The sequence below is a fragment of the Streptomyces sp. NPDC048389 genome, from assembly GCF_040706335.1.
In the GTDB taxonomy this organism is placed as follows: Bacteria; Actinomycetota; Actinomycetes; order Streptomycetales; family Streptomycetaceae; genus Streptomyces.
This window is the reverse complement of sequence record NZ_JBEZKP010000007.1, coordinates 1-57,671: the sequence shown is the minus strand read 5'-3', so window position 1 is coordinate 57,671 and position 57,671 is coordinate 1. Positions and strand designations below refer to the sequence as shown.

The following is a 57,671-nucleotide window of genomic DNA, read 5'->3' as shown; positions in this document are numbered from 1 at the left end:
CCTCGCAGCCTCGCCCGAGCCTGTCGGTTCCGTGAGAAGGACACAGCGGGCCGCGAAAGGATCGATGATCAGATAGGCGTCCACCTGACCGGCCGCGTACATCGACGGCTTGAGCCGGAACACGCAGGTTCTCGTAGAGGTCGGCAATCGACGCAACAGGCCGGTCATCCACAGCGGTCATCTCCGTGGCCCTCCTCGTCCGCCGCATCCCGTTCGAGCAGCAGGGTAGGGACAGCGCAGGCAGTCGAGCCTCTCTTCTGCACGAGTTCGCTCGGGTGAGTGATCAGTCCACCAGGTCCCGCACCACCCCGTCCGCCAGGAGCCGTCCCCGCAGCGTCAGGACCGCGCGGCCCTGCTCGTACGGGCCGGGCTCCAGAAGGCCGTCGGCGAGGGCCTTGCGGGCCGCCGCGAGGCCCGCCGCGCGCAGCAGCTCCAGCGGGACGCCCTCGCGCAGCCGCAGCTCCAGCAGGATGCGCTCGACGCGGCGGTCGTCGTCCGCGAGGACCTCGCGGCCCGCGCCCGGCGAGCGGCCCTCCGCGAGCGCGGCGGCGTACGCGCCCGGGTGCTTGACGTTCCACCAGCGCACGCCGCCCACATGGCTGTGCGCCCCCGGGCCGGCGCCCCACCAGTCGGCGCCGCGCCAGTACAGCTCGTTGTGCAGGCAGCGACCGGCCTCTGTGGTGGCCCAGTTGGAGACCTCGTACCAGTCGAAGCCGGCCGAACCGAGGATCTCGTCGGCGATCAGATAGCGGTCGGCGTGGACGTCGTCGTCGGTCATGGGGACCTCACCGCGGCGGATACGCCGCGCGAGCTGCGTGCCCTCCTCGACGATCAGCGCGTACGCGGAGACATGGTCCGGTCCCGCGCCGACCGCGGCGTCCAGCGTGCCCCGCCAGTCGTCGTCGCTCTCGCCGGGGGTGCCGTAGATCAGGTCGAGGTTCACATGGTCGAAGCCCGCCGCCCGAGCCTCGCCGACGCACGCCTCCGGCCGGCCGGGCGTGTGGGTGCGGTCGAGCACCTTCAGCACGTGCTGCCGGGCGCTCTGCATGCCGAACGAGATCCGGTTGAAGCCGCCCTCCCGGAGCGCCGCCAGATAGGCCGGGTCGACGGATTCCGGGTTGGCCTCCGTGGTCACCTCCGCGTCGTTGGCGAGGCCGAACTCCTGCCGGACCGCGTCCAGCATCCGCACGAGGTCGCCGGCAGCCAGCAGCGTCGGCGTACCGCCGCCGACGAACACCGTCCGTACCTGCCGCGGGTCGTCACCGAGGACCTTGCGGGCGAGGCGGACCTCGTCCGCGAGGGTCTCGGCGTAGTTGTCACGGGAGGCGAGCACTCCGCCGGAGCCGCGCAGCTCGGTGGCCGTGTAGGTGTTGAAGTCGCAGTAACCGCAGCGGGTCGCGCAGTACGGCACGTGCAGGTAGAAGGCCAGCGGCCGGGCTTCGGCCCCGAGCAGGGCGGCCGCGGGCAGCGCGCCGTCCTCGGGCATGGGCTCGCCGTCAGGCAGTACGGAAGGCATGCCTCCCATTGTCCGTCACCCGCGGGACCACCCCGCCTGGAGCACCAGCAGAGCCAGGTCGTCCCCCGGCGGGGTCGGGGCGAACTCGTGCACCGCCGCTCTGATCCGCTCTGCGACGCCCTGCGCGGCGAGACCGGCGCACTCGGACAGGGCCTGCGCCAGGCCGTCCTCGTCGTCGAACATCCGGGGCCCGGAGCGCCGCTCGGTCACCCCGTCGGTGACGCACAGCAGTGTGTCGCCGGGCTCGAGGTCGAAGGTGTGGCTGTGGTACGCGACGTCCTCGACGACGCCGAGCAGCACCTGCGGCTCCGCGTGGACGCGGACGGTGCCGTCGGGGCGGAGCACCAGGGGCAGCGGATGTCCGGCGCTGGCCAGGGTGCAGCGGGCGCCGCCTGCGCCGGACTCCGAGGGGACCACCTCGCCGTAGAGCAGCGACAGGAAACGGGAGTGCCGGCCTTCCGGCAGGCCCGGTCCGTGGCCGCCGGTGGCGAGCAGTGCCGTCGCCTCCGCCGCCTCCATGGCATCGTCGAGCAGCAGGCCGTTGAGCCGGTCGAGGACCTGGCCGACCTCGTATCCCTCACGGGCGAGCAGCCGCAGCCACGGCCTGGCGAGCCCCGTGACGACGGCGGCCTCGGGCCCGCTGCCCTGGACGTCGCCGAGCATGAAGCACCAGCGGCCGCCGGCCCCGGCGGGGAAGACGTCGTAGAAGTCTCCGCCGGCGACTCCGTCGTCGCTGGGCTCGTACACCAGATACGTGTCGACGCCGGGGATCCGCCCCACCCGGCTGGGGAGCAGGCCGCGCTGCAGGACGCGGCTGATGGTGGCCTGCCGTGCGTACCGGCGCGCGGCGCCGACGGCCAGGGCGACCCTGCGGGCGAAGTCCTCGATGAGCGCGGCGACTTCGGCGGGCAGGTACTCGTCCCCGCTCTGCGCCACCACCAGCACCCCGAGCCTGCGGCCCCCGGCACTCAGTGGGTACGCCAGGGCGGTGGCGGCATCCGCGCCGGGGTCTGCCGGCGTCGCATCGGGCGGACCTCCTGCGCCCGGACGCCAGTCGGCTGCGCGGCCCGGCAGGCAACCCGGGCCGGCTTCCCCGACACCTGCGGGCTCCACGCCGGGCAGGGCGCTTCCGCCCCGCTCACCGTCGGCGCCCGCGGTGGACGACCGGCTCGGCAGACCGGGCGCGGGCCGCACCGGGCTCCCGGCGGCGCCCGCGGTGGACGGCCGGGCAGCCGGTCCGGGCGCGAGCGGCACCGGACTCCCGGCGGCGTCCGACGTGCTGTCGTCCGAGATCCGCAGACCGCGCCCGGCCGGCCCGGGGTGATCGCCCGGGTCGGCCGGGCGGGGCCCGGCAGCGTCCGCGGGCACGAGCAGGGCGGCCGTCGTGCCGGCGAGGCCGGACACACCGGCCGGCGCCGGGACGGCGATCACGTCCGTCGGCGGACGGTCCGGCCACGGCATCCGCACCGGTCCGACGTCCGGCGCGTCCGGCAGCAGGGGCGGCTCCTTGCCCAGCGCATCGCGCAGCGGCTCCACACGCGACTCGTCGCTGTGCCATACGCCCACGAGCCGCGACGCCGCCCCGCCCCCGCCGGGCCCCTTGCCCTCGCCGTCCAGCCAGATGGCGCACCGGTCGGCGAGTCGCGGCACCAGCAGCTGCCCCGCGAGCGCCGCGACCATCTCCTCGTCGAGCTGACCGGCGAGCAGCTCGGACGCCTCGGCGAGAAAGGCGGGCGCGCCGCGGCTGACCCACTCCGGGTCGTCCCGCCCGGTACGCCGGCGTGTGGACCGCTCCACGCCGCCCGTGCCCCGGCGTACGGACGGGGCCGGTGACGCGGCGGCCGGCGGACGGATCTCCCGGCCGTCGAGCGGCAGACGGGCCCACACCGTCTTGAGGGCGGCGTGGAAGGTCACGCCCCAGCGGTCCGCGAGGGAGGCGACGAGGTGGAGGCCGCGACCGTAGTCGGGGGTGCCCGGCTGATCGGCGCTGTGCGTAGCGGCGGTCACGCCGCTGGCGGGATGGTGGTCGGAGACCTCGACCACCAGAGCGGCCGGTTCCTCGTGCGTCGGTTCCACGAAACGGCAGAGCAGTTCCGCCGCGGTGCCGGCGTGCACGACGGCGTTCGTGACGAGTTCGCTGACGACGACGGCCGCGTCCTCGGCGAGCCGGTCCGCGCGGCGGCCGGCCGTCAGGAACCCCAGACCGGTCCACTCGGCGACGGCGTCGTGCACGAAGCGGCGCCCCGCGGCCGGGGCGAGCAGGTTGCCGGGCAGGCTGGTGTGCGCGACCAGCCCCGCGTCGGGCCGTGCCGGCCACACGGAAGTCGATCGGCTGCCGGTTTCGCGCTGCATCGGAATGGCCCCCACCTGCGGCTCCTGGTCGGTGCTGGCGTGCGCCGCTCATGACACCGACAGAGTGACAGACCGAGGGCACCCATAAGCGTGGAGTCACCGAAGTGGGGTGGAACAGAACAGGAACAAAGCGACCTGGAAGGCGTAAACCGGTGCGGCGGGAGCGGTGGAAGCCCGACGGACCGGAAGAGGTCCGGTTCGTCGAAGGCTGCTTCCGCGCTCCCGCCCGGCTGATCGTCGGCGTCCGGCGGCGTCCGGCGGCGTCCGGTGCCACCGGACACCGGAGGGCTACGCCTCGCGGGACCCGGCGTACATGTCGTCGATCAGGTGCTTGTACTCGCGCTCCACGACCGGGCGCTTCAGCTTGAGACTGGGCGTCAGCTCGCCGTGCTCGATGTCCAGGTCGCGGGGGAGCAGCCGGAACTTCTTGATGGTCTGCCAGCGCTGAAGGCCCTCGTTGAGGCGCTGCACATAGCCCTCGATGAGCTGCTCGACCTGGGGGGAGGCGACGACCTCGGCGTAGCTCTTGCCGCCCAGGCCGTTCTCCTCGGCCCAGCCGAGGATCGTCGGCTCGTCGAGCGCGATGAGCGCGGTGCAGAAGTTACGGTCCGCGCCGTGCACCAGGATGTTGGAGACGAACGGACACACCGCCTTGAACTGGCCCTCGACCTCGGCCGGCGCGATGTACTTGCCGCCGGAGGTCTTGATCAGGTCCTTCTTGCGGTCCGTGATCCGCAGATAGCCGTCGGCGGACAGCTCGCCGATGTCGCCGGTGTGGAACCAGCCGTCGGACTCGAGGACCTCGGCCGTCTTCTCCGGCAGGTTGTGGTAGCCCTCCATGATGCCGGGGCCGCGCAGCAGGATCTCGCCGTCGTCGGCGATGCGGACCTCGCAGCCGGGCAGCGGCTTGCCGACCGTGCCGGTGCGGTACGCCTCGCCCGGGTTGACGAAGGAGGCGGCGCTCGACTCGGTGAGACCGTAGCCCTCCAGGATGTGGATGCCGGCGCCGGCGAAGAAGTAGCCGATGTCGGGCGCGAGCGCGGCGGAACCGGAGATGGCGGCGCGCAGCCGGCCGCCGAAGGCGTCGCGGAGCTTGGAGTAGACGAGGGTGTCGGCGACCTTGTGCTTGGCGCTCAGGCCGAAGGGCGCGGTGGCGTTGCCGGTGCGGCGGAAGTTGTCCTGGGTGGCCTTGGCGTACTCACGGGCGACGCCGGCGGCCCACTGGAAGATCTTGTACTTGGCGCCGCCGCCCGCCCGGGCCTTGGCCGCGACTCCGTTGTAGACCTTCTCGAAGATGCGGGGCACGGCCGCCATGTAGGTCGGCCGGACGACCGGCAGATTCTCGATGATCTTGTCGACTCGGCCGTCGACGGCGGTGACGTGGCCGACCTCGATCTGTCCGGAGGTCAGCACCTTGCCGAAGACATGGGCGAGCGGCAGCCAGAGGTACTGCACGTCGTCCTGGGTGATGAGGCCGGTCGCGGCGATGGCCTTGGCCATGTAGGACCAGTTGTCGTGCCGCAGCCGTACGCCCTTGGGACGGCCGGTGGTTCCGGAGGTGTAGATGAGCGTCGCCAGCTGGTCGGAGGTGATCGCCGCGACCCGCTCCTTGACGGCTTCCGGGTGCTTGGCGAGGTACTTCGCGCCGCGCGCCTCCAGGTCGGCCAGGGTGATGACCCAGCCCTCCGGGTCGCCGGCGTCCGGCTCCACGCCGGCCGGGTCGATGACGACCACGTGCTTCAGGTCGGGCAGTTCGTCGCGCTTCTCACGCGCCTTGTCCAGCTGGGAGGCGTCCTCCGCGATCAGCACCCGGCTCTCGGAGTCGGAGAGGATGTACGCCGACTCCTCGGCGTTGGTGGACGGGTAGACCGTGGTGGTGGCGCCTCCGGCGCACATCACTCCGAGGTCGGCGAGGATCCACTCGACCCGGGTGGAGGAGGCCAGCGCGACCCGTTCTTCTGGGCTCACGCCGAGCTCGATCAGTCCGGCCGCGATGGCGAAGACCCGCTCGGCGGCCTGGCCCCAGGTCAGGGACTTCCAGTCGTCGGGCCCTGAGCCGGAGGCGGGCGGCACCGGATAGCGGTACGCCTCGCCGTCCGGCGTGGCTGCCACGCGCTCGGAGAAGAGGGTGGCCACCGAGGGCGGCCGGTTCTCGATCAGGGTCTGGGTTTCGCTCACGACGTCCTCCGGGCCGGCGGCAGCACTGCACGACGGGCTGGTTGTTTAACTGGCGAGTAACCATCGAGTCGTGCTCAGGGTAAAGCCCGTGCGACCGGCGCGTAAGAGCCTGCGGGCTGCCGCTTCATAACGAACGGAACGCGGATCCACCGGTTGGAGCAGTGGAACGATGCAGCAAGCACGCATCTGTCCGGGAGGTTCCGGAAGGCCGAAAGGCGCCCGCCCAGGCGAGGGACGGACGCCTTTGTCGCAGCAAGGGGACGTGACGGCTACTTCTTGCTCTTGCCGCCCTCATCACTGGACAGCACCGCGATGAACGCCTCCTGCGGCACCTCCACGGAGCCGACCATCTTCATCCGCTTCTTGCCTTCCTTCTGCTTCTCCAGCAGCTTCCGCTTACGGGAGATGTCACCGCCGTAGCACTTGGCGAGGACGTCCTTGCGGATCGCGCGGATGGTCTCGCGGGCGATGACCCGGGAGCCGATGGCTGCCTGGATGGGGATCTCGAATGCCTGGCGCGGGATCAGCTCGCGCAGCTTGGCGACGAGCCGTACGCCGTACGCGTACGCGGCGTCCTTGTGGGTGACGGCGGAGAAGGCGTCGACGCGGTCGCCGTGGAGCAGGATGTCGACCTTGACCAGCTGGGCGTCCTGCTCGCCGGTGGGCTCGTAGTCCAGGGATGCGTAGCCGCGGGTCTTGGACTTCAGGTTGTCGAAGAAGTCGAAGACGATCTCGGCGAGGGGGAGCGTGTAGCGGATCTCGACGCGGTCCTCGGAGAGGTAGTCCATGCCGAGGAGGGTGCCGCGGCGGTTCTGGCAGAGCTCCATGATCGAGCCGATGAACTCGCTGGGAGCGAGGATCGTGGCCCGGACGACCGGCTCGAAGACCTTGTCAATCTTGCCTTCGGGGAATTCGCTCGGATTGGTGACCGTGTGCTCCTTCCCGTCCTCCATGATCACGCGGTAGACCACGTTGGGCGCGGTGGCGATGAGTTCGAGGTTGAACTCGCGCTCCAGGCGCTCACGGATGACGTCGAGGTGCAACAGACCGAGGAAGCCGACGCGGAAGCCGAAGCCGAGGGCCGCGGAGGTCTCCGGCTCGTAGACCAGGGCTGCGTCGTTGAGCTGGAGCTTGTCCAGTGCCTCGCGGAGGTCGGGGTAGTCCGAGCCGTCCAGCGGGTAAAGGCCGGAGAAGACCATCGGCTTGGGGTCCTTGTACCCGCCGAGGGCCTCGGTGGCGCCCTTGTCCTTGCTGGTGATCGTGTCACCGACCTTGGACTGACGGACATCCTTCACGCCGGTGATGATGTAGCCCACCTCGCCGACACCGATGCCGTCGGCCGGCGTCATCTCGGGGGACGAGACGCCGATCTCGAGGAGCTCGTGGGTGGCGCCGGTCGACATCATCTTGATGCGCTCGCGCTTGTTGAGCTGGCCGTCGATGACGCGGACGTAGGTGACCACGCCCCGGTAGGAGTCGTAGACCGAGTCGAAGATCATCGCGCGGGCGGGGGCGTCCTTGACGCCGACCGGGGGCGGGACGTCGCGGACGACCCGGTCCAGGAGCGCGTCCACGCCGATGCCGGTCTTGGCGGAGACCTTCAGCACGTCCTCGGGCTGGCAGCCGATGAGGTTGGCCAGCTCCTCGGAGAACTTCTCCGGCTGGGCGGCCGGCAGGTCGATCTTGTTCAGTACGGGGATGATCTTGAGGTCGTTCTCCATCGCCAGGTAGAGGTTGGCGAGGGTCTGCGCCTCGATGCCCTGGGCCGCGTCCACCAGCAGGACCGTGCCCTCGCAGGCGGCGAGGGACCGCGACACCTCATAGGTGAAGTCAACGTGGCCCGGGGTGTCGATCATGTTGAGGATGTGGGTCCTGCCCTGGTCCTCTCCCTCATTGGGGGCCCAGGGCAGACGGACCGCCTGGGACTTGATCGTGATGCCACGCTCGCGCTCGATGTCCATCCGGTCGAGGTACTGAGCGCGCATCTGCCGCTGTTCGACCACACCCGTCAGCTGGAGCATCCGGTCGGCAAGCGTCGACTTGCCGTGGTCGATGTGCGCGATGATGCAGAAGTTGCGGATCAGAGCCGGGTCGGTACGGCTCGGCTCGGGCACGTTGGTAGGAGTCGCGGGCACGCAGGGTCCTGATTCTTTGGCAGACGCCGGGTCGGTGAGCTCGACTCGGGCGCGGCTCGGGTCGCTGTCGGATCGATACGTAGGCTCCATGGTCCCACGCGCACGGGACTGTGCCCGGTTTGGGCCGCCCGAGGGGCGACTGGTAGCCTGAGCAGCTGTGTCTCGTGCCCTCCCTCTCTGGGCACACCTCTCGGATCCCGACGGGCCGCGCGGAAGGGACACGAACTCGAAGATCATCGATCCTGAAAAGGCTCTTTCGTGGCGAACATCAAGTCCCAGATCAAGCGGAACAAGACGAACGAGAAGGCGCGCCTGCGCAACAAGGCCGTCAAGTCCTCGCTCAAGACCGCGATCCGCAAGGCCCGTGAGGCTGTCGCCACCGGCGACGTCCAGCAGGCGACCGTGGCGGCCCGTGCCGCCTCCCGCCAGCTGGACAAGGCCGTCTCCAAGGGCGTCATCCACAAGAACGCCGCCGCCAACAAGAAGTCGGCGCTGGCTTCCAAGGTTGCCTCCCTCCAGGGCTGAGCACTGATGTGATCGCCGGAAGGGATCCAGCGGGCCCTCTCATCCGCTCCTGACCGGCACCCCCAGCGCCGCACGCGGCCTGCGTTCGCCACGCGGGTGCGGCGCACCGAGCTCCACGCGAAGGCCCCGAGCCATCGCCCTTCCCCAGGGCGACCGGCCCGGGGCCTTCGTCGTGCGCGTCGGTACTGCGGTGACGGGGGCGGGTGGGGGCTGCCCGGGGCATACCGGAGCTCGACGGGCGACGACGGAGGTGCGGACGGGGGCGGTGCGGGCTCGGAGCCGGACCGAGGCGCCTGCGCCCGGCGCCTACCTTGGCAGTGCGCGGCGGCGGTGCGCCGGGCCGGGGCCTCGGCGCGGGCAGTCAGGACCCCGATCCCCCCGGGCCGGCCGGAAGCGCGTTCAGCGGCGGGAGCGGGCCGCCGTCGCGATGGTCACGACCGCCTTCTCGAGCGCGTACTCCGCGTCGTCGCCGCCGCCTTTGACGCCCGCGTCGGCCTCCGCCACGGCACGCAGGGCCACCGCCACACCGTCAGGGGTCCAGCCGCGCATCTGCTGGCGCACGCGGTCGATCTTCCACGGCGGCATACCCAGCTCCCGCGCCAGGTCGGCCGGCCGGCCGCCGCGCGCCGAGGACAGCTTGCCGATCGCCCGCACGCCCTGCGCAAGCGCGCTGGTGATCAACACGGGCGCGACACCGGTCGACAGGGACCAGCGCAGCGCCTCCAACGCCTCGGCCGCCCGGCCCTCGACCGCCCGGTCTGCGACGTTGAAGCTGGACGCCTCCGCCCTGCCCGTGTAATAACGACCGACGATCGCCTCGTCGATGGTGCCCTCGACGTCCGCGGTCAGCTGCGACACCGCCGAGGCCAGCTCCCGCAGGTCACTGCCGATGGCGTCGACGAGTGCCTGGCACGCCTCAGGCGTGGCGGACCTGCCCGCCGCGCGGAACTCGGAGCGTACGAAGGTCAGCCGCTCCCCCGGCTTGGTCGTCTTGGGACAGGCGACCTCGCGAGCCCCCGCCTTGCGGGCCGCGTCCAGGAGACCCTTGCCCTTGGCGCCGCCGGGGTGCAGCAGGACGAGGGTGATCTCCTCGACAGGAGCGAGAAGATACGCCTTCACGTCCTTGATCGTGTCGGCGGACAGGTCCTGCGCGTTGCGCACGACCACCACCTTGCGCTCGGCGAAGAGCGACGGGCTGGTCAACTCGGCGAGCGTACCGGGCTGCAGCTGGTCGGCGGTCAGGTCCCGAACGTCCGTGTCCGCGTCGGCGGCGCGCGCCGCCGCCACTACCTGCCGGACGGCGCGGTCGAGAAGCAGATCCTCCTGGCCCACGGCGAGCGTGACGGGAGCGAGCGGATCGTCGGTCGAATTCTTGGTGGCCATCGCGCTCCAGCATCCCACGTGCCACCGACAGTCCTGCCGGTACCGGCGGGACTGCCGAACCCGAGGCCCATGAGCAGTGGACGGTCCATACGCCTCCCTCCGGGGACCCGGACGGGGCGCCTCACGCGCGCCCGGTCAGTTCGCCTCATCCGCACCCGGTCAGTGCGCCTCGCGCCATCCGTCCCAGGCGGCGACGAAGTCGTCGAGCTCGGCGGCGTCCAGCCTGCCGTCCGGGTCCTCGACGACCACCAGCCACTGCGCGTCCTCGGCGTCGTCCTCGCCGGCCAGTGCGTCCCGAACCAGCTGGGGCTCCTCAGGAACCGTGAACCGGTCACGGATCGTCTCCGCCACCTCCTCGGCGGCGTCGCGGTCGGGCAGCACCAGCACGTGTCTCACATCGCTCACCGCCATATTGTGCCGGGGGCCCGTGGTGATCGTGCCGGGGCCCGTGGGCCGCCGTGGCCCCGCAGCGCCGTGTCGGGCCGTGCCGGTGGCCCCGCAGCGCCGTGTCGGGCTGTGTCGGGCCGTGCCAGGCCCCGCCGGACGGTATCCGGCCGCATCTCGGCGCGCGACGCAGTGGCCCGCTCACCCCGCGACGTCCGTCACTCGCCGCCCGCCGCCGACCGGGCCTCCGGCACCCGGTCGAGTTCGAGGCCGAAGTGCTTCCGGTAGGCGGCGAGCACCTCGTCGTCGGTCTCCAGCAACCGCTCCTGGCGCTCACCGCCCACGGTGGTGACGAGCTTGCGGCCGGTCAGAGTGATCCTCCCGTCCACCGTGAGCAGGGAGCACACCAGCGACTTGGTGAAGTGGGAGGAGGGCGAGGTCCGGTGCCACCAGGCGCCCGCTTCGAAGTCGGTGAGCTGACGCGGTCTGGTGTCGAGGCGGAACTGCCGCTTGCCGTCCCTGAGCACGTCGAGGTCCCCGCCGCCCGCCCCGGCCAGACGGAAGGTTCCCGCCGGATCGGCCTGGTCGCCCCGCTCGTCGAGAAGCAAGGGGTGGTGGCTGTGGTCACCGAACCCGACGTCGGCCAGCCAGGGCCCCGTGCCGTCCTTGGTCTCCACGCGCAGCGCCAGGTGGTCGTACGGGATGCCCAGCCGCCCGCCGTCACCGAACACCCTGGCCTGGAGCAGCGTGACGCCGAAGCCGAGGCCGCGCAGCAACGCGGCGAACGCCCCGTTGAGTTCATAGCAGAACCCGCCTCGCCCGGCGCCGACGATCTTCTGGAGCAACGGGCCGTCCGCCAGTACCAGAGGCTCGCCGAGGTGGACCGACAGATTCTCGAAGGGCACGGACAGCAAGTGCCGCAGCTGGAGCTCCCTGAGCGCCTCGGCGTCGGCACGCTCCGGCCGCGCACCGCCGATGCGCGCGAGGTACGCGTCGACGGCCTGCGGCGAAGGGACCTGCGGCGCCTGCACGAAGGGGTCCGACACGGACGGGGTCGACGGAACTGTACTCATACGTGCAGTCTGCCCACTTGCTCCGCCGGCCCGCCAGACGTCGCTGGTCCTGGTCCTGAAGGCGGAGCCCTCTCCGCCCTCCGCCCGACGCGCCACCGCCCGGCGCCCCCATAGCGTGCGGCCATGATCGCTCAGGAACAGGCCCGCAGCCGGCAGGTGCGCCGCCGGGACGCTCTGGACCGGCTCGCCAATGACGACGACGCCTGGGTCGCCACAGCGTCCGCAGACGGACAGCCGTGTCTCATGCCTCTCTCCTTCCTCTGGGACGGCACCGCTCTGCTGATGTGCACCCGGCGTACCAACCCGACCGCGCGCAATGTGACGCCCCGGGGCGGGGTCGTGGTGACCCTCGGCCACACCCGTGACGTCATGCATGTCGAAGGCCGGGCCGAGGTCGTCGAAGGGTCCGCGCTGGCGGCGGAGTCAGCGGACGCCTTCGCCGCGAAGCTGGGGTGGGACCCCAGGGACCGGCAGCCCTGGGTATATCTGCGGATCACCCCCCGAGTCATCAGGACATGGCGTGAGGAGAACGAGCTGAAGGACCGGCTGATCATGGCCGAGGGCCGCTGGCTGGACTGACCCGCCTGCACGGCACACCGGCCCCGGGCAGCCCGATGCTCCCGCTCAGCCGGCACCGCGGGCCACCGCCCGAAGGCCGGGTCCAGCGCCCGTCACCGCGACCGCGCCGTCCCGGTCGGTGCGCAGTACGAGCGCCCCCTGGGCACGCAGTGCGCCGACCGTGCGGGGTGCCGGATGTCCGTACGGGTTGTCCCGGCCGCATGAGATGAGCGCCAGCCGGGGCCTGGCTCCGGCCAGGAGGCCGGGATCCTGATAGGCCGATCCGTGGTGGGCCACCTTGAGCACGTCGACGGCGGGCAGTGCGGGGTGGCCCCGTATCAGCCGTCGCTGGGACGGTGGTTCGAGGTCTCCCAGGAGCAGCATCGACAGGCCGCCCGCGGCCCGGACGAGCAGTGCGACGCTGGCGTCGTTGGGGCCTTCCGGACCGGCACCTCGTGTCAGGTCGGGCCACAGGACCTGCCAGGTGAGCGGCCCCACCCTGCGCCGCTCCCCCGGTATCGCGTGGATCACCGGCACTCCGGCCGCCGCTGCCGTACGCCGCACGAACGCGGCCTGCCGGCGGGGCTCTTCGAACGTGGTCGTCTGAATGGCGCCGACCGCCCGGCCGCGCAGCACCCCGGTGAGGCCGGCGACATGGTCGGCGTGGAAATGCGTGACCAGCAGCAACGGCACCTCTGTGACGCCCAGTTCGCTCAGGCACCGGTCGGTGAGGTGCGGGTCGGGTCCCGCGTCGACGACCACGGCCGCGCCGTCACCGGCCGCAAGCACCATGGCATCGCCCTGCCCCACATCGCACATCACCAGTGCCCAGCCGGAGGGCGGCCAGCCGGTGAGCCTCGCCGTGAGCGGGGCCGGGCGCACCACGGCGAGCACGAGCAGGAGCGCGCCGAGTGCCGCCGCCCAGGGATGCCGCGTCAGCCGGCGGACGACCACGAGCACCACCGCCGTGAGCGCCGCGAGCAGCAGCCCACCACGCCAGCCGCCCGGCCAGTCGATCTGGGCGCCCGGCAGAGCTGCACCGGCACGTGCCACGGAAGCGATCCAGCCGGCGGGCCAGCCGGCGCAGCGGGCCAACAGCTCGGCGACCGGCATGGCCACGGGTGCAGCGGCCAGGGTCGCGAAGCCGAGGACCGTCGCCGGGGCCACGGCCAGTTCGGCGGCCAGGTTGCAGGGGATCGCGACCAGACTGACCCTCGCGGCGAACACCGCCACCACCGGGGCGCAGACCGCCTGGGCGGCGGCGGCCGCGGCCAGCGCCTCGGCGAGCCTGGGAGGCACCCTGCGCCTCTGGAGGGCCTCGCTCCAGCGGGGGCCGATGGTGAGCAGGGCTCCGGTGGCCAGGACGGAGAGCAGAAAGCCGTAACTCCGGGCCAGCCACGGGTCGTACAGCAGGAGCAGCAGAGCGGCGGCGGCCAGCGCGGGGACGAGTGATCTGCGCCGGCCGGTGCCGATGGCCAGCAGGGTGATGAGTCCGCAGGCCGCCGCCCGCAGCACGCTCGGCTCCGGCCGGCAGACGAGCACGAAGGCGAGCGTGAGCACTCCGCCGAACAGCGCCGTTCCACGCAGGGTGATGCCCAGGCGGGGCGCCAGTCCGCGCCGTTCGGCCAGCAGTGCCCGGCCGGGCGGTCCGATCAGCAGGATGAGGACGATGGTGAGGTTGCTGCCTGAGACGGCGAGGAGGTGGGTCAGGTCCGTCGCCTCGAACGCGTGCTGCAGGTCGGCGGGGATGCGCGAGGTGTCCCCGACGACGAGGCCCGGCAGCAGCGCGCGGGCGTCGGGGGCCAGACCGTCCGTCGCCTCGCGGAGTCCGGCGCGCAGGCCGCCGGCAGCGCGCTGCAGGACGGTCGGGGGGCCGGTGATCCGTGGGGGGCCGCCGTCGGCTCGCAGAACGGCCGCGAAGGGGTCGTCCGCGCGCAATGGCGGTGCGAGGCGCCCGCCGACCGTCAGCCGGGTGGAGGGCAGGAGCCGCTGCCAGGCCCTCCTGTCCTCTTCGCCGGGGGACACGAGGAGCAGGACGGGCGTACGGGTCGCGGTGACGGCGCCTGCGGACACAGTGACCCGCGTCGCCTCCGCGTTCAGCACGAGGGCTGCGGGAGCCGTACGGTCGCCCCCGGCCCTGGGGCTGGTGGGCCGCGGGTCGGAGATTACCGTCAGCTCGACCGTGGCACGCGCATGCCGCTCGGCGAGGCCGGGCAGCGGCCCGCGGCGCAGATCCGCCCCGTGCAGCCCGGCGGACACGGCACCGGCAGCGGCGCACACCAACACAGCGGCGAGGGCCGTGGTGCCCGGACGCCAATGCCGAGGACGGCTTCCCGGAGCGCGCGCCGCGGCCGTCGGTGAGGCGGCTGCCCCCGCGGAGCGCCGACGGACCCGGCCGCCCCGGAGGAACCCGCTGCCGCCCGGGGCGAGCCCGCCGCCGAAGCTGCCGCCTCGGTCGTCCCGGCGCCGCACGGCGACCGCCCACTGCGGCAGCAGTGCGGCCGCGGCGAGACAGGCCACCGCCCCTACTGCCGTCCACCGGCCCGGCGCCCCCAATGCGAGAGCCGACGCCACCCAGACGGCCAGCGCGGGCGGGACGAGCCGCAAATCGGTGGGGCCTTCCTGGCGCGGGTCCGCCGCGCCCAGCCGGTGGCCTGCCCGGGCGTGGACCGCCACCCGGGTCATGGCCGCACCAGGTCCCGCAGCAGCTCGAACCGACGGTCACCGATTCCGTTGACATCGCGCAGTTCGTCGACCGAACGGAAGCCGCCGTTCTGCATGCGGTGGTCGACGATGTGCTGCGCGAGCACCGGCCCCACTCCGGGCAGCGTCTCCAACTGGTCCGCGGTGGCCGAGTTGAGGCTGATCGGCCCGGCAGGCGCGCCGGCCGCCGGCCCCGTGCCGGAACCGCCGGGAGCCGGCGGGGCCGGGCCGCCGACGACGACCTGTTCGCCGTCCATCAGCACCCGCGCCCGGTTGAGCCCCGTGAGGTCGGTACCGTCCTTGGCTCCTCCGGCTGCCGCGAGCGCGTCGGCGACCCGCGACCCGGCGGGCAGTTCGAGCACTCCGGGCCGCCGCACCTTGCCGCTCACGTCGACGACGATCGCGGCAGTCCGCCCCGGTCCGTCGACCGGGGGTCCCGGTGAGGGGGACAGATCCGCCCCCGGTCCGGGCCGCGGCTGGGCAGAGCCCTGCTGAATCAGCTCCGGGGCGTGTAAGGGCTGCGGCCGGCCGGTCCAGAAGTGCTGCGCCGCGAAGACAGCCGCTGCGACGAGGACCACGGCCAGGGCGGCGAGCGTCTTCGGTTCCAGTCCGCACCTGAGCCGCACCCACACCGGCAGCCGGTCGAGAAGTGCGAGCCGGAAGCGCGAGGGTGCCCCGTCTCCAAGTGCCCGCGAGGGCGCCCTGTCACCGAGTGTTCGCAAGGGCCCCCTGTCACCCAGTGTCTCCGTGTCCGTGCCGGGCCCGGTTCCTCCTGTCGGGCTCCCGGCGTCGCCGCCGGGCCCGACCGGTAGCGGTGCCCGGCCTGACGGTCCGCTCGGTCCGGGCGGACCGTCCGACCCGGCCGCTCGTACTCTGGGCGCGCCTGCCGCAGCCACCCGACCGCCGGAGCCGCTTCGCCCCGGGCCGGTGCCCGCCCCCGCCCGTCGTCCCCCGAAGTCCGCGGCGGGTGCCCCGGGCGGGGCCGGACGCGGCGGCGGAAGCGATGCGGGGCGCGGGCCGGGCGACGGCGGTCCGGGAGACGAGGACGGGCGGGAGGGCACCAATGTGGGCGGGGGCGAGGACGACGACGCCTCATGCTGTCCGGGCGCCACGCCCACGACTTCCCGCGGCTCCCCGCTCCCAGCCCGCGGGACGGACCGGAACAGGGCGTCAGCCCGGCGGCGCAACGCGACTGCCTGCGCCGCCGGCGTGCGCCCGCCGCGCAGGCGACCGGCCCGTAAGCCGCGGCCATCCGCGCCGGTACCAGGCCCGAGACGGATGTCTCCGGCGACGCTTTGCGCCGCCCCGGGCATCGGTGCCGGCGCGTGCGACGGACCCGGCACGGGCCCCGGGCCGTACACGGGCTCGTGCCGACGGACACGGCCGTGGCCGTGGCCGTGGCCGTGGCCGTGGCCGTGGCCGTGGCCGTGGCCGTGGCCGTGGTGAACGCGGCTGTCGGAGGCCGGGGCGCGACCCGGGCCACTGGTTGCGGTACGTGATCGAAGAGCCATGCACAGGACGGTAGGCACGAGCGCCCGAACCCGCTGGGCCGTCCCGATTTCAGTGGACAACCGGCCCGTTGTGGACAACTCGGCCACCCTCACGGGTGATTACAGCGTCGGATTCCTCAGCGCGCAGCGCCGGATCTCTCAGCGCGCCGAGACCACGAGGCCCAGCAGTCCCGGGCCCGTGTGCGCCCCGATCACCGCGCCCACCTCGCTGACATACAGGTCGGCCAGGCCCGTCACCCGCTCGCGCAGCCGGTCCGCGAGTGCCGCGGCCCGCTCCGGCGCCGCGAGGTGGTGGACCGCGATGTCGACCGGCGCCGTGCCGGCCCGCTCGGCGGCGAGTTCCTCGAGCCGGGCGATGGCTCGCGACGCCGTACGCACGCGTTCGAGCATGTCGATGCGGCCTTCGGCCAGTTGGAGCAGGGGCTTCACGGCGAGTGCGGAGCCGAGCAGCGCCTGTGCGGCACCGATCCGGCCTCCGCGGCGCAGGTAGTCGAGTGTGTCGACGTAGAAGTACGCGGACGTGCCTTCCGCCCGTTTCTCCGCCGCGGCCACCGCCTCGTCCAGCGAGCCGCCGGCCTCGGACACCTCTGCGGCCGCGAGGGCGCAGAAACCGAGGGCCATGGCGATCATTCCGGTGTCGACGACCCGCACCGGCACAGGCGCGTCCTTGGCGGCCAGCACGGCCGCGTCGTAGGTCCCCGACAGTTCGGCGGAGAGGTGCAGCGAGACGATTCCCGTGGCACCTGCGTCGGCGGCGACGCGGTACGCCTGGCTGAACGTCTCCGGGCTGGGACGCGACGTGGTGACCGAGTGCCGCTTCTGCAGGGCGGTCGCCAGCGAGCGGGCCGAGATCTCGGTGCCCTCCTCCAGAGCCTGGTCACCGAGCACGACGGTCAGCGGCACGGCGGTGATGATGTGCCGCTCCATCGCCTGCGGCGGCAGGTAGGCCGTTGAATCGGTGACGATCGCGACATGGCGGGACATGAGCGGGAGGTTACCCGCAGGCGACGCCGTACGGCAGCCCGACCCCGCCCGTACACGGTGCAGCGTACGGCAGCCCGCCCCTGCCTCCACGCCGTACACCGTACGAAAGCCCGACCCCGTCCCCACGCCGTGCACCGCACGGTCTGCGGCACCGCCCACGCACAGGGCGCCACACCCTCCGCCGCACAGTCCGCGCACAGGGCGCCGCACCGCCGACACGCCATACGGAAACCTCGCGGGCGTGCGGCCCGCCCGGCCGCCCTTGTGCGCGGCGAGGACGATGCGGGCAGCAGTGCGTCAGTTCGTCGTCTCCGGCCGGGCGGTCTTCTGCCACGGATAGGCCGTCGGCTGCCTCGGGTCCCGGGCGGTGATCGCCTGCGGCCGGTCCGGCTCCGCACCCGCCTCCGGCGCTGCCGCCGGCCAGGTCTGGGTGGCGCCCGTCCCCGCTCCTGCCTCCTCGCGGGCTCCCGGCTCCGGCGCCTCGGGCCATGCCGCGGTCCGGGAACCGGTGTCGCTCACTCGGCCCGCGTCGCTCGACGTCTCACCGTCGGCCGTGTCGTCCGCGGCCGACCAGTGCCGCAGTGCCCCCGCCTCCATGTCGATCTGCGCGCTCAGCGCGTCGAGATCGCCCTCGGCGAACTTGTGCGCCCGGTCCCGCGCCGCCCAGCGCAGCGCTTCCGCGGAATGCGTGATCTGTTCCGTACGCTCACGCAGGCCGGGCATCAGTGAGGAGAGCTTGCCCCGGTCCGGCTCGCGTTCGAGCCGTCTGAGTTCGTCGTCCAGTTCACGCCCGTGCGCGCTGAGCCGCTGGAAGAGGGCCAGAGACTCGGAGAGCGAAGCGTCCTCCGCCACCCCCGCGTTCAGCGTGTCCTGGGTCGCCCGCATCGACGTACGGAGCTTCAGCCGCAGCTGGGCGAGCTCGCCGACGACGCCGGTCTGGCCGTAGCTCTTGGCGCGCAGCGCGGTCTCCTCCACCGTACGCCGCGCCTGGGTGACGGTGCGCTCGACGCCGCGCTTGGCGGCGCGGACGGCCTTCACGCTCACGTACACCCCCAGCGCCACGAAGGCGAAGAGGAGCAGCGCGAGAATCGTGAGCACGGCTTCCATGTGCGCCCTCCGGTGTCGTCTGTGTCCTTCCAAGGTAAACGGAACGGGCAGGCCGTAGGTTCCGACGGAACCCCCAACCTGCCCGTAGGGGAACCCCCCGACGGCGCCGTCCGCTACGCGGGCACGATGTTGACCAGCTTGGGCGCCCGCACGATCACCTTGCGGATCCCCGCGCCGCCGAGAGCCGCGACGACGGGCTCGGCACCCAGTGCCAGCGCCTCCAGCTCCTCGTCGGTGATCGACGGGGCGACCTCCAGCCGGGCCTTGACCTTGCCCTTGATCTGCACGACGCAGGTGACGGTCTCGTCCACCACGTAGGCCGGGTCTGCGGCCGGGAAGTCCTGGTGGACGACCGATTCGGTATGGCCCAGCTTGCGCCACAGCTCTTCCGCGATGTGCGGGGCCAGCGGTGCCACCAGCAGGACCAGGCGCTCCGCCACGGACCGCGGGACCGGCCCGCCCTTCTTCGTCAAGTGGTTGTTCAGCTCGGTGATCTTGGCGATGGCGGTGTTGAACCGCATCGCCGCCATGTCCTGCGAGACCCCGTCGACGGCCTTGTGCAGGGCCCGGAGCGTCGCCTCGTCCGGCTCGGCGTCGACGACCGTGGCCTCGCCGGTCGCCTCGTCGACGACGTTGCGCCACAGCCGCTGCAGGAGCCGGTACTGGCCGACGACGGCGCGGGTGTCCCACGGCCGCGAGACGTCCAGAGGACCCATTGCCATCTCGTACAGACGCAGCGTGTCGGCCCCGTACTCGGCGCAGATCTCGTCAGGGGTGACGGCGTTCTTCAGGGACTTGCCCATCTTGCCCAGCTCGCGCTTGACCGGCTCGCCGTCGAAGTAGAACCTGCCGTCCCGCTCCTCCACCTCGGTGGCGGCGACGGGGAAGCCCCGTTCGTCGCGGTATACGTACGCCTGGATCATGCCCTGGTTGTACAGCTTGTGGAACGGCTCGACGGACGAGACGTGCCCCAGATCGAACAGGACCTTGGACCAGAATCGGGCGTACAGCAGGTGCAGCACCGCGTGCTCGGCGCCGCCGACGTACAGGTCGACGCCGCCGTGCGGCTGCCCCTCGCGCGGCCCCATCCAGTACTGCTCGATGTCGGGGGCGACCAACTGCTCGCTGTTGTGCGGGTCCAGGTAGCGCAGCTCGTACCAGCACGAACCGGCCCAGTTGGGCATGGTGTTGGTTTCGCGGCGGTAGCGCTTGGGGCCGTCGCCCAGGTCCAGCTCGACGTTCACCCAGTCCTCGTTGCGGGACAGCGGCGTCTCGGGCCGGGTGTCCGCGTCGTCGGGGTCGAAGGTGCGCGGCGAGTAGTCGTCGACCTCCGGCAGCTCCAGCGGCAGCATCGACTCCGGCAGCGCGTGTGCCACGCCGTCCTCGTCGTAGACGATCGGGAAGGGCTCGCCCCAGTAGCGCTGACGGCTGAACAGCCAGTCACGCAGCCGGAAGTTGACCGTACCCTCACCGATGCCCTTGTCCGTCAGCCAGGCCGTGATCTTCGCTTTGGCCTCGGCGACGTCGAGACCGTTCAGGGAGATCTCGTCGTTGGCGGAGTTGATGGCGGGGCCCTGCCCGGTGAACGCCTCGCCCTCCCAGCCCTCCGGCGGTCGCACGGTGCGGATGATGGGCAGTCCGAATGCCTCCGCGAACTCCCAGTCGCGCTCGTCCTGCCCGGGGACGGCCATGATGGCGCCGGTGCCGTAGCCCATCAGGACGTAGTCGGCGACGAAGACGGGGATCCGCTCGCCGGTGACCGGGTTCACGGCGTACGAGCCGGTGAAGACACCGGTCTTGTCCTTGTGCTCCGTCTGGCGCTCGACGTCACTCTTCGTCTGTGCCTGCTTGCGGTAGGCGGCGACGGCCTCGGCGGGGGTCGCCGCGCCGCCGGTCCATGCCTCGTTGACGCCCTCGGGCCACTCGGCCGGGACGATGGAGTCGATCAGGCCGTGCTCGGGCGCCAGGACCATGTAGGTGGCGCCGAACAGGGTGTCGGGGCGGGTCGTGAAGACGGTGATCCGCGCGCCGTCGTGGCCGTCGACCGAGAAGTCGACGCGTGCGCCCTCGGAGCGGCCGATCCAGTTGCGCTGCTGCAGCTTGATGGCCTCCGGCCAGTCCAGCGCGTCCAGGTCGTCCAGCAGCCGGTCGGCATAGGCGGTGATGCGCATGTTCCACTGGCGCAGCTTGGCCTTGAAGACGGGGAAGTTGCCACGCTCCGAGCGGCCGTCGGAGGTCACCTCCTCGTTGGCCAGGACCGTGCCCAGGCCGGGGCACCAGTTGACGGGCGCGTCGGAGGCGTACGCCAGGCGGTAGTCGCCCAGGACACCCGCTCGCTCGACGGCGCTCAGCTCACTCCAGGCGCGCCCTCCCTCAGGCCCCTCGGCAGGGGAGACACCGCCGGGAACGGTGCGCTCACCGCTCTCGAACTGGGCGATCAGTTCGCCGATCGGACGGGCCTTCTTCGCCTCTTCGTCGTACCAGGAGTTGAAGATCTGCAGGAAGATCCACTGGGTCCACTTGTAGTAGTCCGGGTCGATCGTCGCGAACGACCTGCGGTTGTCGTGGCCCAGGCCCAGCCGGCGCAGCTGCGCCTTCATGTTCTCGATGTTCGCCTCGGTGGACACGCGCGGGTGCGTGCCGGTCTGCACGGCGTACTGCTCGGCCGGCAGTCCGAAGGCGTCGAATCCCAGGGTGTGCAGGACGTTGTGCCCGCTCATGCGCTGGTGACGGGCGAAGACGTCCGTCGCGATGTATCCCAGGGGGTGGCCGACGTGCAGGCCCGCACCCGACGGGTACGGGAACATGTCCATGATGAACTTCTTGGGCTTCGCCACCCGAGCGGGGTCGCCGGCCAGGTCGCCGCTCGGGTTGGGCGCCTCGTAGGTGCCCTCCGCCTCCCAGAAGTCCTGCCAGCGTGCCTCGATGTCGGCCGCCATGGCGGCCGTGTAACGATGCGGGGCTGCTGCCTCGGCAGCCGAGTTCATCTCGCTCATGATCCTTAAAGCTCCATCGATCGTCTTCGCCGACTGCCAGCCGATTCACGTACCGGGGGAAATGAAAAATCCCCTCGCACAGGAGGGGACGCCGCGCCGATTCCGACCGGATTTCTCATCCGTCGGGACTGATCAGCGCGGCTCGCTAAGCAGAAGGCGTACGGCACGCATGGCGTCAGGGTACCGCAGCGGAGGAACCGGCCGCATGAGTATCCACGCGGAACCGCTTTGTGACTGCACTCGACCGATTCCAACCGATTCTCGCCCGCCGACGACCACTCCGTTGCGGTTGTCCCGCGCCGTAACGGCGGGTTTCGGCCGTTGCGGTGATCAAGCCGGTGACCAAGCCGTCCGGGTTACTCCGCGTATCGACCCCATCCAGGGCAACCTCCGAGTCAGTTGTGCTCACTTCACCGCAATAAACCTCGAAACCTCGCGCCGCTTGGTATGGGTCGACCTAGAGTGCGTCAACGGGACAGCTTTCCCGCACCACTCGGAGTCGCCCCATGAACCCCCGTCTCAAGATGCGTTTGCCGTCCGGTCCGGACCGCGGAGTCAGCCGCCAGGTGCAAGGCGGCGTCTCCATGGCCGCGTTGGTGCTCCTACCCCTGTTCGCCGTCGGAGGCAGCGACAGTTTCCGCGCCATGCTCGACTTCACCACCGGGGTCCTCTCCCTGGTGTCACTCACCGCGTCCGTCGCGTGGGGTCTCCTCGCCACCGACAGACTGCTGCTCTCCCCGCGCCACCGCCTGCTCGCCCAAGGGATCCACCGTGCGACCGCCATCGCCTCGCTCGGATTCCTCCTCCTGCACGCGACGGTGAAGGTGTCTCTCGGCCACGTGTCGCTGCTCGGAGCCCTGATCCCCTTCGGGCTGGGCGTGACCGGCACGGAGGCGCTGATCGGCTTCGGCTCATTGGCGGGGCTCCTGATGGTGGTCGCCGGCACGACCGGCGCCCTGCGCAGTGCCCTGGCCGGCAACATCAAGGTCGCCGGCCGCTGGCGGCCGCTCCACATGCTGGCGTACCCGGCCTGGTGCTTCGCCCTGGTCCACGGCCTCTACACCGGCCGGCCTGCCGCGGCCTGGGTCGTGACCATGTACTGCCTGGCCCTCGCGGGAGTCGCCGCCGCGCTCTGTGTCCGCCTGATGCCGCGCCCCGTGCAGCGCCGGATCGCAGAAAGGATCATGCAGCTGACCGGCGGCGACGGAGCCGACGGGCCCGCGGCCACGGACGAGCAGGCCCAGCGGGATCTCACCACCGCGCCGCTCCCGGGCATCGGTGCGATGAACGGGACGGGCCGCCCGACCGTACCCGCAGGCATGGACCGCATGGACCGTATGGAGCGCATCGAGCGCATGACCGGCGGAGCGAGCAGTGTGCCGTCGCAGCGCCCGTACGAGCAGGACTTCCAGCCGCCCCTCGGCCAGGCCCGAGCTCAGCCCCCGAGGCTCACCGCCCCTTCCCCGCAGCTCTACGAGGCACCCCGGCCCGAGGAGGAGCCGACCGTCGTGCCTGACAGCGGCACCGTCGCCGGCGGCCGCGGCACCGGGATGGCCGCCGCCTACCGCGCCGTCTCGATGGCCGGTGAGTCGGCCCCGCTCGCCGAGCGGGTCCCGATGACCGAGGAGATACCCGTGGTGTCGGAGACGGGACCACGGACGGGCAGTTGGCCGACGCCTTCGCCACCTCCGCCGGCACAGTCCGTACGGACCGACCCGGCGGTGCCCCTCCACGACACCCCTCCACCGCCGCTCTTCGACACCGCCCCCGCGTACGACTCGCCTGCGGCGCAGTACGGCGGTTCCGCCGCGTACGAGGCTCCCTCCCCCTACGACACGGGCACGGTTCCTCCGTACGACACGGGCTCCGTCCCCCCGTACGACACGGGCACGGTTCCTCCGTACGACACGGGGGGCGCCCCGGCATACGGCGCCACCGCCTACGACACCCCCTACGACACTTCACCGGCCGGCCCCCCGGCCCCCTACGACGGCCGGCCCCCCTACGACACCGGCACCCTCCCCGCGTACGACGAGACAGCACCACTGCCCGGCCCGCTCTTCCAGCCCCCGGCCGGAGAGCCCTGGCACGCACCAGCAGGAGAACGACCGTGAACGCGCCCCTCCCCGACGTCCCCGAGGTCCGCGTCGTCGGCCTTCCCCAGCTGACGCAGGGCTTCGATTTGGTCGAGCGCCTCGACCTGCCCATGCATCTCAAGGTGCACGGACCACTGGAGCCCGTGAGCGGCGAACGGCTCGCACAGCTCGCGGAGGACATATCCCTCACCGGCCGCGGCGGCGCGGGTTTCCCCTTCGGCAAGAAACTGCGGGCCGTCGCCAAGTCCGCGATCCGGCGCGGCATCCGGCCGGTGGTCGTGGTCAACGGCAGTGAGGGCGAGCCCGCCTGCCGCAAGGACACGGTGCTGCTCAACCGCGCACCGCATCTGATCCTCGACGGCGCGCTGCTCGCCGCGGAGGCGCTCGGCGCGCGGACCCTCGTCGTCGCGGTCACCCGCAACTCGACCGAGATCTCCATGCGCGCGGCACTGGCCGAGCGGGGCCTGTCCGACCGTCGCGGCCAGGCCCTGCGAGCCAGAGTGGTGCGCACCCCGGAGCGCATGGTCTCCGGCGAGGCGTCCTCCGTCATCCGGGCCGTCAACGGCGGCCCCGCCCTGCCGCCCGGCCGCCGTGTGCGCGCAGCGGAGACCGGAGTCGGCGGAGCGCCGACTCTGTTGTCGAACGCGGAGACGTTCGCCCAGCTGGCCGTCGCCGCCCGGATCGGCGCCCGCCGCTACAGTCACACCGGTCTCGACTCCGAGCCGGGCACGGTCATGTTGACGATCTCCGGGGCCGTCGCCCGCCCGATGGTCGTCGAGGTGCCGACGGGCGTGCCTCTGCGGTACGTGCTGCAGTTGGCCGGGGCGCCGCCCGAGCCGCAGGGCGTGCTGACGGGCGGCTACCACGGCAACTGGATCGACGCGGCCGCCGTCCACGAAGCGGTGGTGTCCAAGGAGTCCCTGGCCTCCGTGGGCGGCGCGCTGGGAGCCGGCGCGATCCTGCCGATCGGTCCGGAAACCTGTCCGCTCGGCGAGGCGCTGCGGGTGGCGAACTGGCTGGCCGCCGAGACCGCCGGGCAGTGCGGCCCCTGCAAGCTGGGGCTGCCCGCCGCGGCCGGCGGGCTGGCCGATGTGATGAACGGCGGCGGGCCAACGGCTCTGGAGGCGCTGCGCGAGGTCACCCAGGCCGTCAAAGGCCGGGGCGCGTGCAAACACCCGGACGGCTCCGCACGCTTCTTCGCGTCGACACTGTCCGCGTTCACCGACGACCTCGCCGCGCACGTCCTGCACGGCGGTTGCGGGCGTGACACGACGGGCGTGCTGCCGCTGCCGCTGCCCGGTTACGAGGAGGCGGAGGAGTCGATCCCGAGCGGCGAGAAGATCTTCGTCGACTGGACGCTCTGTCAGGGGCACGGGCTGTGCGCGGACATCATCCCGGAGCTGATCCGGCTCAACCCCGACGGCTACCCGTCGGTGGCCGACGCGATGGTTCCCGTCCACATGCAGGGGCGCGCGCAGCGGGCCGTGCGCCGCTGCCCCGCACTCGCCATGCGGATCGAGCAGGTCGCCTCCCCGGGTCCGACGCCGCCGCCGGCCCGCCCCGCACTGCCGAGCATCAACCGCAAGGCACTGGGCAGCGGCCGCGGTTGACGACGGACACCACGACAATGAAGCGGGCCACCCGATCCGGGTGGCCCGCTTCATTGTCTTCTGTGGAGCTAAGGAGAATTGAACTCCTGACCTCCTGCATGCCATGCAGGCGCTCTACCAACTGAGCTATAGCCCCTTGTTGTGTGCCGCCCCGCTTCCGGGTCTCCCCCGCGGCGACGTAGAGAACATTAACGCGCCCGTTGCCGCATCTCCAAATTGATTCCACGACCCCGCGGAGCGCCTCAAGGGGCCCAGAGCGGCGCCGTCCGCCCGGCCGGGCGGCACAGGGCACCGGACGGGCCGTCAGGCCGTCGCGAACGAGTAGAAACGTTTGAGTGCGCAGTGCTCGTCCAGCAGCCGGCCGTAGATCGGCTCACCTTCCAGTTCGCGGTACGTCTCGATCGGGTCGCCCTTTATGATCAGCGCTCTCGCGCACTCCTCGCACCAGTACTGGAAATCGGCATTGACCGGGTCCATGTCCCGGACGATCGGCGTACCGCTGTCGCACCAGTCGCATTTCCGCCTGTGGGCACCCATCACTCAGCTCCAGCTGTGGCCGCAGGCCGTGCACACGTAGGAAACGCCGCCGTTGTCCCCGAGGACCTGGGCGACATGGGCAGAACCGCAGGAAGGACAGCCGAGGCGCGCACCGGCCTCCGCCGTGGCAAGCAGGTCATCGGCAGCCTCCCCGGCTTCCTCGCCGCTGGCGGACATCGTGCGCTCCCTCCCGTACCGCCGGTGTCCCCTCCGGCCGTCCGATTCTGCCATGGCCACGCACACCGGTCAGCGGCGTTCGCGTACGAGGTCGGCCACGGCACCGCGGCGGCACGGGCCATCCCGGGGAGAACGCAGAATCCCGCCCCCTGGAAGGGGACGGGATCCGGATCGTGGAGCTAAGGAGAATTGAACTCCTGACCTCCTGCATGCCATGCAGGCGCTCTACCAACTGAGCTATAGCCCCGCGTGTTCTTCGCGCTCCGCGCTGCGAACAAGAAGAACTCTAGCCTGCGACCTGCCGGAAAGCGAAATCCGGGTCCGGAGCCCGCTCCGGCACCGAGAGCCGGACCCGGCCCGGCTCTGATCCCACGTGTGCCGCCCCGCTCAGGTGTCGTCGCCGAGGACCGGCTCCGGGAGGGTGCCCGCGTTGTGCTCGAGCAGCCGCCAGCCTCTGGCGCCTTCGCCCACCACCGACCAGCAGCAGTTCGTGAGGCCGCCGAGGCTCTCCCAGTGGTGTGCGTCGAGCCCCAGCAGCCGGCCGATCGTGGTACGGATGGTGCCGCCGTGGCTGACGACGACCAGGGTGCCGTCGTCGGGCAGCTTCTCCGCGTGGTGGAGCACCACCGGAGCGGCCCGGTCGGCAACCTCCGTCTCCAGCTCCCCGCCGCCGCGTCGAACCGGCTCGCCGCGCTTCCAGGCCGCGTACTGCTCGCCGTACCGCTCGACGATCTCCTCGTGGGTCAGGCCCTGCCAGGCGCCCGCGTAGGTCTCGCGCAGGGCGGCGTCGTACGACACGTCGAGACCGGTGACGGCGGCCAGCTCGCCTGCCGTCGCCGCAGCCCGCTTCAGGTCGGACGCGACGATCGCGTCCGGGGTCAGCGATGCGAGCAGCCGCGCGGCGCGGCGCGCCTGGGCCACACCTGCCTCGGTCAGCTCGATGTCCGTGGAGCCCTGGAAGCGGCGCTCCAGATTCCAGGAGGTCTGGCCGTGGCGCCACAGGACGACGCGTCGGCCGCGCCCTGGCCGCGTGGTCGCCCGGGTGCCGGTGCCGTTCAGTGCTGCGCCCCTTCCGTGTCACCGCCGGTGAGCTTCGCGTGCTCCTCCGCCTTGCCGCGGGTGTTCCGCGCGTCCTCCGGGAGGGCGAGCTCGGGGCAGTCCTTCCAGAGCCGCTCGAGGGCGTAGAAGACCCGCTCCTCGCTGTGCTGCACATGCACCACGATGTCGACGTAGTCGAGCAGGATCCAGCGGGCGTCGCGGTCCCCCTCTCGGCGCACCGGCTTGGCGCCGAGCTGCTTGTTCAGCCGCTCCTCGATCTCGTCGACGATCGACTTGACCTGGCGGTCGTTGGGGGCGGAGGCGAGCAGGAAGGCGTCGGTGATGGAGAGCACATCACTGACGTCGTACGCGATGATGTCGTGCGCGAGCCGGTCGGCGGCCGCCTGGGCGGCGGCGTTGACGAGCTCGATGGAGCGATCCGTGGCGGTCACAAGCAGGCTTTCGTCGGCGGTCAAGAACCCTTCAAGGGTCTCACGGACCGCCGACACTCCACGCAGCCTTTCCTCGCGGTGCCACCGCCGCCCCCGTCACTCAGGGTTTCCGGTCTCGAAATCGGGCCCGAGCACGACCGAGATGTCGGCGTTGGTGGCGGCCCTGCCCTTCTTGACCGCGCCGGCCGGCAGGCCGAGCGTCGTGGCGACCTCCTGTGCCTTCACCTTCTGCGCGTCATCGGCGTAGGTGACCTGCGAGGCGTCGACGGTGTCGGCCTCGCCGCCGCTCACGACGTTGTAGCCACCGTTGATCAGCGTGACCCGGGCGGCCTCCAGGGCATCGGCCTTGCCACCGCCGTTCCTGATGCCCACGCGCACCGTGTCGCCGGGCTCTGGCGCGCTGACCGAGCCGCCCAGGACGTCCTTGACCACACTGCTCGCGGCCTCGTCACTGAGCGTGCCGTCCTCCTGGACGGGCAGTACCGCGGTCCGGTGGTCGCCGCCCTTGGCGCGCTCGGCGAGCTTGGCGAGGGAGACACCCAGGTCGCGTTCCTTCAGTGAGGGGTCGAGGATCTGCCCCAGTGTCTCCACGATGACCGTCGCCGACTTCGCGTCGTCCGGCAGCTTCTTGAGCACGCCCTGCATGACCTGGCCGAAGCGCAGCAGCTGCTTCTCCTCGGTCTCCTCGGGCCCGAGGTGGGTGGCGTACGCTACGGCTGCCCGCCCGTTGAGAGTCTGGTTCTCCCCCTTCTTCACGAGGGGCGGCTCGCCCTTCTTCACGCCGAGCACCTCGGTGTCGGTGGCCAGGTCGATCGTTCCGACCAGTTCGACGAGGTTCTCCAGGAAGGGTGTGTCGAGCCGCCAGGTCCCGGAGATCTCCGCACCGAGCAGGGTGCCGATGGCCTCCCGGGTGCCCGTGGACCCGTCGTCCTCCACGGACTTCCCGAGGGTCGTGGCGGTTCCGTCGTCATTGGCGACGGACAGGGTGTTGGGCAGCAGGACCGTGGTGGCCTGCCCGGTGGTGACGTTGTCGACGAGAAGGGCGGTGGAGGTGCCCTCCTTCTTGGTGTTGTGGAGATGCACCACGATGACGTCGCGTTTCTGGGGGCCGACCGCCGTATCGCTCTTGGTGTCGGTGCCGGAGAGGCCGGGCAGTTTGCCCGCGTACCAGAGGTAGCCGGCGCCACCGACGAGTACGAGCGCCAGCGTGACCATGAGGGCGACGACGCGGTTGCGACCGCGTCGTTTGGCCTCCTCGCGCCGCTCCGAGCGGCTCTCGGTGAACTTCAGCCAGTCGATGACGTCTTCGGAGTCCTCGTCCGGCTCCTCGATGAACGAGAACTGCTCGGTCTCGTAGGGCCGCGCCGTGCCGCTCTCCGGCCGGCGCTGCTCCGGCACGCCGGCCGGCTCCGGAGCCTCCGCCGGGGCGGGACGCTGCCGGCCCTGTTGCTGCAGGTGCTGCTGTTGCTGCTGTTCCTGGGGGTGCTGCTGCTGCGGGATGTTCCACTGTGCGGTGGTACCGACGGCGGGCTGGGTGCCGGTGTCGTATCCGTAGCCGGCCTGAGCGGCGTATGGGTCGTACTGGCCGCCCTGCTGCTGGGTCGCGTACGGGTCGTAGCCGTATTGCTGCGCCTGGCCGTAGCCCCGGTCCGCGCTGTAACGCTGGTCCGCGCCGTAGCCCTGGCCCGCGCTGTAACCCTGGCCGGTGTCATACCCCTGCTCAGGGACATGACTCTGCTCCGGCGCGTGCCCCTGTCCGGGCTCGTAGCGCTGCGCGTCCCGGCCGTCCTGGTACTGCTGAGGGTGGCCGTCCTGCTGCTGTGCGTAGGGGTCGTACTGCTGGGACTGCTGATAGACCGGCTGCCCGTACTCGTCGTAGCCGATGATCTGAGGCTGGTGGTACGGGTCGTACGGACTCTGCTGGTCGTTCAACGGTGCCCCTCTCCGCGGCTCACTCGCCGCGGTACAACTGGCGCTTGTCGATGTAGCGCACCACACCGTCCGGCACCAGGTACCAGACCGGGTCCCCGTGGGCGACTCTCTTCCTGCAGTCGGTGGACGAGATCGCCAGAGCCGGCACCTCCACCAGGGACACCCCGCCCTCCGGCAGCCCGTCGTCCGTCAGATCATGGCCCGGCCGAGTCACGCCGATGAAGTGGGCGAGCGAGAACAGTTCCTCCGCGTTCCGCCAGCCGATGATCTGGGAGAGCGCGTCGGCACCCGTGATGAAGTACAGGTCCGAGTCCTCGTTGAGGGCGTGCAGGTCCCGCAACGTGTCTATCGTGTACGTCGGGCCGCCGCGGTCGATGTCGATACGGCTCACGGAGAACTGCGGGTTCGACGCCGTGGCGATGACCGTCATCAGATAGCGGTCCTCGGCGGGTGACACGTTCTTGTGGCTCTTCTGCCACGGCTGCCCGGTCGGTACGAACACCACTTCATCGAGATGGAAGAGGGCGGCCACCTCGCTGGCGGCCACCAGGTGTCCGTGGTGGATCGGGTCGAACGTGCCGCCCATCACGCCGAGTCTGCGCTTGCCCGCACCGGAGCCGGTGCCGGAGCCCGCGGCCGCCATCTGCTCTCCCATGCGTGCAGAGCCTACTGGCACCGGCCGTCGGCCAGGGCTCAGCGGTCGCGGTTGAAGCGGGTGGTGATCCACAGCAGCAGCATCAGCGCGACGAAGGCGCCGATGCCGGTGACATACGGACTGAGGCTTGCGTGGTTGCCGCCGTGCTCGGAGTCTTGGGCGAGAGTGACCAGGTTGGCGGCGGTGCCGGTGAGGCTCATTTTCAACAGAACCTATCGATCGGGAACGGGAGCGGAGACTTCGCGGACATCGTATGCGGGCGGTCCGGGCACGCTCACGCCGACTCAGTCGTTGTGCAGTCCGCAGGCGCCGTCACAAGGGCATCCGGAGTTATCCACAGGCCCCACCGTGCCGTGGTCCCAGCACCTAGGCTGGGGTCCGTCAGGGGGACGAGCGAGGACTCGCACCACACAGGGGGCACCATGACCAACAGCCACGAGCAGGTTCCGAGCAGGCAGCGCAGGCGCTTCCCGGAGATCTCCTCACGGGCCTACGAACACCCGGCGGACCGCTCGGCGCTCGTCGCGCTGCGCAAGCTCAGCGGCTTCGACACCGTCTTCAAGGCGCTCAGCGCGCTGCTTCCCGAGCGCAGCCTGCGGCTGCTGTTCCTCTCCGATTCGGTGCGGGTGGGCGACGCTCAGTTCGCGCATCTCAACGACATGCTGCGTGACGCCTGCTACATCCTGGACCTGGAGAAGGTCCCAGCGATGTACGTGACGCAGGATCCCCGGCCCAACGCCATGTGCATCGGCCTGGACGAGCCGATCATCGTCCTCACCACCGGGCTCGTGGAGCTGCTCGACGAGGAGGAGATGCGGGCGGTCGTGGGCCACGAGGTGGGGCACGCCCTCTCGGGCCATTCCGTCTACCGCACGATTCTGCTCTTCCTGACCAGCCTCGCCCTGAAGGTGGCCTGGATCCCGCTGGGCAATGTGGCGATCATGGCGATCGTCACGGCGCTGCGCGAGTGGTTCCGCAAGTCGGAACTGTCCGCCGACCGTGCGGGTCTGCTGGTGGGCCAGGATCTTCAGGCGTCGATGCGCGGCCTGATGAAGATCGCCGGAGGCAACCACCTGCACGAGATGAACGTCGACGCGTTCCTCAAGCAGGCGGAGGAGTACGAAGCGGGTGGCGACCTGCGCGACTCGGTGCTGAAGATTCTGAACGTACTGCCCCGCTCCCACCCGTTCACCACGGTGCGCGCCGCCGAACTGAAGCTGTGGGCGGAGAGCCGTGATCACCAGCGGATCATGGACGGCCACTATCCGCGCCGGACCGCGGACAAGGACACCTCGGTCAGCGACTCCCTGCGCGAGTCCGCCTCGCACTACGCCGAGTCGGTGCGCACCAGCAAGGACCCCTTGATGAAGCTGGTCGGCGACATAGCAGGGGGCGCCGGCGACCTCGGCGGCAAGCTGCGGGACAGGTTCATGGGCAACGGCGGCTCGGGCAACGGCACGGGCCCGGCAGAAGGTGGCGCAGGCACGGGAGGCACTTCGGGCTGACGTCCCGCAGGCGGAGGGTTCGGCCGACGGGTGGAGCCAGGCGGTGCTCAGGGCGAAGACTGTGCAGCGCTCAAGGGTGAGGAGGGCTGAGCATCGGGGGCGAGCGCCCCGCACACAGCGGCGGTGGGCGGGCCCGTGGCATACGGGTCGGTCACGGCCGGGCCGTCGGAGTCCGCCCGCTGGCCGGCCAGCAGCGGACGCAGGACGTCCGACGCTGCCGCGGAACAGGACTGTGGTCCGGCCTGGAGATGGCTGGATCGCACCTCCAGGCGGTGATGCGCCAGATCGTCCCGGTCGAATCGGAAGTGCAGCTCGCGGCGGACGGTGAAGAGCGAGGCTTCGCCGGAGTCCGGCCGGCCGCCGGCGTCGGCCCGCCGCAGCGCGTAGACGAAAGTGTGGTCGGAGGTGATCTCCAGCGCGCCCGGCCCTGTCTCCAGGACCTCCAGCGTCCCCCGCACCCGTACCTCGGGGTCCGCCAGCGCGACCTTCGCCGGATCGAAGCGCACCAGCCAGCCGATCGCGGCGCGGCGGCCGTCTGCGGCCGGTGCAGTGACGCTCCGGTCGAACTGGTCCATCTGGTCCGGGTGGAGCAGCGTGCGCACGGGCTGTACGGCTTCGTCGGTGAGGACGTCCGGGTCGAGCGAGGACATCACGAGAAAGTCCTTGGCGGTCGCCAGCGCCGTCGTGACCTGACTTTCCGTGAAGTGCTCGGTCCGGCGGACGGGGGGCATGGTGATTCCGGCGGCGCCGGTGCGGAACTGCTCCGCCGGACTGTGCGCGTACAGCTCGGCCGGGGTGCCGCCCGGCACGGGGCCCTGCGGCGCGAGCGGGACCACAGTGATCCGCAGCGGTTCCGCCTGTCGGGCCGGGGCCGGCTGGTAGGGGTGCCGGACGCCGAGGTAGATCGCGGTACCGAAGGCCATGACCACCAGGAGGAAGAGCACCAGGATCTGTGCGGGTGCACGCCTGGCGTTCCAGGCGGGGAGGCTCCGGACGGCCGGTGCGTGCTCCCCCATCCGCTCCACGGCGGAGAATTCCTGGACGCGGGCAGCACGGACGAAGGACTCGTCGAAGACGACCGATCCGTACTCGTCCTCTCCACCGCCGGGGAGCCCCTCGGGAGTCCCCTCGGGCGGGTCTCCACGCCCAGCCATAGTTTCAGGGTAGGTCCGGCGGGCCGACCGTAAACGCACTGGTACGCGACAAGTTCTCACGCGTTCTCAGCGAGTTGCGAGCCCGCTGCTGCGGGGTTACGGGGCAGGCTCCGCGCAGCCGCCGCTCAGTGGGCGGGCGGGACCGTGGAAACCCGTGAGGGGGAACGCCCGAGGGCAGCCGGCGGGCCGTTGCCCTGTCCGCTGACCGTGGCGCCCGTCGGCGGCGCGTCGACACCGGTCCGTGCGGGCTGCGGCACCGGGTCCTGTCGGTTGCCGTTCGGGGCTCCGCGATACACGGCCGTGAAGGCGAGTGCGACCATCCCGATGCCCATCAGCAGCGCCAGGATCCAGGCGACCGGCCGGTGCCAGCGCGTGCTGCCCCGGTAGGGACGCAGCGCCCCGCCGTGCGGTCCGTAGGGGCCGGCCCAGTCGCCGTCGGGGCCGATGCCGTCGTCCTCGTCGTCGTGGTCGTGACCACGACGACGGCGCCGGGAGCCGTGCCCGTCGCGGAGGTCGTCGTCGGACGAGTGGCCCCGCAGGCCGGAGCGGGCGGCGTCCGCCTCCGCGCGCGCCTCGGCCGCGGCGAGCAGGCGCTCCACCGCGGTCGGCTCGTGGATCTTGGCGGCCCGTACGAAGTGCTCGTCGAACACCACGGTGGCGAAGTCCTCGTCCGCGCCCCCGCGGTCGACAGAGTCCTCAGGGTCCCCGCCGTCCTGGAACGGCTTGCCCCCCACGTCGTCCGGCACACCCTCAGGGTAGACCTGGCGGGCCGGTTTGGGCAGGGAGAGTGCAAAATCGCCCCGCCCGGGTGACTCGGGGCAGAGCCCCGCTGACGGTCACCGCGTGTGGCCGTCGCCCGTCACGATGTACTTCGTCGAGGTCAGCTCGGGCAGCCCCATCGGGCCGCGCGCGTGCAGCTTCTGCGTCGAGATGCCGATCTCGGCACCGAACCCGAACTGACCACCGTCGGTGAAACGCGTGGACGCGTTCACGGCGACCGTCGTGGAATCCACCAACTGGGTGAAACGCCGGGCCGCGGCCTGCGAGGTCGTGACGATGGCCTCGGTGTGACCGGAGGACCAGAGCCGGATGTGGGCGACCGCCGACTCCAGCGACTCGACGACGGCTGCCGCGATGTCGTAGGAGAGGTACTCCGTCTCCCAGTCCTCGGCGGTGGCGGGCACGATCGTGGCCTTGGTCGCGTCCGCGTACTCGACGACTCGCTCGTCGCCGTGCACGGTCACCCCCGCCTCGGCAAGGGCGTCCAAGGCGCGCGGCAGGAAGGCGGCAGCGACGTCCTTGTGGACGAGCAGGGTCTCCGCGGCGTTGCAGACGCTCGGCCGCTGGGCCTTGGAGTTGAGCAGGATGTCCACGGCCATGTCGATGTCGGTCTCGGCGTCCACGTAGACGTGGCAGTTCCCGGTCCCCGTCTCGATGACGGGGACGGTGGACTCCTCGACGACCGTACGGATCAGGGAGGCGCCACCCCGCGGGATCAGCACGTCGACCATGCCGCGGGCGCGCATCAGCTCCCGTACGGAGTCCCGGCTCTCGCCCGGCACCAGCTGCACGGCGTCGGCCGGCAGACCGGAGCCGCCGACCGCGTCGCGCAGCACGCGCACCAGGGCCGTGTTGGAGGAGTACGCGGAGGACGAACCGCGCAGCAGCACCGCGTTGCCCGACTTCAGGCAGAGCGCGGCGGCGTCCACGGTGACGTTCGGCCGGGCCTCGTAGATGATGCCGACCACGCCGAGCGGGACCCGCACCTGCCGCAGGTCGATACCGTTGGGCAGCGTCTGGCCGCGTACGACCTCGCCGACCGGGTCGGGCAGCGCGGCGACGTCACGCACGTCGGCCGCGATGGCCCGCACCCGCTCGGGGTTGAGCGTGAGCCGGTCGATGATCGCCTCACTGGTCCCCGCCTCGCGTGCGCGGGCGACGTCCTCGGCGTTGGCCTCGACGATCTCGCTCGTACGGACCTCGAGAGCGTCCGCCATCGCCAGCAGCGCGTCGTCCTTGGCCGACCTCGGCAGTGGTGCGAGGTCGGCGGCGGCGGCGCGTGCCCGGTAGGCCGCCTGGGCGACCGGGGACATGTTGTCGTACGGCGAGACCGAAGAGAGCGACGTCATATGTGCAGCGTAATGCGCGCTCGGCGGGCGTCCGGCACGGATTCCGCACTCCGAGACGACCGGGGCCTGCCCATGGCCGCCAGGTCAGCTCGGAAACGGTCAGCTCAGAAGGGGTGCACCCCGACCCGGGCGACGGGCGGCGGGCCGTAGCCCTCGGCGACGCGCTGGTGATAGGTCTGCCGGTCGATGACCTCGAGACCGACGATTTCCCACGGCGGCAGATTGGCCGTGGACCGGTGCTCGCCCCACAGCCTGAGGGCGACGGCGGCCGCGTCGTGCAGGTCGCGTGCCTCCTCCCAGTAACGGATCTCGGCGTGGTCGCCCGCGTACCGGCTGGTGAGGAGGAAGGGATGGTCGTGGGCCAGCTGCTCCAGGCCGCGGCGGACGTCCTTCACCGGGGCGTGCGGGCCGGAGACGCTGAGCGTGACGTGCCACAGCCGGGACAGCGTCCGCTCCTCTTCGACGGCGACGGGCCGTGTCCCGGCCCCCGGGCGGCCGGTCCCCATCGCGCCCGTACCTGCGCCGGGCTCCTCGGACACGTCGGCGAGTGCCTCGCGACGCACCTCGCCGAGCCCGCCGGCACGTCCGTCCACGCCGGCCGCGTCGGTGCTGGGGTTCACCGCGGAGTCGGCACGTCCGTCCACCGCGGGGTCGGTCCTTGCCTCCGCGGCCGCGTCGGCCCGTCCGTCCACGGCGGAGTCGACACGTCTCTCCGCGGCCCCGTCGCCCGGCCCGTCGGAGCGTCTGTCGCCGGGCCCGTGACCGAAGTCGGTGCCTGCCCCGACGCTGGTCAGTGCCCGCTCCTCACCCACCGCCCTGCGGGCGTGGGGCAGCCTCCCGTTCCCTCGGGGCGCGTCCCCTGGGCGCGCTCGTCTCACCGGCGGCCTCCCTGTTGCTGCGTCGTGCTTCGTCGTCGAGCCGTTCCCCGTTCCCCGCAACAAAGTTGACCAGCCCACAGCGGGCCGTGGGGCGGTTTTGGCAAAGGTCTATGCCTGACGGTGGGAGTTTCCGCCTTCTCAGGACTGGAGGACGACGAGATCGTCCCTGTGTACGACTTCCCGCTCGTACTCAGGGCCCAGTTCCTTCGCCAGCTCCTTGGTGGAGCGCCCGAGCAGCTGCGGGATCTCCTTGGAGTCGAAGTTGACCAGTCCGCGCGCCACCGCACGTCCGGCGGCATCACGCAGCTCCACCGGGTCGCCGGCGCTGAACTCGCCGTCCACCGCGGCGATACCGGCCGGGAGCAGCGACTTCCTGCCCACCACCACGGCCCGTACGGCTCCGTCGTCGAGCGTCAGCGAGCCCTGCGGGGCCGAGGCGTGCGCCAGCCACAGCAGCCGGTCGGCCGACCGGCGGCCGGTCGCGTGGAAGTACGTGCCTGTCGCGCGGCCGGCGAGGGCGTCGGCCGCACGGCTCGCCGAGGTGAGGACCACGGGGACACCGGCGGCGGCGGCGATCCGCGCCGCCTCGACCTTGGTGACCATGCCGCCGGTGCCGACGCCCGCCTTGCCCGCGCTGCCGATCTGCACGTGTGCGATGTCCTCGGGGCCGTGCACCTCCTCGACGCGGGAGCTGGCCGGCAACGCCGGGTCCCCGTCGTAGAGGCCGTCGACGTCGGAGAGCAGGACCAGCAGGTCTGCCCGTACGAGGTGGGCGACGAGGGCGGCGAGCCGGTCGTTGTCGCCGAAGCGGATCTCGTCGGTGGCGACGGTGTCGTTCTCGTTGACGACCGGGACGGCACCCATGGCGAGCAACTGGTCCAGGGTCCGGTAGGCGTTGCGGTAGTGGGCGCGGCGGCTGGTGTCGTCGCCGGTGAGGAGCACCTGGCCGACGCGGACGCCGTAGCGGGCGAAGGAGGCGGTGTAGCGGGCGACGAGCAGTCCCTGGCCGACGCTGGCGGCGGCCTGCTGTCGGGCCAGGTCCTTGGGGCGGCGGGCCAGGCCCAGCGGTGCCAGTCCGGCGGCGATGGCGCCGGAGGAGACGAGCACTATCTCCTTCTCGCCACCGCTGCGGATCTTGGCGAGGACGTCGACGAGGGCGTCCACCCGGTCGGCGTCCAGCCCGCCGGAGGCCGTGGTCAGCGACGAAGAGCCGACCTTGACGACGATCCTGCGGGCCCCGGTCACCTGCTCCCGCACCACGGCCGGCCGTGCTCCGGTCGAGTGCCCCGGCCGCCGCGCCTGCTCGGCCGTGCGCTGCCCTTCGACCTGCCCCTCGCCCCGCTCGTCGGCCTGCCCTTCGACCTGCTCTTCGGCCTGTCCTGCCACGCTCTGCCTCGCCTCTTTCACAACGCCGAATGTATGCCAGCGCGCGCACCGTGCGCGCGCACATTCCGCTCGCTGGACAGACGGCCGGCAGGAAGCCGAGAGCGACCGGCGGCGCGGGCAGGAAGGGCGACGATCAGGTCGCGCCGGGGCTGCCGCTGCCGACGAGGGTTTTGCCGTCGTCCCGCCCGGTGTGCTGTCCGTCCGCCGGCCGGCCCGGCCCCTGCGCGACGGGCGTGTTCCGCGAGCGGGAGCGGCCGAAGTCCTTGAGCCGCATCGCGGGACGTTCCACGAGGTGCCAGGAGAGGACGGCGGCTATCAGCGTGCCGACCACCGACATGGCGAGGTAGGCCCAGAAGCCGTAGCGGGCGAACCCGAGGACGGCGAGTGCCTGCTGCACGACGAAGCCGTAGATGTAGATGCCGTACGAGTAGTCGTGCCGGGCCCCGATGCGGCGGAACGGAGCGGGCAGCCTGATCGCGAGCCACAGCAGCAGATACGCGAAGGCGGGCAGTCCCACGGTGTAGAGGTAGCCGAAGCGCAGACTGCCGAGCAGCACGAGCCCCGAGGCGACACCCAGCACGTCGCTGACCGGGATGCGCTCGCGGTAGAGCTCGATCAGTGCTCCCAGGGCGAAGGCGAAGCCGAGATGGACGATGACGTCCGGGTCGAACCGGCCCATGGCCGGGACCAGCACGACGCTCTTGTAGTACGAGGAGTCTTCGAACCCGGCCCAGTAGGCGAAGTCCACCGACTGCCGGACCACCAGCCACCCGAGGACCGCGGCGATCAGTACGACCACCCGGCGGGCCCGGGCAAGAGCACCCGTCACCGCCAGCAGGGCTACGCCGGCGTAGCAGAGCACTTCGTAGCGCAGCGACCAGAGAGCAGCGTCGAAGCTCGGACTGTACGCGAGCCCGGCGTCGCCGGCCACCGCCATCACCCCGGAGATGTCGCGCTGCCGGAGGGCGACGGCCCAGTTGGCCCGCAGGTAGTCCAAAGGTCCGGCGGGGTGTCCGAGGAAGCCGTCCAGACTGTGCTGCTGGCGCCAGTACAGGAACGGGGCCACCACGAAGGCGGTGACGGCGAGGCACACCCACAGCCCCGGCAAGAGCCGCAGCGCCCGGTGCCACATGAAGCGGCCCAGGGGCAGGCGTTTGCCGCTGCGCGTCACCAGAATGCCGGACAGGACGAAGAAGCCGTAGACGGCGAACTTGCCGAGGTCGGTCTGGCCCTGGCTGAAGTGGTGGCCGAATTCCTTCTCGCCGAAGCCGAGGACGCTCGCATGGGAGATCACGACGGCCATGGCCAGGGACAGTCTGAGCACGCCGAGGCTGTTGTCCCGCCCCGAGAAGCAATCGGCGACCGAGCCGTGTGTCCAGCGCAGGTGACGAGCGCTGCTGCGGATGTACCGAATGATCCTGTCCCCCATGCGACCGAGCGAAACCTCAGCAGTCTCTCCGGCTGCCGACATCCAAGTCAAAAGAACGTAAGGGACGTCACCCGTTTCCGGCCATGACGATTCAGACCGCCGGTCCCGTCGGCACCCCGCGTCGTCGTGCCACTCGGATGTCACCGGGGCGTCACGCGCATGCGGCCGAGCTGTCGGGCGCCGTCAACCGATAGAGTGCAGCCGGACGGTGGCCCGTCCCTGGAGGGGACGGTGGCTGGTGCCCCGTACCGGGCCGGCCGGCTCCCACCCCACCTTCGCGCCAGGGTTCCCACGAGAGATGGGGCACAGTTGTGTCAACCAAGGTCAGTGTCGTCATCCCGGTCTACAACCCGGGCAAGTACATCGATCCCTGCATCGATTCTCTGATCCGCCAGACTCTTCCGGCGGAGGAGTTCGAGGTGCTGTTCGTCAACGACGGATCGACCGACGACACTGCGGAGCGCCTCGACAAACTGGCCAAGGAGCACCCCCACTTCCGTGTGATCCACATCCCGAACTCGGGATGGCCGGGCAAGCCGCGGAACATCGGCGTCGGTGAGGCGAAGGGCGAGTACGTCCAGTTCGTCGACCAGGACGACTACCTGGCCTCCGACGCGCTGCGCCGCCTCTACGACATGGGGCACCGCAACGGCTCGGACATCGTCATCGGCAAGGTGGCCAGCAACTTCCGCGGCGTGCCGCACGGCGTCTTCAAGAAGAACCGCGAGAAGTGCTCGCTGAAGGACGCCCCGCTGTACGACAGCCTCACCCCGCACAAGATGTTCCGTACGGAGTTCCTGCGCGAGAACAACATCGCCTACCCCGAGGGCAAGCGCCGCCTCGAGGACCAGCTGTACATGATGGAGGCGTACTTCCCGGCGAAGGTCGTCTCCATCCTGGGCACGTACACCTGCTACTACTACTCCCGCCGCGACGACGGGCAGAACGCGGGCTCCGCGAAGATCGTGCCGTCCGGCTACTACGGCAACCTGCGCGAGGTCCTCGACGTCGTGGTCGCCAACACCGAGCCCGGCGACTTCCGTGACCAGGTGCTGCGCCGCTTCTTCCGCGTGGAGATGCTCGGCCGCCTCAGCGAGCCGTCGGTGCTGAAGTACGACGCCGAGTACCTCGACGAGATGGTGCAGGCGATCCGCCCGCTCGCCGATGACTTCATGGGTGAGGGCGTCATCAAGGGCCTCGGCCCGCTGCTGCGGCTGCGCGCCCGGCTGCTGCAGGAAAACGACCAGCAGGGCCTGGTGCGCCTCGCCCGCCTCGCCGCCTCCATCAAGGCGACGGCCCGGCTGGAGGACTTCGATTGGGAGTCCGACGGCCGGAGCCGCATCAAGGTCACCGGCCAGCTGGTGTACGGCGAGGACCAGAAGCCCCTCACGCTGCTGCGCCGTGACGACCGGCTGTACGTCCACCCCGAGGTGACCAGCGGCGTCGTGGACGACGACTCGCTCGTCGACGTCACCGACGACCTGGACACCTTCAAGGCGGAGCTGTCGCTGCGCAACCGCGAGACCGCCGTCGAGTGGCCCTGCCCCGCGACCTTCACCACCGAGATCGACGAGCTGGGAGACGGTGTCTGCCGCGTCCTCCTGCGCGGTACCGGCCACCTGGCGCCCGAGGGAGCTCCCGGCCGCGGCAAGGTCTCGCGCGGCTTCTGGGACGTGTGGGTACCGCTGCGCGGCCTCGGCGTCGTCCGCAAGGCCCGCCTCGGTGCCGACCGCTCCGAGCACGTCGACGCCAAGTGCCTGCCCGCGCTCCTCTCGTCCCCCGTCCGCCCGGTGATCCCGTACTTCACCGACCCGCACGGGAACCTGACCCTCGACGTGGCCCGCCGCGCCAAGAAGATGGCCACCTACCTGGAGGGCCGCCCCGTTCTGCGGGTCGCCACCGGGCAGACCGAGCTGCGCCTGGAGGTGTTCACCACCGGCAAGTCCGCCGCAGGCCAGGCGGCCCTGGTGCTGAGCGAGCCGGCCGCCGGCGACGCGGCCGCGCAGGAGACGGACAGCGCGCCGAAGGTCGTGCACTCCGTCCCGACCGCGATCCGTCCGGTGAAGAACCGCGCCCATCTGGCGGTGCCGCCGCGTATGCCGGGTGCTCCGGCAGGGCAGTGGCAGCTCGCGGCCCGGCTGGACGGCGACAAGGGCCCGCTGGTCCCCCTGTGCGGCGTGAGCGTCGATGCGGGCGGACGCCTCCAGCTCGACGACAGCCTGCCGGATGCCGATGCCGGCCTGGTGCGTGAGTTGGCCACGCTGAATCGGAGCCGCAGGCTGCGGCGGCTGCTCGGGGTGGCCCGGCCCCTCGTGCGCAGGCTACCCCCTTCGGCGCGCAAGAAGCTCCGCCGTCTCGCCGCCCGCCTGACCGGCTGACCGGCCCGTCGAGACGCCCGCACTTCCCCCAGCGAGAGAACAAGGATGTGATCCCATGCGGCAGCTCTCCATCTCCGGAGCCTGGGTGCATGAGCCGAAGGTCTTCCCGGACAGCCGGGGGAGCTTCCACGAGTGGTTCAAGGGCCCCGAGTTCACCGAGGCGGCCGGGCACAGCCTGAACCTCGCCCAGGCGAACTGCTCGGTGTCGAGCCGCGGCACCCTGCGCGGCATCCACTTCGCGGACGTGCCGCCGAGCCAGGCCAAGTACGTCAAGTGCGTGCGCGGCGCGGTTCTGGACGTGATCGTCGACATCCGGGTCGGCTCACCGACCTTCGGGACGTGGGAGGCGGTGCGTCTCGACGACACCGACCACAGTTCCGTGTACCTCTCGGAGGGTCTCGGGCACGCCTTCATGGCGCTGACCGACGACGCGACCGTGGTCTACCTCTGCTCAGAGGGGTACTCCCCCGGCCGCGAGCACGGCATCAACCCGCTCGACCCCGGGATCGGCATCGAGTGGCCCGAGGGCATCACGCCGCTGCTCTCCGAGAAGGACGAGGCGGCCCCCACGCTCGCCGAGGCCGAGGCTCAGGGCCTGCTGCCGTCGTACGAGGAGTGCCGGGCGTACTACGCGCAGCTGCGCGAGCGCGGCTGAGCCACGCTCGCGGACGTACGGCACGGAGCCTTGGGGACCGACGGTCCCCAAGGCTCCGTGCCGTACGGGAGGGCGGTCAGCCCCTGACGGCCTCGATGCTCCGGCGCACCGGGGCGAATGCCGAACGGGGGCGGCGCAGTGTACGGGCCCGGACCAGGGCGGGCCAGAAGTCCGCACCCAGCAGCGCCTCGGGCCGCACCGCGTTCTTGCGGACCAGCACTTCCTGGGGCACGTTCTGCGGGTCGGGGACGACGTACTCCTCGATGATCTTGTCGTACCCGTTCTTCAGCACCGTGCTGTCCGGGTCGGCGCCGAAGACCACGACCACACCGGTCGGCTCGGTGTCCACCTCGACGACCACGAGGTCGGGGCGGTGCTTGCGAAGGACCTCGGCGACCTTGTAGACGTCGCCCGCCCAGAATTTCGTGTGCCGGTCACGGGCGGCCTCGTCGACGTCGCGAGGAAGCATGTCGTCGAGGACGATGACGCTCGACCACCGGGAGTGCTTCTCGACGTTCATGAAGTCGCGCAGCGCGAATTCGAAGAGGTGCATGCCGTCGATGAACGCGAGCTCCAGCTTCGGGTCCGCGCCGAGGAGGTTCATCGGGTCCTTGCGCGCGAGTGCGCGGAAAGGGTTCCGGCCGTTCCGCAGATGCAGGAGCGGGTCCTTGCGTGCGAAGAAGTCGTCGCTGGTGGCCCTGACCAGATGGACGTCGCAGCTGAGGTCCGTCACGACCCGGAACGCGGGGTCGACGGCGACGGACGGTACGCGGGACAGCGCCAGGCTGCGACCGTCGTTGACCCCGATCTCCAGATAGTTCCGGGGTTTGCAGACACGGTGCAGATGGCGCAGGAAGTTGTGGCGGTCCACCTTGTGGGTCCTTCGCTGGGAATCTCAACTTGTTTGATTCCCAGCGAAGTTAGCCGGTATCTGGCCTGCAGGTAAACATCTACCGGCGGGTAATGTCGGGCGTGTCGCTGCCGCGTTCCGCCGCGACCAGGGAGGGGAACGCCTCTGCGAGCGCCGCGCGCCAGTCGCGGATGGGGGCGATACCCGTGTCCCGCCACCGCTCGTGGCCCAGCACACTGTACGAAGGCCGGGGCGCGGGCCGGACGAAGGCCGCGCTCGTCGTCGGCCGCACCCGCTCGGGATCCGCGCCGAGCAGCCGGAAGATCTCCCGGGTGAACTCGAACCAGGTCGTCTCACCACTGCTGGTGCCGTGGTGGACACCCGCCTTGACGGTGCCGTCCAGCGCGCCCTTTCCGAGCCGGACCAACCGGTCGGCGAGATCGGCGGTCCAGGTGGGCTGGCCCCGCTGGTCGTCGACGACGTCGAGGGTGTCCTTGACCGCTTCCAGCTTGATCATCGTGCGCACGAAGTTGGCACCGCCCGCTCCGTACAGCCACGCCGTCCGGACCACATGGCCCGTGTCGGGAAGCAGCTCCAGCACGGCCCGCTCACCCGCCAGCTTGGTGCGTCCGTACGCGCTGCGCGGGCCGGTGGGGGCGTCCTCGGCGTAGGGCTCCGTCCCGTCGCCGGCGAAGACGTAGTCCGTGGAGACGTGGAGCAGCACCGCTCCGGCCTCCTTGCACGCCTCGGCAAGCACCCCGGGGCCGGCACCGTTGACCGCGAGGGCGGCCTCCTCCTGGGTCTCCGCGCCGTCGACGTCCGTCCACGCGGCGCAGTTGACCACGACGGCGGGCCGGTGCTCGGCCATGGCCGCGCGCACCGACGCCGGGTCGGTGATGTCCAGGTCGGCCCGGGCGGCGCCGACGGCCTCGATGCCGTCGGCGGCGAGCCGATCCAGGACGTCAGGGGCCAGCATGCCGCCGGCACCGGTCACGAGCCACACGCTCACAGCGCCGCACGCTCCTTCAGGGGCTCCCACCAGGCGCGGTTGTCGCGATACCACTGAACCGTCTCCGCGAGGCCCTTGGCGAAGTCCTTACGGGGCTCGTAGCCGAGCTCCTCACGGATCTTCGCGCAGTCGACCGAGTAACGGCGGTCGTGGCCCTTGCGGTCGGTGACGTACTCGACGCTGGTGTCCCAGTCGGCCCCGCACGCCTCGAGCAGCAGCCCGGTGAGCTCCTTGTTGGAGAGTTCGGTGCCGCCGCCGATGTTGTAGACCTCGCCCGCGCGGCCCTTGGTGCGGACCAGCTCGATGCCCTGGACGTGGTCGTCGATGTGCAGCCAGTCGCGCACGTTGCCGCCGTCGCCGTACAGCGGGACCTTCTTGCCGTCCAGCAGGTTCGTGATGAACAGCGGGATGACCTTCTCCGGGAAGTGGTGGTGCCCGTAGTTGTTGGAACACCGGGTCACGCGCACGTCCAGGCCGTGGGTGCGGTGGTACGACAGGGCGATCAGGTCGCTGGACGCCTTGGCGGAGGAGTACGGGGAATTCGGCTCCAGCGGATGGGTCTCCGGCCAGGAACCCTCGTCGATCGAGCCGTAGACCTCGTCGGTGGAGATGTGCACGAAGGTCGTGACGCCCGCGCGGTGCGCGGCGTCGATCAGCGTGTGCGTGCCCACCACGTTGGTGCGGACGAACTCGGCGCCACCGTCGATGGAGCGGTCCACGTGCGACTCGGCCGCGAAGTGCACCACCTGGTCGTGCTCGGCCATCAGCTTGCCGACGAGCTCGGGGTCGCAGATGTCGCCCTGCACGAACGAGAAGCCGGGGTGCTCACGGACCTCGTCGAGATTGGCCGGGTTGCCCGCGTACGTCAGCTTGTCGAGCACGGTGACGGCGACGTCACCGGGCCCCTCGGGGCCGAGCAGGGTGCGGACGTAGTGGGAGCCGATGAAACCGGCGCCGCCGGTCACCAGGATCTTCGTGGTCATGAGGAGATCTGCACCTTGCTGTGGTCACCGAGCACGAGCCGGTGGGCGGACGGGTTGCGGGGGGCGGGCGTGACCACGACGTCACGGCCGATGAGCGACGCCTCCACCCGGCGCACACCGGTGATCGAGGCGCCGCGCAACACGATGGAGTACTCGATCTCACTGTCCTCGATCCGGCATCCCTCGGAGACCGAGGTGAACGGACCGACGTAGGCATCGCTGATCACGGTACCGGCACCGATGATCGCCGGACCCACGATACGGCTGCCGCGGACCTCGGCGCCCGCCTCGACCCTGACCCGGCCGATGATCTCACTGCTCTCGTCGACCACGCCCTCGAGGACCGGCTCGACACCTTCCAGCACCGAGCGGTTGACCTCCAGCATGTCGGTGACGTTGCCGGTGTCCTTCCAGTAGCCCGCGATCGTCGTGGAGCGGACGTCGCGCTGCTGGTCGATGAGCCACTGGATGGCGTGCGTGATCTCCAGCTCACCGCGCCAGGACGGCTCGATGGAGCGAACCGCTTCGTGAATCGCGGGCGTGAACAGGTAGACGCCGACCAGGGCGAGGTCGCTCTTGGGCTGCTTCGGCTTCTCCTCGAGCCCCACGACGCGCCCGGTGCCGTCCAGTTCGGCGACACCGAAGGAGGTCGGGTTGGGGACCTTGGTAAGAAGGATCTGGGCGTCCGGGCGCTCGGCGCGGAACTCGTCGACCAGACCGCTGATGCCGCCGACGATGAAGTTGTCGCCGAGGTACATCACGAAGTCGTCGTCACCGAGGAAGTCCTGGGCGATCAGCACGGCGTGTGCGAGACCCAGCGGCTGGTCCTGCGGGATGTAGGTGACCTTGATCCCGAACTGGGAACCGTCGCCGACGGCTTCGCGGATCTCTTCGGCGGTGTCGCCCACGATCACGCCGACCTCGGTGATCCCGGCCTCGGCGATCGCCTCCAGGCCGTAGAACAGCACCGGCTTGTTGGCGACGGGCACGAGCTGCTTGGCCGAGGTGTGCGTGATGGGGCGCAGACGTGTGCCCGCTCCACCAGAGAGTACGAGTGCCTTCACGATATTCGTCCTCGATTGGGGTCTGTTTCCCGAGCGGCTATCGCTCCGGCCGCTCGATTTTACCCATTGTCAAGCTTGACCCGCCGTCGGCGGGGACGCCGGACGCCCATCCTCCGCAAATCCCGTCGAGCCCTTCTTACGGCCCGCCGTGCGAGTGACGGAAGGGTGGCAGGTGGCATGACGCGCCGACTGCCCGACCAGTCGGGCACGGTGACCTCGTAGGCCGAACGCGGGATTCCGCTCCGCCGGTTTCCGAAGTGCGGATACGCGAGGAACAGCCGGCCCTTGCGGCCCTGCGTCACCACGTCCGGGACCTGCTTGGTCCGGACGAACTCGAGCACGTCCGCCAGGACGTCGAGACGGCCCGCGGCCACGCAGGCGAGGACCAGGCGTTCGCCGACCTTGATCCTGTCGGCGACCCCCTTCGACCAGTATCTGATCATCGGGGCGGCCAGCTCCAGTTTGTGCCGGCGCACTTCCTCCGACTCCTTGAGCAGAGCGGGGCCGAACTGCTGCAACAGCCCGACGGTGAACGGACGGACCAGCAGCTGGTCCCGCTTCGGACCGGCCGGCTCGAGCCGGACGATCAGCTCCGTCAATGCCGTGAGGGCCTGGAAACGCGGCGGGTAGCTCCCCCTGCGCGTCGCATGCTTGCCGTCGTCCCTGGCGACGAGGTGGTAGCAGTCGTAGTCGGCCACCACGGAGACGCCGTTCCCCTGTAGATACGCCTCCATGGTGAACAGGGAGTCCTCGCCCGTGGGAAGCGTCTCGTCGAACTCGAGCCCCAACCGGGCCAGCAGCTCCCGCCGGAAGAGCTTCTGCGCGCTCAGGGCGAAGATGACACGTGAGGAGTACACGTCCACCCGCTCCTCGGTGCGGGCGAACATCGAGGTGCCGACCTTGCGCCCGACTCCCTTGAGGCGGCCGAGGACGACGTCGGTACCGGCCCGGTCCGCCATCGTGACCAGGCGCTCCAGCGCCTCGTCACCGAAGAAGTCGTCCGCGTCGAGGAAGAAGACGTAGCGCCCGCGGGCCATCCTCAGCCCCACGTTGCGCGGGCCGCTGGGGCCTCCCGAGTTGGGCTGGTGGACCACCCGGGTCGGCACCTTGGAGCGCGCCGCGAACTCTTCCAGGTACTCACCGGTGCCGTCGGTGGAGCCGTCGTCCACGGCCACGATCTCGATCCGGTCCGGGCCCAGGGTCTGGCTCTCCACTGACTCCAGACAGCGGATGAGATAGGGCATTGCCTCATATGCACCGACAACGACGGTGACATCTGGAACTGCTCGGTTGTGGTTCATTGCAGGCTAGACAACCCGATTGGTACGTGAGTTGTACGGAACGACACAATCCGCATATCTCCGGCTGAACAGGAAACGGCCCCGGGGCCGCCCCCGTGAAGGAGGCGGCCGCCGGACCGGGCGCTCTCCGTCAGCCGCCCACGGGCGTGTCCTCGAAGCCGGGAGCCTGTTCGGGCTCGGCCAACCGCTGCTCGACACCTGCGTTGCGGGCCAGGGACTTCGCGGCCAGGTTCTGCACCGCGGTGTCGAACTGCTCCATCGACGTCGGCTCGTCCGGTCCGAGCAGGTACTCCTTGAGGATCCGGCGCTCCTCGGCGAGGGCGTCGGAGTCGGGGTCGGCGACCGCGGCCAGCAGCTCGTCGAGCTCGTCCGCGCTGTTGGAGAGGATCACCGCCGCCCGCACCGCGGTGTTCTGCCGCTTGAACTCGTCCTTGCCGAGGCCGGCCGAGTCGGTGACCGCGTACGGCTTGCCGCTGGCGATGAAGTCCGACACGACGCTGGAGATGTCGGAGACCATGGCGTCCGACTCGTTGAAGCAGTCGTACAGCCGTGGGGCGGGCCCGGTGACGACCTTGTGCTCCCACCAGCCGAAGGAGCGCCAGTACGCGGTGTTCCACTCGTCACGCAGCCGTGCCGCCTCCGCCTCCCGCGCGGGATCCGGCAGCGAGTCGCGGGACCCCTCCGCCTCGTCCTCGCCCTCGCCGACCCCGATGGACAGCTCAGCCAGCCGGGCCTCGATGCGTCGCAGCTCGGCAGCCGCCTCCGCCTGCTCCGCGAGGTGCGAGGACGCCTCCTTCACCCAGCGGGGTTCGGCGGCTCGTGCCGCCGCGGCCTGCTCGATCATCTCGATGATCCGGGCGTCGACTGCCTTGGCCCTGGTGCTGCGAGTGCCGGTGAAGGGGTGCGGCTTGTAGACGACCCGCACCGGCTCCGGCGCTTCGAGGAGCTTCCTGACGATGTTCTCGCCCGCCAGCAGCAGGGAGGTGTTGCCCGGACTGTCGTCCCAGCCCTCCCAGGTGGGGGCGTACAGCACGGTCGGAATGGGGTTGCCGGTCCTCGCGTTGCCCGTCTTGATCGGGGCGAGCTGGGGGCGGCCCACTTCCACGATGTCCTCGCTGCGCACCCCGACGTCGGCCAGCGCGTACCGGTCGCGTCCCGCACGGCCGGCGGTCCAGACCTCGTCGTACGCCTTGCTGAACGGGTTGACGCTGGCGAGCTTGTCGCTGTCGCCGTGGCCGATGAAGACGTGCTTCATGGTCGGCACCCGCAACATGTGGATGTTCTTGCCGACGTTGGCCACGTACAGCGCGACCCGCACGGACGACAGGTCCAGGTTCATCAGGTGCACGCTGCCCGGCACGCAGACCACCGGCACCGACGTCGGGCCGAGCTGGGGCACGATGTTGCGTTCCCGCAGGAAGATGATCGGCCGGCCCTCGAGCTGGGACATCGTGTCCAGCCACATGTTGATCTGGTAGGCGGAGTCGGCGGAACCGGAGAAGTACATCATCACGGTCGGCTTGTAGTCGGTCAGCCACTTGTCGACGCCCCGCAGAACCAGGTCCGCCGGGGGCACGAGCCTGCTGGGCCGCAGGTGCGGCACCAGCAGGACCAGGTACCCGACGGCGAGCACGAGGGTGAGCGCCAGACCCGCGTAGGCGAACGCGGGGGTGTCGGCCTCGATCGCGGCCAGTACGCCCAGCAGGGCGAAGACGTCGAGATGGAGCATCTTCTCGGCGGACCGGTCGAGCAGCCGCCGCGGAGGCGCGTCGGGGATGCGCACATAGTCCGAGAGATCGACGTTGCGTGTGACGACGGGCAGCCTGCGGCGCAGCCGCAGCAGCGTGACCATCGCACCGTGCGGCGCCTGAAGGCCGTAGAAGGCCAGCAGACAGGCGACCGTCACGTAGAAGACCGTCTGGTCCGCGAGTCCCATCCGGGCCATCAGCAGCACGAGCAGCAGCTGGCGCAGCAGGAATCTGATCGACAGACCGGCCCGCACCTTGGCGAGACGGTTGATCAGATAGCTGGAACGCTGGTGCAGAAACCGGTCGGACAGATACGTCACTGCCACGGCCACCGCGAAGAACCAGAGATCGGGAATTATCGCGGCGAGCATGACACACGGGAATCCCAGCACCAGCAGAAGCGCGGCGGCCAGCTCGGAACCGCTGCCCACGCGAGCCAAGCGAATGGCTTTCGAAATCACGAAGCACCTGCTCCTGGGGGTACCGACAGTTTTACCTTGCAAAGAAGGTGTGAAGGCAAGACTCCACGAACTCGGGCCCCCGCAGTGCTGCGCGAAACGCGGCGACTACAGAGGCCCAGAGAAATGATTATCTGAAATTATTACACATCTTCCTGGCGGTCCAGGACGGACGCCAGGGCCTGCTCGAAGCCGGACGCCGTGGAGGCCCCACGGGTGGGGTCCTGCTGGCGGACGTCGATGACATGCCCCGTCAGTTCGGAGAGCAGCACGTCGAGCGAGGTCCGCGCGACCGCCTCCGACGACAGCAGCGAACCGGCCGGCTCGGCGCCGAACGCCTTGGTGCGCATCGGCGTTGCGGTGCGCTCCGGATTGACGCAGTTCACCCGGATGCCGTCGGCGGCCCACTCGTCCGACAGGGCCTGGGTGAGATTCACCATCGCGGCCTTGGTGGAGGAGTACAGGCTGTACTCGGCGCGGCCGCGGGTGTAGCTGCTGGAGGTGTAGAGCAGCAGCTGTCCCCGGGTCTCCGCGAGGTACTTGTGCGACGCCCGGGCGATCTGAACAGGCGCCAGGTAGTTGACGTTCAGCGCTTCCTGAATGGTCGCGTTGTCCGTCTCGGCGAGCTTGCCGATACGCAGTACGCCCGCGGTGTTGACCACGTAGTCGATGCGGCCGCTCTCGGCGTACGCCGTGGAGAGGGCGTCCTCGACGTGCTCCGGGTTCTCGACGTGGGTGCCCGTGGTGGAGCGGCCCAGCGCGTACACCTTGGCGCCGTAGGACTCGGCGAGCTTGGCGATGTCGGCACCGATGCCGTAGGAGCCGCCGAACACGACGAAGGTCTTGCCGGCCAGCAGTTCACGGTAGGCGGCCTCGTCGGCCTGGCGCGGGGCGGCGGTGGAGGCCAGCTGGAAGAGCTTGTCCGCGATGAAGACGTCGACCGGCTGGGTGACCTTCATGTTGTACTCGTCGCCCGCGACGACGTAGATCGGCACGTCCGGCAGGTACTTCAGCACGACCGAGCAGTCGTCGGTGGCCTGGAAGTTCGGGTCGCCCGCGGCAACCTGGTAGGCCCTGCGGATCGTGGACAGCTTGAACGCCTGGGGCGTCTGGCCGCGGCGGAGCCGGGAGCGGTCCGGGACGTCGGTGATGAACTCGCCGTCCTCGCCGTGGGTCCGCGTCACGATGATCGTGTCCGCGGACGGGATGGCGACGTCGACGGCCTGGTAGCGGTCCAGCGCGTCGACGCAGTCCTTGATGACCCGGTCGGAGAGCAGCGGGCGCACGGCGTCGTGGAACAGGACGTTGCGGTCCTCGCCCTCGGCCAGGCCCTCGCTCAGTGCCGCGATGGCACGCTCGGTGGTCTCGTTCCGCGTCGAGCCGCCCTCGATGATCTTGACGACCTTCGCCAGCCCCGCCTTGGCGACGATCTTCTCGACGTCCGCCACATAGCCGGGAGCCATCAGCACGATGATGTCGTCGATGGAGTCGGCGCGCTCGAAGATCGACAGTGTGTGCTCGATGACGGCCTTGCCTGCGATCTTCAGCAGTTGCTTGGGGATGGACAGGCCCACGCGCTGGCCGGTCCCGCCGGCGAGCACGACTGCTGTGGTTCGGGGTTTGGCTATGTGCTGCACAGACACAGACGACCTACCTTGCGAGGGCTGGGGAACAAAACTGATGGTTGCACTCTCCGTTACCGTCCCGCAAGGCGGGTGACGCCCGTGCAACCGCTCCGATAAACCTCCTGTTCACCGGTGATCAGGGGAATTGACCGACACCTGTGGCAACCCCGACGTGACCGACACCACACATCTGAGTGGCATGAATCACCGCTGAGCGGGTCATGGGAGGTCAACCACGTTCAGTGCCAGGTCATTGGTGAGGGTGTAGTAGACCCGCACCCGCACCCTGGGCCGGGGCCTGCCCAGGAGCCGCTTGGCCGTGGTCCGCGCCAGGCTCTCCGTCCGTCTCCTGGCGATGACGCTCTGCGGATAGACGAAGACGTCCTTCTTCTGCACCACGTCGTCCAGCACCCGTCCGATTCTCACCGGCTTCTCATCCGGCGCGTAGCGCACAAAGGCGTCCCACACATCGTGCGAGGTGGTCTGCGAAGCGGCGGGCACGGACGACGAGAAGGTGAAGCGGAACCGCCTGGAGCCCTGCCACTCACCGGGGAAGGTGATCTCGTCCTTGGGAGTGCCGCGACGGCGCAGCACGAGCACCGGCGCCCCCGAGACGGCGCCCCGGCCGCGCAGACTGCCGGCCAGCGTCACCCGCCTGCCGTCCACCTCCACGGCATCGGCCTCCGCGTGGACCGGCCGCCACCAGGCCCGCAGCATCAGGGCGCCGCCCTTGGCGGTGTCCTTGTACGGGACGAGGTTGTGGACGGTCTCCTCGGGTGCGAGCCGTCCTGCGACGCCGACCGCACCGCGCTGATCAACGACCCGTGCGGTGATGCGCGCCCGTACACCGGTGTCCGCGGGCTCCACGTACGTGTCCCACAGCCCCTCGGCGAATGCCGCACCGGCCGGGACGGTCACCCGGCCCGCGGCGTCGAAGTCGAAGGTCCGTGCGCCGTCGGGGGCACCGGTGCGCGTGCACACCAGCCGCACCCCGCCCCGGGCGCCCTTCGGCAGCGGGGCGGCGAGCGTGAGAGTGAGGGAGCCGTCCCGCCCGACCACGCAGTCCGCGGCGGTGGGGATGCCGGGCAGCTCCGCCCGCCGTGCGGCCTCTTGCGCGAGTTCGCCGAAGAGCGTCTCGTACTGCTTGGTGACGACGGCCGGGTCGAACCGGCGGGCGTTGCGCACGGCCGCCGCACCGATGCGGCTGCGCAGGCCCTCGTCCTCGATGAGCCGCAGCAGCGCCCCCGCGACGGCGTCCGCGTCGCCGACCGGCACCAGGAGCCCGTCCTCCCCGTCGCGGATGATCTCGCGCGGTCCGTAGTCGCAGTCGGTGCTGACCATGGGGACACCGCAGCGCATCGCCTCGACGACGGTCATACCGAAGGACTCGTGGCGGGAGGTGGACACCGCGACCGCGCCCTTGGCCCATTCGGGCTCGATCGGCGAACGGGCACCCATGAGATAGGCGTTGTTGTAGAGCCCGAGCGTGTCGATCCGCTCGCGCAGCCGCTTCCGCTGGTCCCCGGAGCCGTAGATGCGCAGCACCCAGTCGGGATGGACGGCGACGACCTTCGCGAAGGCGTCGAGGAGCACGTGGTACTGCTTCTCCGGGGCCAGCCGGCCGGCGGCGACGATCGTCCTGCTGGTGCCGTCGGACGGCGCGACGGGCGGCTCCGGGACGCTGTTCGGGATGGACAGGACCCTGGTGGTCGGCAGCGGCATCTTCTCCCGCCACACCGCCGCGTCACCCTCGGAGACGGTGACGAACGCGTCGAGGGCGTCCAGGTGTTCGTACATCTCCTCGCGCAGCGCCGCCTTGTGGTGATGGTGCGTCATGTGCTCCTGCCCGATCCGCACGGCGGTGGGAGCGGCGAACCGGGCGACGTACGCGGTCAGACCGGGGCGGGTTCCGATGACGACGTCCGCGTCGCAGGCCGCGTAGTGCTCGCGGACCCGTTCGTCGGTGAGTCGGCTGTACTCCTTGTAGCGCGCCTCCGCGCGCGGGAAGACCGTCGCGGGTTCGCTGAAACGGGGGTCCTCCCGGTCACTCGCCGGGGAGTCCTTGCGGATGTCGAGCAGCGGTACGACGGTGATGCGCGGGTCGATCGCGAAGGCGGACTCGTCCCTGTGCCGGAAGACGGACACGATCTCGACCTCGTGACGGTTCGCCAGTTCCTCCGCCAGATTCAGCGTCGTGCGGATGGTGCCGCCGATGCCGTAAATGGTGTGAATGAGGAAAGAGATCTTCATCAGTGCTCCGTTCGGTACCGCTCCCGGGGGACGAAGAGGGCGTGCGTCATCACCGATTTTCACCGCTGAGTCCTGGTTTCCATCATGCATGCGCTTTCGGGCCCCTTCCTCCAAGGAGACGGAGAAGCGGCACCGGGGGTTGCCTACGAAAGCGGCCCGGAGATGATCTCCGGGCCGCTTTCAGTGGAACATCCGCACGAATCCGGTCACGGCCCCGCTCGGACGACGAGCCCGGGGGACGACGAGCCCTCGACGACGGGACGAGCGGCAGCGGCCGGCAGGCGCGCGACAGGGAGTGGCGGCTAGAACGGGTTGAAGCCCTCGTACTCGTTCAGCGCCTCGTCGCGCTCCGCGTCGCGGTCGCGCCGCCGCTGAGCCGCCGGACGCGGCGCGTCGAAGCGGTGGTCCTCGCCGCGGCGCCCCAGCATCTCCGCACCCGCCATCACCGTCGGCTCCCAGTCGAAGACGACCGCGTTGTCCTCGGGACCGATGGCCACGCCGTCGCCCGCGTGGGCACCCGCCTTCATCAGCTCTCCCTCGACACCGAGGCGGGCCAGACGGTCGGCGAGGTAGCCGACCGCCTCGTCGTTGTTGAAGTCGGTCTGGCGCACCCAGCGCTCCGGCTTCTCACCGCGGACACGGAAGAGGCCGTCCTCCTCCTGCCTGACCGTGAACCCGGCGTCGTCGACCGCCTTGGGCCGGATGACGATCCTGGTCGCCTCCTCCACGGGCCTGGCCGCCCGCGCCTCGGCGACGATCTCGGCCAGCGCGAAGGACAGCTCCTTCAGGCCCTTGTGAGCCACCGCCGACACCTCGAACACGCGGTAGCCGCGCGCCTCCAGGTCCGGGCGGATCATGTCGGCGAGGTCCTGGCCGTCCGGGATGTCGACCTTGTTGAGGACGACGATGCGCGGCCGGTCGTCGAGGCCGCCGTACTGCCGCAGCTCCTCCTCGATGACGTCGAGGTCGGAGACGGGGTCGCGGTCGGACTCCAGCGTCGCGGTGTCCAGGACGTGCACCAGCACCGAGCAGCGCTCGACGTGGCGCAGGAACTCCAGACCCAGACCCCGTCCCTGGCTGGCGCCCGGGATCAGTCCGGGGACGTCCGCGACGGTGTACACGGTCGATCCCGCGGTGACGACGCCCAGGTTCGGCACGAGCGTGGTGAACGGGTAGTCGGCGATCTTCGGCTTGGCGGCGCTGAGCACGGAGATCAGCGACGACTTGCCGGCGCTCGGGTAGCCGACGAGAGCGACGTCCGCGACCGTCTTGAGCTCCAGCACCACGTCCCCGGCCTGCCCGGGCACGCCCAGCAGCGCGAATCCGGGTGCCTTGCGGCGCGCCGACGCGAGGGCCGCGTTGCCGAGGCCGCCGCGGCCGCCTTCGGCGGCCACGAAGGTGGTGCCCTGCCCGACCAGGTCGGCGAGGACGTTGCCCTGCTTGTCGAGGACGACGGTGCCGTCGGGGACCGGCAGGACCAGGTCCTGGCCGTCCTTGCCGGAGCGGTTGCCGCCCTCGCCGGGCTTGCCGTTGGTGGCCTTGCGGTGCGGGCTGTGATGGTAGTCGAGCAGCGTGGTGACCGACTGGTCGACGACCAGGATCACGTCCCCGCCACGGCCTCCGTTGCCGCCGTCGGGGCCGCCGAGCGGCTTGAACTTCTCCCGGTGTACGGAGGCACAGCCGTGGCCTCCGTTACCCGCGGCGACATGCAGCTCGACGCGGTCCACGAAGGTGGTCATGGAAGTGCCTCCAGTGATGACGGGTGATGTGCGTGATGTCTGTCTCTACGACAGCGTCTGTCTCTACAACACACGAAAGGCGGACCCGCTTCCCGTACGGGAAGTGAGGTCCGCCCCTCGTGAAAGTCTCGGTCAGGCGACCGGAACGATGTTCACGACCTTGCGACCACGGTGGGTACCGAACTCCACCGCACCCGGCTGCAGCGCGAACAGCGTGTCGTCGCCGCCGCGGCCGACGCCGGCGCCGGGGTGGAAGTGGGTGCCGCGCTGGCGGACCAGGATCTCACCGGCGAGCACGACCTGACCGCCGAAGCGCTTCACGCCGAGCCGCTGAGCATTGGAGTCGCGACCGTTCCGGGTGGACGATGCGCCCTTCTTGTGTGCCATCTCTCCTCAGTCCCTTACTTCGCAGCCGCGGGAATGCCGGTGACCTTGATCGCCGTGTACTGCTGACGGTGACCCTGGCGGCGGCGGTAGCCGGTCTTGTTCTTGTAGCGAAGGATGTCGATCTTCGCGCCCTTGTGGTGGTCCACGACCTCGGCCGTGACCTTGATGCCGGCCAGCACCCACGGGTCGCTGGTCACGGCGTCGCCGTCGACAACGAGCAGGGTCGAGAGCTCGACCGTGTCGCCAACCTGGGCAGTGGAAATCTTGTCAACCTCAACGATGTCGCCGACAGCAACCTTGTGCTGGCGACCACCGCTGCGCACGATGGCGTACACGCGGATCTCTCTCTCGCTCGGAACGAAACTCCTGATGCCAGCCGCTCGAACGGGCCGGAGCCCGTGTGATCCGAATGGACGAGCGGCCTCTCCCGGCGGACCGGGAGGGAGGTGCTCAGGAGTGGGCGTCATTAAGGAAACACGCCGAAGGGCAAGGTTACGGATCGCGTCCCCGCGGGTCAAACCGCCCTGTCAAGCAAAGGCGCCGGCGGCAGCCCGAGTGCCGCGGGCGCGCGCCCGTACCACCCGTGCCGGTGCGGCCCCACCGGCTCCCCCGGGCCCCCGTCACCGCGCGTCGTAGGATCCCCTCACTGCCACGGCTCGTTCACATCGTCAGCACTCGGGGGTTTCCAGTGGTCAAGGTCAGCGTCGTCGTCCCCGTTTTCAACGGTGGCCGGTACCTGGACGACTGCGCGCCCTCGCTGCTCGGCCAGTCCCTCGGCCCGGAAGCCTACGAGGTCGTCTACGTCGACGACGGCTCCACCGACGACAGCGTGACCCGCCTGGAGAGACTGGCGGCGGCGCACCCCCACGTGCGGATCGAGCGGATCGCGAACTCCGGCTGGCCGGGCAGGCCCCGCAACGTGGGCATCGAGCTGGCCCGCGGCGAGTACGTGCACTTCGTCGACCACGACGACGTTCTGGGCCCGCAGGCCCTGGAGCGCATGTACGAGCTGGCCGCACGCAACAGGTCCGACGTGGTGCTCGGCAAGGTCTCCAGCACGATGGTCCGGCCCAAGAGCGTCTTCAAGCGCACGGTCGAGTCCTGCACGGCCGACAACTTCCAGCTCATGGAGACGCTCACCCCGCACAAGATGTTCCGCCGGGAGTTCCTGCTGGAGCACGGCCTCCGCTTCCCGGAGGGCCCGTGGATCCTCGAGGACATGCCGTTCGTGATCGCCTCCTATCTGAAGGCGGAGCGCATATCGGTCCTCGGCGACTACCCCTGCTACTACTGGCTCAAGCGGGAGGACGGCGGCAACAACACCGAGTCGATGTTCACCGACCGCCACGACTTCTTCGGCAACCTCCGCCACGCCGTCCGCACTGTCAAGGACGGCACTGAGCCCGGCGACCGGCAGAACGGCATGCTGCACCGCCTCTACCGCGCGGAGGTGCTCCAGCGGGTCAGCGAGGGAGAGGTGCTGAACCTCGAACCGCAGGAGCGCCGGCGCCGCTTCGAAGCGGCGCGCTCCATCGCCCTGGAGGAGTTCCCGCCCGCCGTACGCGACGGCTTCGCGGCCGTCACCCGGCTGCGCGCGACGCTTCTCGAACAGGGCCGGCTCGACTCCCTGATCGCCCTCGCCGACCGGATCCGGCAGGTCAAGGCGCACACGGAGGTCGACGGCGTGCGCTGGCAGGACGGCGAGCTGCGGGCGGACGTACGGCTCAGCCTGCTGCGCCCCGACGGCGAGCCGCTGGTCCTCGTGGAGCAGGACGGCAAACTGCTGCTCGACCCCGAACTGCTCAAGGGAGTCCCCGGCGTCGACGCCTGGGAGGTCGAGGACCCCTACGCCCACGCCTACGGGGAGTTCATCGTCAAGGACCGCGACCGCGAGGACTGGTGGTTCCCGGACGGCGAACTCGACATCAGGCTCGAGAGGCTCGGTGAGGGACGCACCCGTCTCGTCGCCGCGGGGACGCTGCGCGTCGACCCTCTCTCCCTCAGGGGCGGTCAGCCGCTGGAGAGCGGACCGCACGACGTGTGGGCCTTCTTCCAGCTGCTCGGCATCGGGCGCCAGCCTCGTATCGGCGGCGCGGCGGCGGCCCCCGGCGAGGGGGCGGGCTGCGGGCCCGCCCTGGTCGGCAGCCCGGCGCGGATCGCGATCCCCTACTGGACGAAGGGCGGACAGCTCGCCCTCGACATGGACGAGCGGCTGCGGCGCCTCGGCACCGAACTGGCCGCACGTACGGGTGACACGGTCGGACCGCGTCCGGGCGACGGCCGGGCCACGCTGACGCTGCCTGTGGTGCCGGCCAGGGCGAACGGCCGGCTCGTTCTCGAGGTCCGGATCGGCAAGGGCCCCTCCGCACAGACACTGCCGGCGCTCATCACTGCGGATGCGACGTGCACCCTGTCGTTCGCCGACCGGGTCCCCCTCCCCGACGGCGCGCACCCGGTCACCCTGGTCACCGCCACGGCCCCGAAGGCCAAGACGCCGCCCTTCGCCGTCGCCGTCCTGCGGCGCGGCCGTGTCGTGCGCCTTCAGGAGGCCGGGGCTCCAGCGCCGGCAGCGTCCTTCGCCGACCGGGCACGCCGCAAGGTCCGCAGCATCCTCGAGCGACGCTGAGAACGGCCGCGGCCCGGTACGCCACCCGGGGTGGGCACGGCCTGCTCGCGGACCACGTCGCGGGCCTTGCGGCAGCAGCCGGGCAACGCCCTGCGGCCTCACCGCCCAACGCGTTTCCGGGGCAGACGGCGGGGGGGGGGGGGGGGGCGGGGGGGCCCCCCCCCCCCCCGCCGGCGGGCGCGGGCGCCAACACCACAACCCGGGAATACAAAACC

General features: G+C 70.8%; 45 protein-coding genes and 2 tRNA genes (1 of these 47 running past the window's edge). 8 read left to right on the top strand and 39 right to left on the bottom strand.

The genetic code is table 11. The features are described 5' to 3' along the window. From AB0903_RS07610 to lepA, 5 genes are all read right to left on the bottom strand, one after another. Nucleotides 1-123, bottom strand: the 5' portion of a protein-coding gene (locus AB0903_RS07610) for a hypothetical protein (RefSeq protein WP_366699994.1). The gene continues 108 nt to the left of window position 1, outside the view; 123 of the gene's 231 nt are visible here — the first part of the coding sequence; it begins with the start codon at nt 121-123; its stop codon lies off the left edge, out of view. Nucleotides 124-283: 160 nt separating this feature from the next. Continuing rightward, nucleotides 284-1,516 (bottom strand): radical SAM family heme chaperone HemW, encoded by a 1,233-nt coding sequence (hemW, locus tag AB0903_RS07605; RefSeq protein ID WP_366699992.1) that lies wholly within the window; start codon nt 1,514-1,516, stop codon nt 284-286. 15 nt (nt 1,517-1,531) lie between these two features. Further along, nucleotides 1,532-3,883 carry a SpoIIE family protein phosphatase gene (locus tag AB0903_RS07600; RefSeq protein WP_366699990.1) on the bottom strand — a complete coding sequence of 784 codons (2,352 nt, stop codon included), beginning with the start codon at nt 3,881-3,883 and terminating at the stop codon, nt 1,532-1,534. A 273-nt stretch (nt 3,884-4,156) separates the two neighbouring features. Beyond that, nucleotides 4,157-6,046 carry a long-chain fatty acid--CoA ligase gene (locus tag AB0903_RS07595; protein WP_366699988.1) on the bottom strand — a complete coding sequence of 630 codons (1,890 nt, stop codon included), beginning with the start codon at nt 6,044-6,046 and terminating at the stop codon, nt 4,157-4,159. 269 nt (nt 6,047-6,315) lie between these two features. Then, the gene (gene lepA, locus AB0903_RS07590; RefSeq protein WP_366699986.1) at nt 6,316-8,181 is read right to left on the bottom strand and encodes a translation elongation factor 4; all 1,866 of its coding nucleotides are present in this window, start codon (nt 8,179-8,181) and stop codon (nt 6,316-6,318) included. Between the two features lie 258 nt (nt 8,182-8,439). On the opposite strand from lepA, the gene rpsT reads away from it, so the two are divergent. Then, complete coding sequence (gene rpsT / locus AB0903_RS07585; RefSeq protein ID WP_366699984.1) at nt 8,440-8,706, top strand: 30S ribosomal protein S20; 267 nt, start codon at nt 8,440-8,442, stop codon at nt 8,704-8,706. 399 nt (nt 8,707-9,105) lie between these two features. Here rpsT and holA read toward each other — a convergent pair whose 3' ends face one another. The 3 genes from holA to AB0903_RS07570 all read right to left on the bottom strand — a co-directional run bounded on the left by holA (nt 9,106) and on the right by AB0903_RS07570 (nt 11,546). Next, nucleotides 9,106-10,089, bottom strand: coding sequence for a DNA polymerase III subunit delta (gene holA / locus AB0903_RS07580; RefSeq protein WP_366699982.1), 984 nt, complete (start codon nt 10,087-10,089; stop codon nt 9,106-9,108). 159 nt (nt 10,090-10,248) lie between these two features. After that, on the bottom strand, nt 10,249-10,494 hold the full coding sequence (locus AB0903_RS07575; RefSeq protein ID WP_366699980.1) for a hypothetical protein: 246 nt from the start codon (nt 10,492-10,494) through the stop codon (nt 10,249-10,251). Nucleotides 10,495-10,691: 197 nt separating this feature from the next. Continuing rightward, nucleotides 10,692-11,546 carry an arylamine N-acetyltransferase gene (locus AB0903_RS07570; protein ID WP_366699979.1) on the bottom strand — a complete coding sequence of 285 codons (855 nt, stop codon included), beginning with the start codon at nt 11,544-11,546 and terminating at the stop codon, nt 10,692-10,694. A gap of 123 nt (nt 11,547-11,669) precedes the next feature. On the opposite strand from AB0903_RS07570, the gene AB0903_RS07565 reads away from it, so the two are divergent. Beyond that, entirely contained in the window at nt 11,670-12,125 is a 456-nt protein-coding gene (locus AB0903_RS07565) for a pyridoxamine 5'-phosphate oxidase family protein (protein WP_366699977.1), read from the top strand. A 45-nt stretch (nt 12,126-12,170) separates the two neighbouring features. On the opposite strand, the gene AB0903_RS07560 is transcribed toward AB0903_RS07565, so the two are convergent. The 5 genes from AB0903_RS07560 to leuS all read right to left on the bottom strand — a co-directional run bounded on the left by AB0903_RS07560 (nt 12,171) and on the right by leuS (nt 21,405). Beyond that, entirely contained in the window at nt 12,171-14,789 is a 2,619-nt protein-coding gene (locus AB0903_RS07560) for a ComEC/Rec2 family competence protein (protein WP_366699975.1), read from the bottom strand. Next, nucleotides 14,786-15,529 carry a helix-hairpin-helix domain-containing protein gene (locus AB0903_RS07555; protein WP_366699973.1) on the bottom strand — a complete coding sequence of 248 codons (744 nt, stop codon included), beginning with the start codon at nt 15,527-15,529 and terminating at the stop codon, nt 14,786-14,788. The genes AB0903_RS07560 and AB0903_RS07555 overlap by 4 nt, the downstream gene beginning before the upstream one ends. Before the next feature lie 927 nt (nt 15,530-16,456). Further along, the gene (locus AB0903_RS07550) at nt 16,457-17,302 is read right to left on the bottom strand and encodes a DegV family protein (RefSeq protein ID WP_366699971.1); all 846 of its coding nucleotides are present in this window, start codon (nt 17,300-17,302) and stop codon (nt 16,457-16,459) included. A gap of 297 nt (nt 17,303-17,599) precedes the next feature. Continuing rightward, nucleotides 17,600-18,409 (bottom strand): hypothetical protein, encoded by an 810-nt coding sequence (locus tag AB0903_RS07545; RefSeq protein ID WP_366699969.1) that lies wholly within the window; start codon nt 18,407-18,409, stop codon nt 17,600-17,602. A gap of 113 nt (nt 18,410-18,522) precedes the next feature. Next, nucleotides 18,523-21,405 (bottom strand): leucine--tRNA ligase, encoded by a 2,883-nt coding sequence (leuS, locus tag AB0903_RS07540; RefSeq protein WP_366699967.1) that lies wholly within the window; start codon nt 21,403-21,405, stop codon nt 18,523-18,525. Nucleotides 21,406-21,989: 584 nt separating this feature from the next. On the opposite strand from leuS, the gene AB0903_RS07535 reads away from it, so the two are divergent. Continuing rightward, nucleotides 21,990-23,519, top strand: coding sequence for a hypothetical protein (locus AB0903_RS07535; protein WP_366699965.1), 1,530 nt, complete (start codon nt 21,990-21,992; stop codon nt 23,517-23,519). Then, a complete protein-coding gene (locus tag AB0903_RS07530) occupies nt 23,516-25,111 on the top strand; it encodes a ferredoxin (protein WP_366699963.1) in 1,596 nt (531 codons plus the stop codon). Before AB0903_RS07535 ends, AB0903_RS07530 begins: the two co-directional genes overlap by 4 nt. A 63-nt stretch (nt 25,112-25,174) precedes the next feature. On the opposite strand, the gene AB0903_RS07525 is transcribed toward AB0903_RS07530, so the two are convergent. From AB0903_RS07525 to AB0903_RS07485, 9 genes are all read right to left on the bottom strand, one after another. After that, nucleotides 25,175-25,247: transfer RNA gene (locus AB0903_RS07525), tRNA-Ala, on the bottom strand. A 167-nt stretch (nt 25,248-25,414) separates the two neighbouring features. Next, nucleotides 25,415-25,648, bottom strand: coding sequence for a hypothetical protein (locus tag AB0903_RS07520; protein WP_366699961.1), 234 nt, complete (start codon nt 25,646-25,648; stop codon nt 25,415-25,417). Nucleotides 25,649-25,651: 3 nt separating this feature from the next. Further along, nucleotides 25,652-25,825 carry a hypothetical protein gene (locus tag AB0903_RS07515; RefSeq protein WP_366699959.1) on the bottom strand — a complete coding sequence of 58 codons (174 nt, stop codon included), beginning with the start codon at nt 25,823-25,825 and terminating at the stop codon, nt 25,652-25,654. Nucleotides 25,826-25,999: 174 nt separating this feature from the next. After that, nucleotides 26,000-26,072 (bottom strand) — tRNA-Ala (locus AB0903_RS07510). A gap of 140 nt (nt 26,073-26,212) precedes the next feature. Then, a complete protein-coding gene (locus tag AB0903_RS07505; protein WP_366700251.1) occupies nt 26,213-26,884 on the bottom strand; it encodes a histidine phosphatase family protein in 672 nt (223 codons plus the stop codon). Continuing rightward, nucleotides 26,881-27,315, bottom strand: coding sequence for a ribosome silencing factor (gene rsfS / locus AB0903_RS07500; RefSeq protein ID WP_366699957.1), 435 nt, complete (start codon nt 27,313-27,315; stop codon nt 26,881-26,883). The genes AB0903_RS07505 and rsfS overlap by 4 nt, the downstream gene beginning before the upstream one ends. A gap of 96 nt (nt 27,316-27,411) precedes the next feature. After that, nucleotides 27,412-29,247, bottom strand: a complete 1,836-nt coding sequence (locus AB0903_RS07495) for a LytR C-terminal domain-containing protein (protein ID WP_366699955.1) — start codon at nt 29,245-29,247, stop codon at nt 27,412-27,414. A gap of 19 nt (nt 29,248-29,266) precedes the next feature. After that, complete coding sequence (nadD, locus tag AB0903_RS07490) at nt 29,267-29,902, bottom strand: nicotinate-nucleotide adenylyltransferase (RefSeq protein WP_366699953.1); 636 nt, start codon at nt 29,900-29,902, stop codon at nt 29,267-29,269. Nucleotides 29,903-29,940: 38 nt separating this feature from the next. Beyond that, the gene (locus AB0903_RS07485) at nt 29,941-30,102 is read right to left on the bottom strand and encodes a hypothetical protein (protein ID WP_366699951.1); all 162 of its coding nucleotides are present in this window, start codon (nt 30,100-30,102) and stop codon (nt 29,941-29,943) included. A 222-nt stretch (nt 30,103-30,324) separates the two neighbouring features. Here AB0903_RS07485 and AB0903_RS07480 point away from each other — a divergent pair, with 222 nt between their 5' ends. After that, nucleotides 30,325-31,407 (top strand): M48 family metallopeptidase, encoded by a 1,083-nt coding sequence (locus AB0903_RS07480; RefSeq protein WP_366699949.1) that lies wholly within the window; start codon nt 30,325-30,327, stop codon nt 31,405-31,407. Nucleotides 31,408-31,454: 47 nt separating this feature from the next. Here AB0903_RS07480 and AB0903_RS07475 read toward each other — a convergent pair whose 3' ends face one another. From AB0903_RS07475 to AB0903_RS07450, 6 genes are all read right to left on the bottom strand, one after another. Beyond that, nucleotides 31,455-32,561, bottom strand: a complete 1,107-nt coding sequence (locus AB0903_RS07475) for a hypothetical protein (RefSeq protein ID WP_366699947.1) — start codon at nt 32,559-32,561, stop codon at nt 31,455-31,457. A 125-nt stretch (nt 32,562-32,686) separates the two neighbouring features. Next, entirely contained in the window at nt 32,687-33,307 is a 621-nt protein-coding gene (locus tag AB0903_RS07470; RefSeq protein ID WP_366699945.1) for a hypothetical protein, read from the bottom strand. Nucleotides 33,308-33,397: 90 nt separating this feature from the next. After that, a complete protein-coding gene (locus AB0903_RS07465; RefSeq protein WP_366699943.1) occupies nt 33,398-34,690 on the bottom strand; it encodes a glutamate-5-semialdehyde dehydrogenase in 1,293 nt (430 codons plus the stop codon). 104 nt (nt 34,691-34,794) lie between these two features. Further along, nucleotides 34,795-35,196 carry a hypothetical protein gene (locus tag AB0903_RS07460; protein WP_366700249.1) on the bottom strand — a complete coding sequence of 134 codons (402 nt, stop codon included), beginning with the start codon at nt 35,194-35,196 and terminating at the stop codon, nt 34,795-34,797. Between the two features lie 510 nt (nt 35,197-35,706). Then, entirely contained in the window at nt 35,707-36,813 is a 1,107-nt protein-coding gene (gene proB / locus AB0903_RS07455) for a glutamate 5-kinase (RefSeq protein ID WP_366700247.1), read from the bottom strand. Nucleotides 36,814-37,087: 274 nt separating this feature from the next. After that, nucleotides 37,088-38,383, bottom strand: a complete 1,296-nt coding sequence (locus AB0903_RS07450) for an acyltransferase (protein WP_366699942.1) — start codon at nt 38,381-38,383, stop codon at nt 37,088-37,090. Between the two features lie 311 nt (nt 38,384-38,694). Between AB0903_RS07450 and AB0903_RS07445 the strand changes: the two genes are divergently transcribed. Both AB0903_RS07445 and rfbC read left to right on the top strand, forming a co-directional pair. Further along, the gene (locus tag AB0903_RS07445) at nt 38,695-40,761 is read left to right on the top strand and encodes a glycosyltransferase family 2 protein (RefSeq protein ID WP_366699940.1); all 2,067 of its coding nucleotides are present in this window, start codon (nt 38,695-38,697) and stop codon (nt 40,759-40,761) included. A 55-nt stretch (nt 40,762-40,816) separates the two neighbouring features. Further along, on the top strand, nt 40,817-41,416 hold the full coding sequence (rfbC, locus tag AB0903_RS07440; RefSeq protein ID WP_366699938.1) for a dTDP-4-dehydrorhamnose 3,5-epimerase: 600 nt from the start codon (nt 40,817-40,819) through the stop codon (nt 41,414-41,416). A gap of 76 nt (nt 41,417-41,492) precedes the next feature. Here rfbC and AB0903_RS07435 read toward each other — a convergent pair whose 3' ends face one another. From AB0903_RS07435 to rplU, 11 genes are all read right to left on the bottom strand, one after another. Continuing rightward, nucleotides 41,493-42,287, bottom strand: a complete 795-nt coding sequence (locus AB0903_RS07435) for a class I SAM-dependent methyltransferase (protein WP_366699936.1) — start codon at nt 42,285-42,287, stop codon at nt 41,493-41,495. Between the two features lie 79 nt (nt 42,288-42,366). Further along, on the bottom strand, nt 42,367-43,275 hold the full coding sequence (rfbD, locus tag AB0903_RS07430; protein WP_366699934.1) for a dTDP-4-dehydrorhamnose reductase: 909 nt from the start codon (nt 43,273-43,275) through the stop codon (nt 42,367-42,369). Continuing rightward, nucleotides 43,272-44,258 (bottom strand): dTDP-glucose 4,6-dehydratase, encoded by a 987-nt coding sequence (gene rfbB / locus AB0903_RS07425; RefSeq protein ID WP_366699932.1) that lies wholly within the window; start codon nt 44,256-44,258, stop codon nt 43,272-43,274. Before rfbB ends, rfbD begins: the two co-directional genes overlap by 4 nt. Further along, a complete protein-coding gene (locus AB0903_RS07420) occupies nt 44,255-45,322 on the bottom strand; it encodes a glucose-1-phosphate thymidylyltransferase (protein WP_366699930.1) in 1,068 nt (355 codons plus the stop codon). Before AB0903_RS07420 ends, rfbB begins: the two co-directional genes overlap by 4 nt. A gap of 59 nt (nt 45,323-45,381) precedes the next feature. Then, nucleotides 45,382-46,623 carry a glycosyltransferase family 2 protein gene (locus AB0903_RS07415; RefSeq protein ID WP_366699928.1) on the bottom strand — a complete coding sequence of 414 codons (1,242 nt, stop codon included), beginning with the start codon at nt 46,621-46,623 and terminating at the stop codon, nt 45,382-45,384. Between the two features lie 130 nt (nt 46,624-46,753). Then, nucleotides 46,754-48,832, bottom strand: a complete 2,079-nt coding sequence (locus AB0903_RS07410; protein WP_366699926.1) for a hypothetical protein — start codon at nt 48,830-48,832, stop codon at nt 46,754-46,756. A 140-nt stretch (nt 48,833-48,972) separates the two neighbouring features. Continuing rightward, on the bottom strand, nt 48,973-50,472 hold the full coding sequence (locus AB0903_RS07405; RefSeq protein ID WP_366699924.1) for a bifunctional cytidylyltransferase/SDR family oxidoreductase: 1,500 nt from the start codon (nt 50,470-50,472) through the stop codon (nt 48,973-48,975). Nucleotides 50,473-50,673: 201 nt separating this feature from the next. Next, entirely contained in the window at nt 50,674-52,704 is a 2,031-nt protein-coding gene (locus AB0903_RS07400; protein ID WP_366699922.1) for a glycosyltransferase family 4 protein, read from the bottom strand. Between the two features lie 302 nt (nt 52,705-53,006). Beyond that, nucleotides 53,007-54,443, bottom strand: a complete 1,437-nt coding sequence (gene obgE / locus AB0903_RS07395) for a GTPase ObgE (protein ID WP_366699920.1) — start codon at nt 54,441-54,443, stop codon at nt 53,007-53,009. Between the two features lie 132 nt (nt 54,444-54,575). Continuing rightward, on the bottom strand, nt 54,576-54,830 hold the full coding sequence (gene rpmA, locus AB0903_RS07390; RefSeq protein WP_005317677.1) for a 50S ribosomal protein L27: 255 nt from the start codon (nt 54,828-54,830) through the stop codon (nt 54,576-54,578). A 14-nt stretch (nt 54,831-54,844) separates the two neighbouring features. Beyond that, the gene (gene rplU / locus AB0903_RS07385) at nt 54,845-55,165 is read right to left on the bottom strand and encodes a 50S ribosomal protein L21 (RefSeq protein WP_147986440.1); all 321 of its coding nucleotides are present in this window, start codon (nt 55,163-55,165) and stop codon (nt 54,845-54,847) included. Between the two features lie 353 nt (nt 55,166-55,518). On the opposite strand from rplU, the gene AB0903_RS07380 reads away from it, so the two are divergent. Continuing rightward, entirely contained in the window at nt 55,519-57,456 is a 1,938-nt protein-coding gene (locus tag AB0903_RS07380; RefSeq protein ID WP_366699918.1) for a glycosyltransferase, read from the top strand. Nucleotides 57,457-57,671 lie beyond the last annotated feature (215 nt).

Bases quoted from the DNA above. Each gene is read 5' to 3' on its own strand.
- rfbB (WP_366699932.1), bottom strand. From the start codon at position 44,258: ATGACCACGAAGATCCTGGTGACCGGCGGCGCCGGTTTCATCGGCTCC.
- obgE (WP_366699920.1), bottom strand. From the start codon at position 54,443: ATGACCACCTTCGTGGACCGCGTCGAGCTGCATGTCGCCGCGGGTAAC.
- AB0903_RS07560 (WP_366699975.1), bottom strand. From the start codon at position 14,789: ATGACCCGGGTGGCGGTCCACGCCCGGGCAGGCCACCGGCTGGGCGCG.
- nadD (WP_366699953.1), bottom strand. From the start codon at position 29,902: ATGGGAGAGCAGATGGCGGCCGCGGGCTCCGGCACCGGCTCCGGTGCG.
- rpmA (WP_005317677.1), bottom strand. From the start codon at position 54,830: ATGGCACACAAGAAGGGCGCATCGTCCACCCGGAACGGTCGCGACTCC.
- hemW (WP_366699992.1), bottom strand. From the start codon at position 1,516: ATGCCTTCCGTACTGCCTGACGGCGAGCCCATGCCCGAGGACGGCGCG.
- holA (WP_366699982.1), bottom strand. From the start codon at position 10,089: ATGGCCACCAAGAATTCGACCGACGATCCGCTCGCTCCCGTCACGCTC.
- AB0903_RS07565 (WP_366699977.1), top strand. From the start codon at position 11,670: ATGATCGCTCAGGAACAGGCCCGCAGCCGGCAGGTGCGCCGCCGGGAC.
- AB0903_RS07485 (WP_366699951.1), bottom strand. From the start codon at position 30,102: ATGAGCCTCACCGGCACCGCCGCCAACCTGGTCACTCTCGCCCAAGAC.
- AB0903_RS07465 (WP_366699943.1), bottom strand. From the start codon at position 34,690: ATGACGTCGCTCTCTTCGGTCTCGCCGTACGACAACATGTCCCCGGTC.
- AB0903_RS07450 (WP_366699942.1), bottom strand. From the start codon at position 38,383: ATGGGGGACAGGATCATTCGGTACATCCGCAGCAGCGCTCGTCACCTG.
- AB0903_RS07415 (WP_366699928.1), bottom strand. From the start codon at position 46,623: ATGAACCACAACCGAGCAGTTCCAGATGTCACCGTCGTTGTCGGTGCA.
- AB0903_RS07535 (WP_366699965.1), top strand. From the start codon at position 21,990: ATGGCCGCGTTGGTGCTCCTACCCCTGTTCGCCGTCGGAGGCAGCGAC.
- AB0903_RS07460 (WP_366700249.1), bottom strand. From the start codon at position 35,196: ATGGGGACCGGCCGCCCGGGGGCCGGGACACGGCCCGTCGCCGTCGAA.
- AB0903_RS07480 (WP_366699949.1), top strand. From the start codon at position 30,325: ATGACCAACAGCCACGAGCAGGTTCCGAGCAGGCAGCGCAGGCGCTTC.
- AB0903_RS07520 (WP_366699961.1), bottom strand. From the start codon at position 25,648: ATGGGTGCCCACAGGCGGAAATGCGACTGGTGCGACAGCGGTACGCCG.
- AB0903_RS07400 (WP_366699922.1), bottom strand. From the start codon at position 52,704: ATGAAGATCTCTTTCCTCATTCACACCATTTACGGCATCGGCGGCACC.
- rfbC (WP_366699938.1), top strand. From the start codon at position 40,817: ATGCGGCAGCTCTCCATCTCCGGAGCCTGGGTGCATGAGCCGAAGGTC.
- AB0903_RS07570 (WP_366699979.1), bottom strand. From the start codon at position 11,546: ATGAGTACAGTTCCGTCGACCCCGTCCGTGTCGGACCCCTTCGTGCAG.
- leuS (WP_366699967.1), bottom strand. From the start codon at position 21,405: ATGAGCGAGATGAACTCGGCTGCCGAGGCAGCAGCCCCGCATCGTTAC.
- AB0903_RS07515 (WP_366699959.1), bottom strand. From the start codon at position 25,825: ATGTCCGCCAGCGGCGAGGAAGCCGGGGAGGCTGCCGATGACCTGCTT.
- AB0903_RS07550 (WP_366699971.1), bottom strand. From the start codon at position 17,302: ATGTCCCGCCATGTCGCGATCGTCACCGATTCAACGGCCTACCTGCCG.
- AB0903_RS07545 (WP_366699969.1), bottom strand. From the start codon at position 18,409: ATGGAAGCCGTGCTCACGATTCTCGCGCTGCTCCTCTTCGCCTTCGTG.
- AB0903_RS07475 (WP_366699947.1), bottom strand. From the start codon at position 32,561: ATGGCTGGGCGTGGAGACCCGCCCGAGGGGACTCCCGAGGGGCTCCCC.